Here is a 43,300-nt window from a genome sequence, read left to right on the forward strand (position 1 = left end):
CCGACGCCGCCTTCCAGGCCGGCCCGGAGCGGCCCGCCCCGACGATCCGGCACGCGCTGGCCGCCGGCCCCGACGCGGCGGGCGGCGCACTGGCCCGGACCGGTCTGGGCACCGGATCGGTGGGCCACTTCGTGGCCGCGCGGCGGGGTCCGATCTACGTCGTGGTGGGCCTGCTCGGCGGGGTCTGGCTGGCCTGGTGGAACCACCCGACGGTGTCCTCGGTGCTGCTGATCGTGGTGGTGGTCGTGGCCGTCGTGGCGATCCTGGAGGTGGTCGCGGCGGCTGGGACCGGCGAGCCGGCCGAGGTCGATCGGTGAGTTTCCGGGCGCCGTCACAGGGATCCGTGGCGCGGCTGCGCAGCCGGGTCGAGGACATGCCGGTGATGGCGTTCGTGGGCCGATTGACCACCCGGTTCCTGGTGGTCAACAGCGTCGAGGCCGCCACCACGCTGGCGGCGAAGGTGTTCCTCGCCGGCGTCCCGGCGCTGTTCGTGTTCGCCGCATTCGCACCCGAGGCACTGCGCGAGGAGTTGGTCGACTCGCTGCGGGCCGTCCTCGGCCTGCCGGCCGGCTCCCTGGACGAGGTCTCCCGGGTGCACGACGCGGGCTCGCATCTGCGTCAGCAAACCGGGGCGGCCAGTGCGGTGTTCACTCTCTTGATGGCGGCCCAGGTGGCCCGGTCGCTGCAACGGCTGTGCCGGCGCGCGTGGTTCGTGCGCGCGGTCGGCTTCAGTCCGCGGCTGATCGGGCGCTGGGTGTTGTGTTTGTCGGTGTGGCTGATCGTGCTGTTGCTCCAGTCGCAGTTGCACTCCGGGTTCGGCGCCGGGGCCTGGCTCGGCGTGGTCGTCCTGTTCGTGGCCTGGGTGCTGGTCTGGTGGTGGACTCAGCACCTGTTCCTGGAGGGCCGGATCGGCTGGTGGCCGCTGCTGCCCAGCGCGCTGCTGACCGCGCTGGGCACGGTCGGCGTGCAGTACGGCTCACATCTGGTGATGCCCAGGGCGGTGGCCCGCAGTGTGGCCGAGTTCGGCCCGTTCGGGCTGATGCTGACCCTGATGTCGTGGCTGGTCGCGGCCTCCGCGGTGGTGGTCTTCGCGATCACCATCGGTGCGTTCGTGGCCGAGGAGGAGCCGCTGCGCAGCCTGCTGGGTGCGCCCGAACCGCCGCGGCACATCGACCCGCGTCAGGTCTGACCGGAGGTCTGTCCGGCGCGCCGGAACTCCGACGGCGACTGCTGGACCCGGCGGGAGAACAGCCGGGCGAAGTAGGCCGGATCGTCGTAGCCGACGTTGCGGGCCACCTCGTGGATGGACTGGTCGGTGGCCAGGAGCAGGCGCTTGGCCCGGGACAACCGGGTGCGCACGATGTACTCCTTGGGCGTGGTCCCGGTCGCGCGTTGCATCTCGCCGCGCAGGCCCGCCTCGTCCAGGCCCAGCCGCCGGGCATGCTCGCCGACGGTGAGCGGCTCGGTGGCGTGCTCGTCGAAGTAGCGGACCACGCGTGAGCCGTCCTCGTCGACCCGGATCGTCTTCAGGTCGATGATCAACTGGTGCACGATCGCGGAGGTGACCACCTCGCGGTTGGGCGCGCCCGGCTCCACCGCGGTCAGCAGCCGATCGAAGCCCTGGCGCAGCGGCCGCACCCCGCCCAGCGACATCACCGGCTCGGCCCGGTCCAGGAAGCCCAGGTCCTCGTACGCCGCGGCGGTCGGTCCCTCGAACAGCACCCAGTGCTCACGCCACCCGGTGGGGTCGGGGCTGTATGCGTGGTACTCGCCGGGGAAGAGCAGGAAGGCCGCGGGCGCCTGGACCGGGATCCGCGGCGCGTGCCGGTTGCCCGAGCGGAACCAGCCCGACCCGCCGGTGATCAGGGTGAGTTGGTAGCAGCCCAGCACCCGGCCCTCGAATTGCATCGCGGTGACCTGCTGCCAGCCCACGCCCAGACACACCAGGCCGAGTCGCTGGTGTTCCCTGGCGGGTGTGAGGTAGCGCGCGAAGATCATGGTGCGCCGATCGTACGGCGGCGGGCGGCGGCGAAGGGGTTGATCACGCCTTCACCCCACCCGCCACCAGATCGGTGCGCCAGAACCGCTGGAGCGACCAGAACGCGGCGACCAGCGGAATCACCGACACCAGTGCGCCGACCACGACCAGGTTGGCGTGCGGTTGAGTGAGGTCGCTGTTCCACGCGTTCAGGCCCAGCGTGACCGGCCACAGGTGCTGGTTGTTGAGCGTGATCAGCGGCAGGAAGAAGTTGTTCCAGACCGCGACGAGTTGGAACAGGAAGATGGTCACCAGCGCGGGCGACATGATCCGCAGCCCGATGGTGTAGAAGATCCGGAGCTCGCTCGCGCCGTCGAGGCGGGCGGCTTCGATCAGTTCGTCCGGCACCGACGCCTCGGCGTAGGTCTTGGCCAAAAAGACGCCGAACGGGCTCACTGCCGCCGGCAGCAGCACCGCCCAGATCGTGTCGACCAGGTGCACCTTGGAGAGCATCAGGTAGATCGGCAGCGCGAGCATCGGGGTCGGGATCAGCACCGCGCCCAGGATCACCGAGAAGATCGCGCCCCGGCCGCGGAACTTGTACTTGGCCAGCGCGTAGCCGGCCATCGCGGCCAGGAAGGTGGCCACCACGCCGCCGCCGACCGCGTACAGCACCGAGTTGAACACCCAGCGCAGGAAGATGCCGCCGTCCTCGGCGAAGAGTTGGCGCAGGTTGGCGCCCAGGTTCCAGTCGGCGAACCAGAAGCCGTTGCCGCGGAACAGGTCGCTGGAGGACTTGGTCGAGGAGACCAGCAGCCACCACACCGGCATCAGGAAGTAGGTCGCCACCAGGAACAGGAACGAGGTGGTCAGCACCTGCGAACGCATCGGCGTGGTGCGGCCCTTGCCCACTTTCGCGGTGGGCAGCGGCGCCCGATCGCGGACCGGGCTCGCGGGCGGGGTGGTCAGCGTCGTCACAGCGAGGACCTGCCGTTCGTGAGCCGGGCGGAGAGCTTGAGGACCGCGAAGGACAACACGCACGTGCCCAGGGCGAGCAACACCGAGACCGCGGCGCCCTGGCCGTAGTCGTTGTTCTCGACCGCCTTGTGGTACGCGGACATGATCGGGGTGTAGTCCGCGTCCAGGGACGAGGTCAGCGGTCGCAACACACGCGGTTCGGTGTACAGCTGGAGCGTGCCGATCACCGAGAACACCGTGGTGAGCGCGATCGCCGGGGCCACCAGCGGCACCTTGATCCGCCACGCGGTGCGCCACGGACCGCATCCGTCCAACTCGGCCGCCTCGTACAGCTCTTGCGGGATCGCCTGGAGCGCGGAGTAGATGACCAGCATGTTGTAGCCGGTCCAGGTCCAGGTGACCACGTTCGCGATCGACCACAACACCGCGTCCTCGCCGAGGAAGTCGGACGGCAGGCCGACCGCGTCGAGCATGCTCACCACCGGGCTGGAGCGCGGCATGTACAGGAAGGCCCACAAGATGGTGGCGACCACGCCGGGGATCGCGTAGGGCAGGAAGTAGGCGGTTCGGAAAAAGCCCTTGAGCCGGGCCGATTTCGCGTCCAGGAGCAGGGCGAGCACCAGCGCGAGGCCGAGCATCACCGGCACCTGGACCACGCCGAACAGCAGCACTCGGCCCACGCCGTGCCACAGCGCGTCGTCGTGCAGCGCCTTGGTGTAGTTCTCGAATCCCGCGTACACCCGCTTCGGCGGGGTCAGCCCCAGGCCGGAGCGCTGCACCTTGTGCAGGCTCTCGACGATCGCGTAGCCGACGGGGACCGCGTACATCGCGGCGAACAGCACGCCGAATGGCGCGAGGAACATCAGGGGTGCGGACCGCCGGCGCTTGCGCCGCGGGATCGGTGCGCTCAAGGGCGGCCTCCCGGTGGATGGAACGGGTGGAGTGGAGCGAAGTGGAACGGGGCCGACGGCGGCGTGCCCGCCGTCGCGCGCGAGGTGACGCGCGGACGGCGGGACACGTACGGACTGGCTGTGGCGTCGGGGTGGTGACGGCGGGTCAGCCCGCGGCGGCCTTCAGGCCCTTGTCCTGGATGGCCTTGATCGTGGTGCCCTGAACGCCGGTCAGCGCGTCGGCGAGCTTGCCGTTGCCGGCACCGGCCTTGCCGATCCGGTCGGTCAGGTCGGCGGAGACCTGGGTCATCGTGGGACCCCACTGCCAGCCGGCCGGGGCCTGCGCGGCGGACTCCTTGAAGATGTCGTAGATCTTCGTGTTGCCGAAGTACGCGGACGGCTGCTGCATCGCGTCCAGACTCGCGCCGGACGTGGCGGCCGGGTAGATGCCCGCGTCCTTGACCAGCGTGGTCAGGCTCGCGGTGTCGCTGCTCATCCAGTCCGCGAAGGCGACCGCGGCCTTGGTGTTCTTGCAGCCCTTGAGCACGGCCGTGCCGGAGCCGCCGATGTTGCCGGTGGCCTTGCCGTTCGCGTCCCACTGCGGCATCGGCGCGACCGCCCACTTGCCCGCCGCGTCCTTGGCGTTCTCCTCCAGCAGCGCGGTGAACCACACCGGGCCGACGTAGCTGGCCACACTGCCGTCGCCGAACCGCTTGTACCAGTCGGGGGTGAAGGTCGGGTCGGCGGAGACGACCTTCTTGTCCAACAACTGCTGCCAGTACTGGGTGACCTTCTGCGTGCCGGGCTCGGTGAGCGAGACCTTCCAGGTGTCGCCCTCGGGCTTGAACCAGCTGCCGCCGTTCTGCCAGGCCATGCCCGCGTACCACCACGGGTCGTTGCCGCCGAAGGCCGAGTAGGCCACCGCCGGGTCGGCCGTGTGCACCTTGTCGGCCTGCTGCGCGAACTCGTCCCAGGTCTTGGGCGGGGTCAGGCCGTTCTTGGCGAACACGTCGGTGCGGTAGAACATCGCCACCGGGCCGGTGTCCACCGGGATCCCGTAGGCCTTGCCCGCGACACTCATCTGCGACCAGGCGCCGGCCGAGTACTTGGACTTGACCCCCGCGGCCTCCTTGTCCACGTCCTGGAGCGCGCCCTCGACCAGGAAGCTGGGCAGCGTCTCGTAGCCCATCTGCGCCAGGCACGGCGCGTTGTTCGCCTTCACCGCGGCGAGCATCTTGGCGTAGCCGCCCTTGGAGCCCGGCTCGACCTTGTTGTAGTTGACGTGGATGTCGGGGTGCGCGGCGTTGAACGCGGTCACGGCCTTCTCATAGGCCGGGTTCCAGCCCCAGAAGTCGAGCTGGGTGGTGCCGCCGCCCTGGCTTCCGGGCGCCTTGTCGCCCTGTGCCGCCTTGTCGGTCTTGTCGCCGGAGTCCGAGTCGGAGCCGCACGCGGTGAGCGCGGTCAGGGCCGCGATCGTGACCGCGACGGCGGCGTGGCGGGCCGTCTGGCGGCCTCGGCGCGACGAGCGCGAAGCGCGGTTGCTACCCCACATGAGGTGGCCGTCCCTTCGGGAAATGGGCAGGGCTCGATGGAGCCCGGCGCGTATTCGGAAGCAGTGGAGGCTGTCTGGCCGCCGATCATGTGCCCTGCCCGACAAGGCGTCAACGGGTTGCCGCCGGACTCGTGCTTTTGTCGAGGTGATCCGCAAGAAAAGTCCAAGCGCGCGGTCACCGGATGGCAAGGTGCGGGAACCAGAGAGTATCCATCCAGGTGAGAGCCTCGTGACGACGGGTCGATGGATATACAAAAGTCCACGACGCCACTCAGAAGAGTGCATGTTCGGGTCGCGCGCCTCGTGCACGATGATCCGGACCCACCGCACGGATCTGCCCGAGGAGCGTCTTGACCACCCCCAGCCTCGTCCCGAGTCGAGACGGCTTCACCCTCGACGGCAGGCCGTTTCGGATGCTCTCCGGTGCCCTGCACTACTTCCGTGTTCACCCCGAGCAGTGGGACGACCGGCTCGCCCGGCTGCGCGGCATGGGCCTGAACACGGTCGAGACCTACGTCGCCTGGAACGTGCACGAGCCCACCCCCGGGCACTTCGACTTCACCGGCGGCAAAGACCTGGTCGCGTTCCTGCGCGCGGCCGAGCGGCACGGCCTCGCGGCGATCGTCCGGCCCGGTCCCTACATTTGCGCCGAGTGGGAGTTCGGCGGCCTGCCCGCTTGGCTGCTCAAGGACCCGGGGATGCGGTTGCGCTGCGCCCATCCGCCCTACCTGGCCGCCGTGGACCGCTACCTCGACGCGGTGATGCCGCTGCTGGAGCCGCTGCTCGCGGAGAACGGCGGGCCGGTGATCGCGCTCCAGGTGGAGAACGAGTACGGCAGCTACGGCAACGACGTCGCCTATCTGCGGCACCTGGTCGAGGGGCTGCGCCGGCGCGGCGCGAGCGGGCTGCTGTTCACCTCCGACGGGCCCACCGAGCCGATGCTCCAGGGCGGGACCGTGGCCGGGGTGTTGCCGACGGTGAACTTCGGCTCGCGCGCGGACGAGGCGTTCGCGATGTTGCGCCGCTGGTCGCCGAACGGGCCGCCGGTGTGCATGGAGTTCTGGAACGGCTGGTTCGACCACTGGCGCGATCCGCACCACGTGCGGGACGCGGCGGACGCGGCGGGCGTCCTGGACGACATGCTCGCGGCCGGCGGATCGATCAACCTGTACATGGCGCACGGCGGCACCAACTTCGGGCTGATGAACGGCGCCAACGAGCACGAGGGCGTCTATCAGCCGACGGTGACCAGCTACGACTACGACGCGGCGATCGGCGAGGCGGGCGAACTCACCGAGAAGTATTGGGCCTTCCGCGAGGTGATCGGGCGCTATGCGCCGCTGCCGGCCGAACCGCCGCCGACGCTGCCGGCGCGGATCAAGCTCGGCGAGGTCGCACTGCCCTCGGCGGCGGCGCTGCTCGCACACGTCGAGGACCTGTCCGCGCCGGTGTACTCGCCCGGCACGCTCACCATGGAGGAGCTCGACCAGGCGTACGGCTTCGTGCTGTACCGCACCTGGGTCAGCGGCCCGCGCGAGGCGGCGCCGCTGCACGTGGACGGGCTGGCCGACCGGGCGCAGGTGTTCCTGGACGGGGTGCCGGTGGCGGTACTGGAGCGGAGCGAGGGCGGTTCGGCCTCGTGCGAGCTGGCCATTCCAGCGGGCGGTGCGCGGCTGGATCTGCTGGTGGAGAACTGCGGCCGAATCAACTACGGGCCCGGGTTGACCGACCGCAAGGGCATCACCAGGGGTGTCCGGCTGGAACGGCAGAGCCTGTTCGGCTGGCAGATGTACCCGCTGCCGCTGGACATGCCGGGCGGGCCGGTGTTGCCGGACGCCGCCGGTCCGATTCCGGCGGATGTACCGGTGCTGCGCTCGGGCACCTTCGAGGTGGGGACGGTCGGGGACACGTTCGTCCGGCTGGACGGGTGGACGAAGGGTCTGGTCTGGATCAACGGCTTCCTGCTCGGTCGCTACTGGTCGGTGGGGCCGCAGCGCACGCTGTACGTCCCGGCTCCGGTGCTGCGGGCGGGGGCGAACACGGTGACCGTGCTGGAGCTGCATGGGCCCGGCGGGGCGCAGGTCTCGTTCGTGGACACGCCCGATCTCGGCGAACCCGCGGCGGCGCCGATCTCGTAGGGGCCGGTCCCCAGGCATCGGACGGGCCGGGATGGTCGGCTCGGCGGGCGGCATTGTCGAGCCGACCGCCGCCGGACGGACCGAGATGCTCGGCTCGACATGCTCTGCGGCGGTGCATGCCGGACAGGTTGTTCGTTCAGTCCACGTCCGGTTCGCTGACGCCGCCTCGGCGGGCCAGGTGGATGAACAGACGGGCCGAGCGTTCCCGGGCGTCCTCTCGGCAGACCAGCATGATGCCGCGGCGCAGCGGCGGGTCGAGTGAGCGGACCGAGGCCGAGTTGCCGAAGACCTCCTCGGCGACGTCCCGGTACCACAGGAGCGAGCCCTCGCCGTTGAGTACGCCCGCGACCCAGTTGACCCGGTCGTTGTGCTCGTAGCGGGCGATCGGCCGCACGCCCATCTCGGCGAACATCGCCTCGAATTGGGAGCGCCGTTCGCTGCCGCGTGCCGGCAGCACCATCGGCAGGCCGTCCAACGTGCTCCACGGCACCGGGTCGGGCAGCCGGGTGTTCGGCGGCGAGACGAGCACCACCTCCGCCTCGGCGAGCCGGTAGGTGCGCAGGTCGCCGGGCCCCGGCCCATCGGCCACGCCGATCGCGGCGGCGCCCGCCCGTACCGCGCCCAGCACCCCCTCGCGCCCGTCGTACCGCGTCACCTCGATCGGCGCCTCGGGGTGCTCCGCGGTGAACGCCGACACCAGTCGGGCGACATGGCCGATCGCGAGGGTGGAAGTGGTGGCCACGGTCAGGGTCGGCTCGGACTCCGGGCCGGCCGCCCGGCCGATGTCCTCGATGGCGGTGACGGTGTCGAGCACGGTACGGGCGAGCCGGACCACTCGGGAGCCCTCGGCGGTCAGTCCCACCGTCCGACCCTCGCGCACGAACAGTTCGGCGCCCAGCTCGTGTTCGAGTGCCTTGAGCGCCCTGGACAGCGCGGACTGGGCGACGTAGAGGGCTTCCGCTGCCGCGGTCATGGTGCCGAAGTTCGCGACGGCGACGAGGTAGCGCAGCTGCTGGAGGGTCACGCGCCGCACCATAACGGTCACGCCACCCACACCGGCAGGGTATGAAAGCGGGCAATTCGCTTGCGAGGCACGGCCGTTGTGTCGGTTGGGCTGAAACACCAGGGCATCGGTGTATGCCGTACGGGCAAGGTTCGGGGCGGCCCGCCCCGGACCGGAGCCGGCCCGCAGGGCCGATCAGGCCGTGTGGCGACTGGGCGGACCGGGGCCCGAGGGGCATTCGCCGGAGCGTTCGCGAGCCGCGCGCGGCGGTCTTTGCGTCGTTGACACCTCGATATCCGAAACCGACGATACGGCCGAGTGATTCGACTGCGGCCGGTACTTCGATCGCGTACCGCTCTCGGCCGCAGGATACGTCCCGACATCGGCATCGATGCGGCGATTCACCGTCCCCGGAAACGAACTCGCGCGCCCATTCCCACCGCACCGTCCTTCCGCCGCACGGTTTCCCGGATGGAGGCACTCCCCCATGACGTCGAAGTCCCCGCGTCGCGATCAGGTCCTCGCAGTGAGCCCCTTGGGGCGTCCCAACGCCCGACTCGTGATCGCCGCGCATCGGGCCGGCGCGCTCGGGGTGCTCGACCTCGGCCGGGAGCGCGACCCGGCGCTCGACGCGCTGGCCGAGGCGTCCGCGGTCCCGTCCTTCGGTGTTCGAGTGCCGGTGGGTTGTCCGCTGGGCCCGCGCGAGTTGCCCGAAGGGGTGGACGTGGTGGTCCTGGCGCCGGACGCACCGTGGTCGCTCGCGGCCGCCGGCATCGGACGGCGGGTCCTGGTCGAGGTCACGTGTGCCGAAGGGGCCCACGCGGCGGTGGCCGCCGGGGCGGCAGGGGTGATCGCGCGCGGCGCCGAGAGCGGCGGGCGATGCGGCGAGTTGACCACGTTCGTACTGCTCCAGCAGTTACTCGCGGACGATCGGATCTCGGTTCCGGTGTGGGCGGCCGGGGGGATCGGTCCGCACACCGCCGCCGCGGCGGTGGCGGGCGGTGCCGCCGGAGTGCTGCTGGACACCCAGCTGGCCCTGGTGGCGGAGAGCACGCTGCCCGCCGACGTCGCGGCGGCTGTGCGCGCGATGGACGGCAGCGAGACGGTCGTGCTCCGCGGCCATCGCGTCTACCGGCGTCCGGACCTGCCGATCGCGCGGCTGGCCGAGCAGGCCGCCGACCTCGGCGCGGCACTGGGTGCGGGCGGGCTGCACCGCGAGTTGTTGCCGGTCGGCCAGGACGGCGCGTCGGCCGCCCGGCTCGCGGATCGGTACGGCACGGCCGGTCGGGTGCTGCGCGCGGTCCGCGAGGCGATCGTGGACCACGTGGCCGCGGCCGCCCGGCACGGAGTGGGTCCGCGGCCGGTACAGGGGCCGATGACGCGGGTGAGCGACCGGGCCGCGTTCGCGCATGCGGTGGCCCGAGCGGGCGGGCTGCCCTTTCTGGCGTTGTCCCTGCTGCGCGGGCCGCAAGCGGGCGCACTGCTCGCCGAGACGGCCGAGCTGCTCGGCGACCTGCCGTGGGGTGCGGGCCTGCTCGGCTTCGTGCCGCCGGAGCTGCGCGAGGAGCAGCTCGCCGCCGTTCTCGCCGCCCGCCCGCCGTACGCGCTGATCGCGGGCGGTCGGCCGGATGGGGCAGCGCCGTTGGAGGCCGCCGGGATCCGAACGTATCTGCATGTGCCCTCCCCCGGATTGTTGACGCAGTTCCTGCGCGAGGGCGCCCGGCGATTCGTCTTCGAGGGCACCGAATGCGGTGGGCATGTCGGGCCGCGCGCCAGCTTCCCGCTGTGGGAGGCGCAGTTGCACGAGTTGCTCTCGTTCGCCGAACGGCACGGCGGTGCGGCCGAGTTGGACCTGCTGTTCGCGGGCGGCATCCACGACGCGCGCTCGGCGGCGATGGTGGCCGCCGCGGCGGCGCCACTGGTCGAGCGCGGGGCCTCGGTCGGCGTACTGATGGGCACCGCGTACTTGTTCACCCGCGAGGCGGTGGACAGCGGCGCGATCGTGCCCGGTTTCCAGGCCGCGGCGGTCGAGTGCGCGGCGACCGCGCTGGTGCAGACCGCACCCGGGCATGCGACCCGCTGTGCGGGCACGCCGTTCGTGGCCGCGTTCGAGGCCGCCCGGCGCGATCTGGAGGCACGCGGTGTGCCGTCCCGGCAGGTCTGGGCCGAGTTGGAGCAGCTCAATCTGGGGCGGTTGCGGATCGCCGGCAAGGGGCTGCGGCGCGAGGCGGGCGCGTTGGTCGCGGTGGACGAGGACACGCAGCGCCGGGAGGGGATGTTCATGCTGGGCCAGGCCGCGGTGTTGCGGTCCGCGCCGACCGATGTCGCCACGCTGCACCGCGAGGTCACCACCGGGTCGGCCCAGTGGCTGGCCCGCCGGGTACGCGAGTTGGGCGGGCCGGTCCGACCCGCCGCACCTCGGCCGCAGGACGTCGCGATCGTGGGCATGGCTTGTGTGCTGCCGGGCGCACCGGACCTGGCGAGTTACTGGCGCAACATCCTGGCCGGCGTCGACGCGGTGACCGAGGTGCCGCGCGAGCGCTGGGACGTGGAACGCTACTTCGCGGCCGACGCCGAACCCGGCGCGACCGCACGCGGGTCGGTCCGCGGCGCCGCCCCCGGAGCGGTCCCGCCCGGGCGGACCCCGTCCAAGTGGGGCGGGTTCGTGCCCGCGATCGGGTTCGACGCGACCGGATACGGGATCCCGCCCGCCTCGCTGGCCGCCATCGAACCGGCCCAACTGCTCGCGCTGCACGTGGCGTCGGGGGCACTGGCGGACGCCGGCTACGGACCGGGACGGGCCTTCGCCCGCGAGCGCACCTCGGTGATCTTCGGCGCCGAGGCGGGTACCGACCTGGCCGGTGCGTACGGCTTCCGCGCGTTGTTCCCGGGTTACTACGGCGCGCTGCCCGCCGACCTGGACAGCCAACTTCCCTCTCCCACCGAGGACTCCTTTCCCGGTGTGTTGGCCAACGTGATCGCCGGCCGGATCGCCAACCGGCTCGACCTGGGTGGCGTCAACTACACCGTGGACGCCGCCTGCGCGGCCTCGTTGGCCGCGCTGGACCTGGCCTGCAAGGAGCTGAACACCGGATCCAGCGACCTGGTGTTGTGCGGTGGGGTGGACACCCACAACGGGATCAACGACTTCCTGATGTTCTCCTCGGTACGCGCCCTGTCGCCGACCGGACGCTGTGCGACGTTCGACGCGGACGCGGACGGAATCGCACTGGGCGAGGGCGCGGTGTGCGTGCTGCTCAAGCGGCTCGCGGACGCCGAGCGCGACGGGGATCGGGTGTACGCGGTGGTCAAGGGCGTCGGCGGGTCCAGCGACGGCCGCTCGCTCGGGTTGACCGCGCCGCGTCCCGAGGGCCAGCGACGGGCGCTGGAGCGCGCGTATCGCGCGGCGGGCGTCTCCCCGGCGCAAGTCGGCCTGGTCGAGGCGCACGGCACCGGCACCGTGGTCGGCGACCGGGCCGAACTCGACACCCTCACCGCAGTGTTCACCGAGCACGGCGCGACCCCCGGCGACTGCACGGTCGGCTCGGTGAAGTCCCAGATCGGGCATACCAAGTGTGCGGCGGGCCTGGCCGGTCTGGCCAAGGCCGCACTCGCGGTGCACTTCGGGGTCCGCCCGCCGACCCTGCACCTGCGCCGGCCGCCGGATTCGGGCCCGTTCGTGTTCGACGACCGGGCCCGCCCATGGCCCGCGCCGATCACCGAACGTATCGCGGGGGTGAGCGCATTCGGCTTCGGTGGGACCAACTTCCATGCGGTGCTGGCCGGTTCGGAGCTGTCCGGCGCGGTCGAGCCGGGTGGAGCGGACGCCGCGTGGCCGGCCGAGCTGTTCTGCTTCCGCGGCGCCGATCGCGATGCTGCGCGGGCGGCGCTGGACCGGCTCGCCGCGCGGCTGGACGCGGGCGAGGACCTGCCGCTGCGTGGGCTGGCCGCGCTCGCCGATGGCGATTCCGGTGCGGGTCGCGCTGCGGGTGCCGGTGTCGAAGTCCCGGTACGGATCGCCTTTGTCGCGGTTGATCACGCCGATCTGCGGGTCAAGCTGACGCTGGCCCGGGCGGGGGCGGTCGACCCCGCCGGCGAGATTTTCCACCGGGAGGAGGCAGGCGCCGGGTCCGGTGCCGAGTCGAGTGCCGGGGCAGGCGCCGGGTCGAGTGTCGAGGCGGGCGCCGACGCAGGCGCCGGGTTGGATGTCGGGGCAAGTGGGCAGGTGGCGTTCCTGTATCCCGGACAGGGCAGTCAGCGGCCCGGGATGCTCGCCGATCTGTTCGCCCGCTTCCCCGAACTGTGCGACGGACTGCGGGACATCGACCCGGAGTGCGTACGGGCCATGTTCCCGCCCGCCGCGTTCGGCGCCGAAACCCGGGCCCAGCAGTCGGCTCGGATCACCGACACCCGCCGTGCGCAGCCCGCGCTCGGGGTGGCGGCGGTCGCGCTGACCCGGCTGCTGGACCGATTCGGGGTGTGGCCGGACCAGGTCGCCGGGCACAGCTACGGCGAGTTGGCCGCGCTGTGGTCGGCGGGCGTGTTGTCCACCCGGGATCTGGGCCGACTGGGCGAGGTGCGCGCAGCGGCCGTGCTGGCCGCCGCGGGTGCGGAGCCCGGCGCGATGGCGGCCGTCCAGGCCGGCGCGGACCGGGTGGCCGAGGTGCTGGCCGGAATCGACGGCGTCGTGCTCGCCAATCGCAACACGCCGACCCAGACCGTCGTGTCCGGCCCGGAGGCGGCCCTGACGGCGGCGATCGCCGCGCTGGAAGGGGCCGGGCTGTCCGCGCGTCGACTGCCCGTGGCGTGCGCGTTCCACAGCCCCGTGGTCGCGGCGGCGGCCGACACCCTCACGGCCGCCGTCGCGGACCTGGACGTGCGAGCGCCCAGGATCCCGGTGTGGTCCAACGGCACCGCGGCGCGCTACCCGGACACACCCGCCGAAGTCCGCGCGTTGATCGCCCGTCAGGTGGCCGAGCCGGTGCGTTTCGCCGAGCAGATCGAGGCGATGTACGCGGCGGGCGTGCGGATCTTCGTCGAGGCCGGGCCGGGTCGAGCGCTGACCGGCATGGTCCGGGCGATCCTGGGCGAGCGACCGCACACCGCGGTGGCCTGCGACGTACCCGGCGAGGACGGCCTGCGTCGCCTGCTCACCGCGCTCGCCGAACTCGCGGTCGCCGGCGTGCCGGTGCGGGTCGCGGGAGGTCTGGCCGGCCGGGTACGGCCGATGGACGTCGCGCCCGGCGCCCGCCCGGCCTGGACCGTGGACGGCCACCTGGTGCGCACCGCCGACGGTCGGCCGGTGCCGGGTGGGCTGCGGCCGGCGACCCCGGTGGCTCAACTGCCCGCCGGACCGGCAGTCGGCCCGGGTGTGCCGGCCGGGTCCGCGCGGGACGCGGTGCTGCTCGAATACCTGGCCGGCGCACGGGCCGCGGTCGCCGCCCAGCGCGAGGTGTTGCTCGGCTACCTGGGCGTCCCGGGCGGAGTGCCCGAGGCGCCGCCCGCCGCTCCCGGGCAGGTGCCCTCCGCCGCGCCTGTTCCCGTGCCCGTCGCGGCGGCCGTCCCGGTCGAGCAGCCGGGTGGACCGCTCACCCGTGAGCACGTGCTGGCCGTGGTCCTCGACATCGTGGGCACCCGGACCGGCTACCCCCAGGACATGCTCGATCCGGCGCTGGACCTGGAAGCGGATCTGTCCGTCGATTCGATCAAACGCACCGAGATCATCGGCGAACTGGCCCTGCGGCTGCGGCTGCCCGGCGCGGTGGGTGCGGCGGGCACGGGCGGTGCGGCGGGTGCCGCCGACGAGGCGGTGATCGAGCGGCTGGCCAAGGTCAAGACGATCGACGCGATCGTGGCCGGCGTGCTGGCGGTCGGGAACGGGCCCGAGGCGGACGCGGAATCGCAATCGGGGTCGGGCGGACAGGCCGTGCCGGTGCCGCCGATCGAGCCCGCCGAACCGGCCCTGCCCGTCACCGACCGGCCCACCCGGCACCTGGTCGAGTGTGTGCCGATCGAGGAGCCACCGCCCGCGAGCGAGGCGGACCCGCCCGCCGGCGAGGCGCTGCGCGGTCGCCGGGTGGTCCTGGTCGAGGACGGCGGCGGGATCGCCTGGGCGCTGGCCGACCTGCTCGCGGCGCTCGGCGTCGTGGTCGAGGCGCACACTCGGGATCGGGCCGAGCCGGCGGACGGTCGGCCGGACCCGGCGTGGTCGGAGGTCGACACGCTGGTGCACCTGGGCGCGCTCGCCGACGGGCCGGACCCGATCCTCCCGGACGCCTTCGCGCTGCTGCGGGCCGCGCTGGTGGGCGGCGTACGGCAGGTGTTCCTCGGTACGGCCGGCGGCGGCCACTTCGGCCGGGAACAGGCCGCCGCCGGCCCCGATCCGGTGCCGGGCGCGGGACTGGCCGGGTTCGCCCGGTCCGCCGCGCTGGAGTATCCGGACCGGGTGCTGCGGGTGCTGGACCTGGATCCCAAGGAGGAACCGGCCCTGATCGCCCGTCGACTCCTGGCCGAACTGGGCCGCACTCCGGGCCGACCCGAGCCCGGTGCGCCGGTGCTGCTCGGTCTGTCGGGCGAGCGTCGGCTGACCCTGCGCACCCGGCCGGCGCCGCTTCCGGAACTGGCGCCCGCCGACCGGGACGCCCTGCTGCGCGAGCGGCTCGGGCCGGACGCGGTGGTGCTGCTGACCGGCGGGGCGCGCGGAATCACCGCTCGGGCGGCCGTCGGCCTGGCCCGGGCCACCGGGTGCCACATCGAGGTGCTCGGTCGCACCGGCGACGACGGCGCCCCGGAGCCCGCCGCGCTCGCCGACGCGGCGGACGCCCCCGCGCTGCGAGCCGCGTTGATCGCGACCGGGGTGCGCGAGCCGGCCCGGATCGAGGCCGAGCTGACCCGGATACTGAACCGCCGGCTGGTTCGCGCGAGCCTCGCCGAGGTGGCCGAACACGCGGCCTCGGTGCGCCTGCACGTCGCCGACGTCACCGACGCCGACGCCGTCCGCGCAATCCTGACCGGGATCGCCGAGCGGCACGGCCGGCTCGACGGGATCGTGCACGGCGCCGGCGTGCTGGCCGATCGGCTGCTCGTGGACAAGACCGCGCAGTCCTGCCGGCAGGTGTTCGCCACGAAGGTGGCCGGGGCCCGGGCCCTGGTCACGGCGCTGCGCACGCTGCGGCCCACGTTGGCGCCGCCGGCGTTCCTGGCGATGTTCGGCAGCGTCGCGGGGGTGTACGGCAACCGGGGTCAGACCGACTACGCGGCCGCCAACGACGCGTTGGCCACCCTCGCGCGGCACTGGTCGGCCGAATCGCAGGACACCCTCGCGCCGGTCGCGGAGCGCGTGCTGACCATCGACTGGGGACCGTGGGCGGCGACCGGCGGCGGCATGGTGACGCCCGAGTTGGCCCGCGAATACGCCCGTCGCGGTGTCCCGTTGATCGATCCCGAGCACGGTGTGCAGGCGCTGCTCGGCGAACTGGTCTCGGGCCGGGGCCCGCAGGCCGTGTACGTATGCCTTCCGGCGCACGGGTCGGTGTCCGGATGAGCTCCCGGATCGGCGCGCGCGGCCCGCGGCCCGACGACGCGGCGATCGTCGGGATCGGCGCGATCTTCCCGGGTGCGGCCGATCCGGCCGGCTTCTGGCGGCTGATCGAGTCCGGCGGCGACGCGATCACCGAGGTGCCGCCGAACCGCTGGGACCCGGCGCTCTACTACGCGCCGGGCACCGCCGGCGAGCCCGCCCACAGCGACCGGTTCTACTGCCGACGTGGCGGCTTCGTGGACGACCTGGCCACGTTCGACCCGGTGCGCTTCGGCATCATGCCCGCGGTGGTCGCCGGTGCCGAACCGGACCAACTGCTCGCGCTGCGGGCCGGCGCCGAGGCGATCGCGGACGCGGGCGGCGAGGCCCGACTGCCCGACCGTTCCCGGATCGGCGTGGTCTTCGGCCGCGGCGGCTACATGGGCGTGGCCACCGCCCGACTCGACCAGCGGGTCCGAACCGCACACCAACTGACGAGTCTGCTGGGCGAGTTGGCACCCGAGCTGGATCGCGCCCGATTGGCCGCGATCCGCGCGGCGTTCCACGACTCGCTCGGCCCCGAGCAGCCCGAGGCGTCGATCGGCCTGGTGCCCAGCTTCACCGCGTCCCGGATCGCCAACCGGCTCGACCTGGGCGGCCCCGCCTACACGCTGGACGCGGCCTGCGCGACCTCGCTGCTCGCGCTGGACCAGGCCGCCGCCGAGTTGCGTTCCGGACGCTGCGACGCGGTGCTCGCGGGCGCCGTGCACCACTGCCACATCGCGACGTTGTGGAGCGTGTTCACCCAGTTGCGCGCACTCAGTGCGAGCGAACGGATCCGGCCGTTCGACCGGGCTGCGGACGGCACGCTGATCTCCGAGGGCACCGGCGCGGTGCTGCTCAAGCGGTTCGCCGACGCCGAGCGCGACGGCGACCGGGTGTACGCGGTGGTCCGCGGCGTCGGGGTCTCCAGCGACGGCCGGGCGGCGAGCCTGATGAGTCCGCTGGTCGACGGGCAGGTCCGGGCGCTGGACCAGGCGTGGCGGGCGGCCGGGCTGGATCCGACCGAACCGGGTCTGCTCGGCCTGGTCGAGGCTCACGGGACCGGCACCCCGGTCGGCGACGAGGCGGAACTGACCACGCTGGGCAAGGTCTTCGGGCCGCGCGCCGGCAACCGCCCAGCCGATGTAGCCCTGGGCACGGTCAAGTCCAACATCGGCCACGCAATGCAGGCGTCCGGAATGGCGGGCCTGATCAAGGCCGCCCTCGCGCTGCATCACCGCACGCTCCCGCCGACCCTGCACGTCCGGGACCCGCATCCGGCCTTCGGTGGCACCCGGATGCACCCGCAGGGCCGCGCCGAGGCGTGGCCGGTCAACCCGGCGGGCAGCCGGCTCGCGGCGGTCGACGCGTTCGGCTTCGGCGGGGTCAACGCACACGCGGTGCTCGAACAACCGCCGGTGGGGCGGCCGGTCGCGCTGCCCACCGGGAACGGGCGGGCGGTCACGCGGGACACGCCGACCACCGGCTTCGGGCCGCTCGCGCCGGACACACCGCCCACCCGGGCCGGCCGGCCGCCGGCCCCCGACGTGCTGACCCTGGCCGCCGATTCGGTGCCCGAGCTGGCCCGGCTGCTCGCCGACGTCACCGCCGGGGGCCCGGTGTCGACCGGGCCCGCCGGGCCGTGCCGACTCGCGGTCGCGAATCCGACCCCCAAGCGGCTCGCGCTGGCCGCGCGCGTGGTCGATCGCGGCGTGGCGTGGCGGGGCCGGGCCGAGATCTGGTTCACCCCGCGTCCGCTGCTGGGCCTGTACGCGCCGAATCCGGGCCGGGTCGCGTTCCTGTTTCCCGGTCTGGAGCCGGAGGTGTCACCGCGCCTGGACGACCTGGCCGACACGTGCGGCCGGCCTCGGCCTGAGCTGACCGGCGCCGAGGATCTGGTCGGCCGGGCCGTGGACGCGCTGACCGCGGGCCGCTTCCTGGCGGCCGAGTTGGAACGGGCGGGCCTGATCCCGGATCTACTGGCCGGGCACAGCATGGGCGAGTGGACCGCGATGGTGGTGGCCGGGATGTACCCGCGCGCGGCGGTGGACGGCTTCCTCGCCTCGTTGCGGCCGGACTCGCTGGCCGTGCCGGACCTGGTCTATGCGGCGGTGGGCTGCGGAGCGGCGGTCGCCGAGCGGTTCGTGGGCACCACCGGTCCCGTGGTCGTCTCGCACGACAACTGCCCGAATCAGAGCGTGCTGTGCGGCCCGGGCGAGGCGATCGCCGAAGTGCTGGGCCGGTTGCGGCGTGAGGGCGTCGTGGGCGGCGAACTGCCTTTCCGCTCGGGCTTCCACACCCCGATGTGGGCGCCCTACCTCGGGCAGGTGGCCGCCGCGTTCGAGCAACTCCCGCTGCGGGCTCCGCGGGTGCCGGTGTGGTCGGCGACCGGCATCGCGCCGTATCCGGCGGACGCGGCCGCGGTCCGCGAACTGACCGTGCGTCATCTCCTGGAGCCGGTCCGGTTCCGGGAGTCGATCGAGGAGCTGTACGCGGGGGGCGTGCGGGTGTTCGTCCAGCCGGGCGCGGGCAGCCTGGTCGGCTTCGTACACGACACGCTGCGCGGACGCGATGCGCTGGCGGTCGCGGCGCACTCGACACTGCGGCCGGGCCTGGCGGGCTTTCGTCGCGCCACGGCGGCGCTGTGGGTGGAGGGCGCGGCGATCGAACCGGCCCAGCCGGCGGCCACGCCCACGCCCGTTCCCGACCTCGCGCCCACGCGCACGCATGTCCCCGGCCTCCAGGCCGTCCCGGCACCCCCACCCACGCCCGACCTCACGCCCACCCCCGCCCCCACCCCCACGCCTGCCGGTCCGATCGTCCGGCTCGATCTCGGGTCGCCGTTGGTCACCTTGGGGCCGGCCGCCGATCCACTGCGGCTCTCGGGCGCTCCGCGCTCGACCACCGCCGACCATCCGGTGCTCGCCGCCTTCCACGCGGCGCTGGCCGAAGCCGATCGCTCGGTGGCCGAGGTCGCCGAGGTCGCCGAGGTCGCCGAGCCGAGCCGCACCCCGTCGGCGGCCTCCCCGCCGCCGGCCGGTGCCGAGGAGCGCCGCGTGTACCGGTTCTCCCTGGCGGAGCACCCCTACGTACGCGACCACTGCGTCTACGAGCAGCCCGAGTGGTGGCCGGACCCGGCGGACCGGTTCCCGGTATTGCCGATGACCACGCTGATCCGGCTGGCCGGCGAGGAGGCAAGCGCTGCAGACGGGCCGGGGCGGGTGGTCACCGGGTATCGGGACGTACGCTCCCTGCGCTGGCTGCCGGCGGCCCCGCCGAGCGATATCGAGTTGGTCCGCACGCCGGTGGCTCCGGACCGGATCCGGATCGGATTCGGCCACCACATGTCCACCGAGGTGCTGCTCGCGGACGAGCACGCCACCCGACCCGCACCGCCGGCCGACCGTACGCCGCTGACCGGTGAGGGTCCCGCGCCGGTGTGCGCGCAGGACCTGTACCGGGATCGCTGGATGTTCCACGGGCCCGGGTTCGCCGGGATCGACCAGGTGCTGACGGTCGCCGACGACGGCATTCGCGGCATCGTGCGCGCACTGCCCGCACCCGGTGCACCGCTGGACGCGGCCGGACAACTCCTGGGCCACTGGATGCAGCTGCGCCTGCCCACGGATCGCCTGGTGTTCCCGATGTCGGTGGCGGCGATCGACGAGTATGGGCCGCCGCCCGAGCCGGGCGCGCGGCTGCTGACCACCGCGCGGATCCGGGAGGTCCTGCCGACCACCGTGCGCGGCGACGTCGAGCTGGTGGACCTGGACACCGGCGTGGTGCGGATCCGGGTGCACGACTGGGTCTACCGCCGGTTCGCCGCCGACGAGCGGGTGTGGCCGATGAAGTTCACCCCGCACACCACCGGGATCGCCGAGCCGCAGCCCGAGGGTTGGTGTCTGCTGCGGACCCGCTGGCCCGACCCCGCGGCGCAGGATCTGGTGACGCGCCGCTACCTGGACACCGCCGAGCGGGCCGAGTTCGACGCTGCGGCGCCCCGGGAGCGCCGGGGTCGGCTGCTCGCGCGGGTCGCGGTCAAGGACGCGGTTCGGCACCACCTGTGGGCGCGCGGGCACGGTCCGCTGTATCCCGCGCAGGTCCGGATCGGCTGCGACGACACCGGCCGCCCGCTCGCGCACGTGGTCGTCGAGCCGGGCACCCGCGCGCCGGCACCGCCGCACGTGTCCGTCGCGCACAGCCATCGGCTGGGCGTCGCCGCCGCGAGCACGGCACCGATCGGCATCGACATCGCACTCGTCGACCCCGCCACCGATGTCCCTGCCCTCGAACACGACTCGCTGACCGCCGAGGAACGCCGGCTGCTGGACCCGCTCGTGGGCCCTGACCCGCGATCGCGACACCTGTGGGTGCTGCGCTTTCGGTGTGCCAAGGAGGCGGCCGGCCGGGCGGACGACACCGACCCGACGGGCCGGCCGGCACATCGGGTGGTGACCTCGGCTCGGCCCACGGGCCCGCACGACGCCGAGTTGTCCGTGGGCGCGGGCCCGCCCGACGGCGCCGGCCACCTCGTCCGCACTCGGGACGTGGCGGATCCCCACGGCTCGCGCATCGACCGCTACGTGGTCGCGTGGACGAGCGCGCGGCCCGACGAGCACCGGAACGGTTTCCCCACTACCTCACATGGGAGCACCCGATGAGCGCGGACCCGCATGCCGACCGGATCCTGGCCGAAGTCGCCGGGATGCTCGCCGAGATCGTCGGCGAGGAACTGTTGATCGCCGCCGAGATCACCGCCGAGAGCGGCTTCGACGACGATCTGGCGCTGGAGAGCATCGAGTTCGTCGCCCTGGCCGGGCGGCTTCAGGAGCGCTACGGCGACCGGGTCGACTTCATCGCCTTCCTCGCCGACCTGGAGATCGAGGAGATCATGGCGATGACCGTCGGCCGGCTGGTGAACCACATCGCGGTCTGCACTCGCTCCGAGGCTGTCGGCGGTACCCGATGAGCGAGGTGCACGCGAACGGCCTGCGCTTTCACGTCCAGCGGTTGCGGGCACCCGCCGACCGCCCCGCACCGCGCACGCCGGTGGTCTTCCTGCACGGCCTGGTCCTGGACAACCTCTCCAGCTTCTACTACACGCTGGCCGCGCCGATCGCCCGCGCGGGCTCCGAGGTCCTGCTCTACGACCAGCGCGGACACGGCCGCACCGAGCGGCCCCGGACCGGGTACGACCCGGACACCGCGGTCGCCGACCTGGCCGCGCTGCTGAAGGCGTGCGACGTGGCGACCCCGGTACACCTGGTCGGCAACAGCTTCGGTGGCCTGATCGCGCTGCACGCCGCCCGAACCCGGCCCGACCTGGTCGCAAGCCTGGTGCTGATCGAGGGACAGTGCCTGGACCTTCGGGTCGACACCGAACCGTACGCGGGCGGCTGGGTCGAGGAAATGGCCAACACGCTCAACCTGGCCGCGCTGGGCCTGGAGGCGCATCCCGGCCCGGAGCGGCTCCCCACCGGGCCCGCGCGCAAGGCGGCCCGCCTGCGGGCCGGCGCCGACGCACTCCTGAACGGCACCACCCTGATCGAGGACGTCACCCTGCTGCGCGCACCGACCCCGGACGAACTGGCCGACCTGGCCTGCCCGGTCCTGGCGCTCTACGGAGAACTGTCCGAACTCCTGCCACCCGCACAACGGTTGGCCGAGCTGCTGGCGAACTGCACCCTCACCGTGCTGCCCGGCGTCGCGCACACCGTGCTGCGCGAGGCCACCGCGCCGGTGCTGGGCGCACTGCTCGACTGGCTGGCGCGGCACGAGTCGGCCGGCGTGCGGGCCGGGGCGGACCGATGAGATTCATGTTCGTGGTCCCGCCGTTCACCGGGCACGTCAACCCCACCGTCGCGGTCGCCGCCGCGCTCGTCGAGCGCGGGCACGAGGTGGTGTGGTGCGGGCCGCCCGAGATCCTGGAGTTGCTCCCGCTCGGTGCCCGGCTGTTCGCCACCGGGGACGCGCCGGATCCCACCGGCGGCTACGCCGCACTGCACGCCGACTGGCAACGGCTGCGCGGGGTGGCCGCGCTGCGTTTCCTGGTCGAGGAGACGCTGGTCCCGCTCGCGCACGCGATGTTGCCCGGCGTCACGGCGGCCGTGGCCGGCTACCGCCCGGACGTGCTCGTGGCCGACCAGCAGACCTTCGCAGGCGCGTTCGCCGCGGTTCGGGCCGGCGTGCCGTGGGCGACTTCGGCGACCACCTCGGCCGAGTTCACCCGGCCGCTGCTGGGTTTTCCGAAGGTCGCCGACTGGGTGCGGGCCCGGATCGCCGAGGCCGCAGTCGCGGCCGGCGTACCCGCCGACTGCGATCCGCGCTTCTCCGCACGACTCGTGCTGGTCTTCTCCACCCCGGAGTTGGTCGGTCTGACCGAGCCGGTCCCGGCCCACCACTGCTATGTGGGCCCCGCGTTCGGTCCCAGACCGGCGGTGGTGGACTTCCCGTGGGACCGGCTCGACCCGCGCCGACGCCGGGTCCTGGTCACGCTCGGCACCCTCAACCGCGAGGCCGGCGACCGGTTCTATCCGGCCATGGTGGCCGCCACCCGACCGCTCGCCGACCGGGTCCAGCTGATCCTGGCCGCGCCCGAACGGCTGGCCGGCGCACCCGCCGAGCACGTGCTGGTGCGCGAGTTCGTCCCGCAACTCGCGCTGCTCCCGTACCTGGACGCGGTGGTCACGCACGGCGGGCACAACACCGTGTGCGAGGCGCTCGCGTTCGGCCTGCCGCTGGTGCTCGCGCCGATCCGTGACGATCAGCCGATCGTGGCCCGCCAGGTGGTGGCCGCGGGTGCCGGGGTACGAGTGCGCTTCGGCCGTGCGCATGTGCCCGAACTGCGCGCGGCCGTCACCGACGCACTGGATCGTCCCGAACTGCGCGCGGGCGCCCACCGAGTGCGCGCCTCGTTCGCCGCGTCCGGCGGCGCCGGCGCCGCCGCCGACCGTCTGGAGAAGCTGTGCTGAACCCCATCGCCGGCCCGTTCCCGTGGCTCGCCCTGCTGATCGGCCTCGGCCTGGTGGGCGGCACCCGTACGCTGCGCCGCCGGCTGCGCGCACTGCCCTCGTTGGCCGGCCCATCCACCGACGAACCGCCGCTCGACGCCTGGACCTGTGTGACCGCGATCGGGGTCCGCCCGAACGAGTCCACCATCCGCGCCGCGGTCGCCCACGCCGAGCAGCACCGACTGTTACTGCTCGACCTGGTCCCCGGCGATTTGCCCGCCGATGAACTGCTCACCCTGCTCCACCGGTTGGACCCGGACCGGATCCGCCGCGACCCGCTCGCACGCGGCCGAGGCGCGGGTCACGCCCTGCTCGTGCACGAGGACGTCTTGCGCCGCGCCGCCGTCCCGGCCGCCGAACTGACCGACCTCGACTCGCCCGATCTGATCCGACTCATCGCCCGGCTAAGGCCGTTCGCCGCGCATGCCACCGGGCACGCGGTCGCGCCGGAGCTGCCCGCGACGCGGCCCGATCCCACGCTGCGCAAACGCCGACTGCGGGCGATGGGCGTGCCGGTGTGGCCCACCCTGATCGGCAACCTGGGTGAGGCCGCCGCCTACACCGGAGCGTGCGTGACCACCCCGTTCTGGGGCGCACTGGCCTTCCTGGCCATGTGGGTCCAGCCGTACGCGGTGGTCGTCGGCCGCTCGCCGGTGCGCCCGCGCGACCTGGGTCGGGCCACCGGGCTTCGGCCGATCCTGGCCGGATGGCGCTGGCTGCGCGCGGTGTCCGGTCCCCGCCCGGCCCGTGCCGCCGAGCCGGTCATGGATCCGGCGGCACTGCGCCCGGAGTACGCGCGCAGCGTCGCGAACGGCCTGGACACGTTCTTCGAGGACCGCCGGAAGACCTGCCCGTGGTGCGGCTCGTCCCGGCTCGTGGTGCGCAGCCGGATCGGCGACCACCTCCAGGGCAAACCGGGCCGGTTCACCCTGGAGCGCTGCCGGGACTGCGCACACGTGTTCCAGAACCCCCGCCTGTCGCTCGCCGGGCTGGAGTACTACTACCGCGACTTCTACGACGGCCTCGGAGGTCCGGGCGCCGAGGCGCTGTTCGGCACCATGTCGCGCACCTACCGGGGCCGCGCCGAACTGCTGCGCCGACACCTGCCGGCGGACGCCGCCCCGCGCGCCTGGCTGGACGTGGGCACCGGACACGCACACATGTGCGTGGTGGCCCGAACGGTGCTGCCGGACACCGTCTTCGACGGCCTCGACATGGGCGACGGAGTCGAGGAGGCCGAGCGGCGCGGCTGGATCCGGACCGCGTATCGCGGCCAGTTCCCGGATCTGGCCGACGACCTGGCCGGCGGCTACGACGTGGTCGGCATGCACCACTACCTGGAGCACACCCGCGATCCGTTCGCCGAACTGGACGCCGCCGCCAAGGTCCTGGTCCCGGGCGGCCGGCTGCTGATCGAACTGCCCGACCCGCAGTGCTGGTACGGCCGGCTGCTGCGCGGCCTGTGGCTCCCGCTGTTCCAGCCCCAGCACCAACATCTGATGCCCTGGCGCAACCTGGAGGTCGCGCTCAACGCCCGCGGGTTCACCGTCGTGGCGCGCGAGCACGGTCGGGCGCACCAGGGCAACGACTTCACCGGGGCGGTGTCCCAGGCCCTCACCGCCCTCGGGCCGAACCCGGCCATGCCGTGGGTCGCCGGCGGCCCGACCCCGCTGCGCCGGGTCCGCCGTGTCGCGCTGGTCACCCTGTCCGTTCCGTGCTTCGTGGTGACCGTACTGCTCGACGCGGTCGGCACCCTGCTCGCGCGCGTCGCCGGCGAGCGCGGCGGCAGCAACGCCTACCGTCTCCTCGCCCGAAAGGACCCGGGATGACCCGCCCGCGGAGCGGCCCACCGCCCACCCCGTCCGCCGCGGCGGCGTTGCCCACCGTGCGCGGCGCGGCGCCCGTACTGCGCCTGGTGCCGTTCGCATTCGCCCAGGCCTTCGGCCGACCACCGGCCGGGGTCTGGTCCGCGCCGTACGTGCTGCGCCTGTCCGGCTCGCGGGCCGGGCCGGGCGCCGCCGTGGCGCTGTCCTGGCGGGTGGTGGTCGCCGCCGCGCCGCGCGCCGACGGCGTGCTCCGGGTGGGCTCGATCGATCGGCCGGACGAGGGCGCCGAGTTCGACCCGGCGGGCGACATCGGTCCGGTCCCGGACTGGGTCCGTCCGGTGCTTGCGGGCACCACCGGCGCGGGCGGGCTGGATCTGCTGGTGCACACCGACCTGCCGGACAGCACCGGTCTGTCCGCGTCGGTCCCGCTGTCCTGCACGGCCGCGCTGATCGAGGCGGCGTTTTACGATGCGGCGGCGGATGATGGTCGCCGGGCCCGGATCCGGCTCACCGATCCGCTACTGGGCACGGTCGCGCTGTATGCCCGGCCCGGCCACGTCATGCTGATCGAGGACGCCGCCGGCGAGCCGACCCACGTGCCGTTCGACCCGGATCGACTCGGCCTGCGGGTCGTGTTGGCGGTGCCCCGATGGGCCGACGGCGACGCCGGATCCGCCGAACCGGTCGACCATCCGGCCGCCGGCCGACCCGAGCGGCCGTCCCCGCCGGCGCGCAACGCACTGGCCGCGGGCGCGATCGAGGCCCGGCCGCTGGGTGCGGGCGGGTCCACGATCGCGGTGGTGCCGGGTGCCGCTCTGGCAGGCGTGCGCCGGGCACTGGTGGACACCTACACGCGCGCCGGCGAACCGGCACCGCGCGTACTCAGTGCCTCGGTCGCATCCCCCTGCACCCGGGTGGCGTAGGACGGACCCGACGGATCCTCATCGGAGGTCGAACTCGCGCTTCCTCACACGTACTCCATCTCCTGAACGCCCTGCCGTCGGGAGTAGTCGAGCAGCGTACGCACCTCGCGGCTGATCGGACCGCGCCCGCGCACCAGGCCGACCGTCCTGATCAGTCGCGGGCTCATCGACCGCACGGCCACACTCGACGCGAACGGCTGGGCCAGGTCGGCGTACCACAACACCGATCCGTGCCCGGCCACCACGCACGGGATCCAGGCCCCGCGGTCGTCGGTCTCCATCGCGACCGTCGGCCGCACCCCGGCCGTGGCGAACAACATCTCGAAGTCGGCCCGCCGCGCGCTGCGGCGGGGCGGCAGGATCATCGGCAGCCCCTCCAGTTCCGTCCAGGAGACCGGATCCGACAGGCGGGTGTGTTTCGGCGAGACCAGCACCACCTCGTACGAGCGCAGCGGCAGCACTTCGAAGCCGCCGGGCGCGGGCAGGTCCACCAGCGCGATGTCCGTCTCGCCGGAGCGCAGCGACGCGAACAGCGCCTCGCGGCTGTCCTGTCGGTCCACCACGATGTGCAACTCCGGGTGCTGCTTGGCCAGACCGGGCAGCAGGCCGCTGGTGCACTCGATCGCGAGGCTGGCGGTAGCGCCGAGATGCACGGTACCGCTGTGCGTCGGGTCCTCCACCTGCACGAGGTCCTTGATCGCCTGCACACCTCGAAGCACCTTGCGCGCGAGGTTGACCACCTGCACGCCGGCCGCCGTCGGCACGAGGCCGCGGCCGACCCGGGTGAACAGGACCACGTTCAGCTCGCGTTCGAGGCTCTGTAACGATCGGGACAGGGCCGGCTGGACCACGAAGAGTTCCTGTGCGGCACCGGTCATGCTGCCGTGTTCGGCGACGGCGATGAGGTAGCGCAACTGTTGGAGGGTCACGGGGTATCGATGCCTCCACCCGAGGCCGGGACCGCGACGACCCGATCATGCGCTCGGGTCCGGGCTTGCGCTCGACGTACCGCACGGTGGCTGTCGACCATGGTGTTCCTCCAAGGTGTGCCGTGGTGCCGGGGGCGAGTGAAAAACGTGACGCGGGTCGGCCGCGCGGGCCGGCGCGGTGCTTGAGGCGATTGCTCCGAGCACCGCGCCGACCCGCCCGGTGGTGGTGCGTTTCGACCGGTTGGCTTCGGCTGGTCGGCGTCGGCTGGTCGGCTGCGACCGGTGGGGGCGACCGGTTCGCTCGGATCGGTTCCATTCGACTGTGGGTCAGAACCAGCTCACGGTCCAGCGAAACGCGGCGGTGGCTTTCGCGCCCGCAGAGTCGGTGGCGGTCACCTCCACGGCGAAAACCCCCACCCCCCACGCCCGACCCGAGACCACACACGTGAGCGAATTCAGGAACAACCCCGCCGTGCGAACGCGCCATCGGTGGAGGTGTCCGGCGCCGGTCCCACCCTGGTCGGTTCGGTGACTGTGGCCGGCCCTGTGACCAGGCCGGCGACGGTGGCGGTACGGACGGCGCGAGCGGCACCGGCGGCCCGGCGCCGACCGAGGCGTCCGCGGGCGCCGATCGGTGGACGAATCCTCGGCTGGGTCCGGGAATGTGATCTGTTCATGTTTCCAGGAGATGAGGCCGATCTCACCCACGTCCAATACCGGTCCGGCATGCACTCATGACGGACCGACATGTGTGTGCACGCACCGCACCGCTTGGGCATCGGTGCATGAGCGCTGGTTCTGGGTGCGAGCGGGCACACCCGGAGTGCCGGGTCGAACCACTCCCTCTTCCGGCCAGTTCAGGCCCGGACACCGCCCCGGACGCCGGGCCCGCGGACCGCGATGACCTCGGTTCCGGTACGAGCGGCGGGCGTTGATTCGGCGGGTCGCCGAACCCACGCTGCGATTCCGCTTTGTCCATGCCCAAGGAGGCGCCAGGTCATGTCCGACTCCGGATTCAGGTCCCGGTCGACGGCCAGGGGCAAGCCCCGATCGGCCAAACTCGTAGCGTTGTCCGTCGGGTTCGCGCTCGGCGCGATCGCCGGCGTCACCGCCCCCGCCTCGGCCGGCGCGCCCGACCGGGCGCCCGCGGCGACGGTCGCGGCCGCGATCCCGCGCTACGACCACGTGGTGGTGGTCGTGCACGAGAACACCAACTACGAGGAGATCATCGGTAATTCGCAGGCCCCCTACCTCAACCAGCTGGCTGCCGGCGGGGCCTCCCTGACCGACTTCCACGGCGAGACACACCCCAGTCAACCCAACTACATGGCGATGTTCTCCGGCTCCACACAGGGTGTCACCGGCGACGAGTGTCCGCCGCCCGGGGCGCCGTACGCAGCGGACAACCTCGGTCGGCAGCTGATCGACGCGGGCACCACGTGGGGCAGCTACAACGAGGACTGGTCTGCGGCGAACCCGGCCGCGTGCACGAGCGGTTCGTACGCGCGCAAGCACAACCCCTGGTTGTCGTTCTCGAACGTGCCCGCCGGTACCACGTATCCGGCCACCGCGTTCCCGACCGACTACGGCACGTTGCCCACGATCTCCTACGTGGTGCCCAACCAGTGCAACGACATGCACGACCGCCTGTTCAACCCGGCCTGCGGAATCTCGACCGGGGACACCTGGACCCGGAACAAGCTGAGCGGCTACGCGGAATGGGCCAAGACGCACAACAGCCTGCTCGTGGTCACCTGGGACGAGGACAACTTCCGCAGCGAGAACCGGATCGCCACCATCCTGTACGGCGCGCACGTCAAGCCCGGACAGTATCCGGGCCGCAAGGACCACTACAGCCTGCTGCGCACTTTCGAGGACATGTACGGCACTCGGCGCTCCGGCCAGGCCGCGACCGCGACACCGATCACCGAGATCTGGCAGGACGGTAATCCGTCGTCGGTGTCGGTGGTGAGTCCGGGGGCGCAGTCGGGGACGGTGGGTGTGCCGGTGTCGTTGACGGTGCAGGTGTCGGGTGGGGCACCTCCGTACACGTGCGCGTTCCAGGGTCTGCCTGCGGGGTTGACGGCTTCGGGTGGTGGATGTGTGGTGTCGGGTTCGCCGTCGGTGCCCGGGAGTTCGCAGGTCTCGGTGACGGCGACGGACAGTTCGGGCGCGGTGTCGGCTCCGGTGTCGTTCGGGTGGACGATCGTCTCCACGCCGTCGGGTGGGGTGTCGGTGGCGGATCCGGGGGCGCAGGCGTCGACGTTCAATCAGCAGGTGAATCTGGTTCTTCGGGTTTCGGGTGGGACCGGGCCGTATTCGTGTACGGGGCGCAGCCTGCCGGCGGGGTTGTTCCTGAATCCGCTCACGTGTGTGGTCTCGGGTCGGGCGTGGGGGGTGGGGGTTTTCGCCGTGGAGGTGACCGCCACCGACTCTGCGGGCGCGAAAGCCACCGCCGCGTTTCGCTGGACCGTGAGCTGGTTCTGACGCTCGACGCGCCGTCCACGCACCGGCGGCCGTGGGTGTCGAGGGCCCGAACCGGTCATCGACACCCGCGACTTCCGACCTTCCCGTGCCCAGCCGCAGCCGGAGGTCCCCGGATGTATCTGTCGTCCAGCCGTTCCGCCGACCTCGCGTCCGGTGCGCGCGACCCGCGTGCGCAGGCACCGCCGCCCACCGCGCGCGGCATCCGGCGGGTCGCGCCCGTCGTGCTCATCCTCGGCGTCGTCTCACTGGTGACCGACGTGTCGGCCGAGATGGTCACCGCGGTGCTCCCGGTCTACCTCGTGCTCGGGCTCGGGCTCTCGCCCATGGCGTTCGGCATGCTGGACGGTCTGTACAACGGCGCCACCGCTGTGTCCCGGCTGCTCGGCGGGCATGTCGCGGACCGATTCCGCCGGCACCGGACGGTCGCCGCGGTCGGCTACGGGATCTCCGCCGGGTGCAAGCTGCTGCTGCCCGCGGCCGGCGGGGTCTCGGCGATCGGCGGGGTGCTCGCGGCCGATCGTGCGGGCAAGGGGCTGCGCACCGCGCCGCGCGACGCGTTGATCTCGATGGCCGCGACGCCGGCCGAGCAGGGTCGGGCGTTCGGCGTGCATCGGGCGATGGACACGGCGGGCGCGTTGTTCGGACCGCCGGTCGCGCTAGCGGTGTTGTGGGTGACGGCCGACGCGTACGACGCGGTGTTCGTGACGAGCTTCTGCTTCGCCGCGTTCGGGCTGCTGGTGCTGCTGCTGTTCGTCCGTGACCCGACGCCCGAGGCGGTGGTCGCCGGCGCGGGCCCACAGGCGGTGTGCGCGCCGGTCCGACTGCTCGACGCGGCGGCGGTGTTGCGCGTGCCGGGCTTCATCCGGGTGTGCCTGGCCGCGCTGCTGCTCGGCGCGACGACCGTCGGCGACGCGATGCTCTACCTGCTGCTGCAACGGCACACCCACCTGTCGCCACATCTGTTCCCGCTGTTGCCGCTGGGCACCGCGCTGGTCTTCCTGCTGCTGGCGGTCCCGGCCGGCACCGCCGGGGATCGATACGGACGGGGCCGGGTCTTCCTGGCCGGCCATGCCGCCCTGCTCTGCGGCTATCTCGTGCTGCTCGCGCCGCTGCCCGACCGGGCGATGATCGTCGCGATCCCGAGTCTGCTCGGCCTGTTCTACGCGGGCACCGACGGCGTCCTGATGGCGCTCGCCGCTCCGGCCGCACCGGCGGGACAGCGCGGCGGGGCACTCGCCCTGGTACAGACGGGGCAGGCCTGCGGGCGGGCCCTGGGTGCGGCCGGGTTCGGCGCGGCCTGGACGCTGTACGGCCCGCACACGGCCGGCGTCCTGGCCGCCGTCGGACTGGCCCTCGCGCTGCTCGCCGCCGTCGCGCTGCTGGCCGGCGGCGCCCTCACGCCGGGCACCGCCCGCCCGGCCGGACCGAGAGGGGCATCTTGATGACCCGCACCACGCGCCTGACCGTGCTGACCGTGGTCACCGCGCTGCTCGTGGGCCTCGCCGTGGTGTACACGCTGCGCGCGGCGGGCGACGCGGACGCCGGCCGGGACGGCGATCACGCGACGCTGAGCCTGGATCACCCGGGCCAAATCCTGTTCCGCAGCACGGCCGCCGACGGCGGCCGGGACCACCTCGCGGCGGTCGACGCGGCCCGGCCCGGCGAGCGGGCGGTCGCCGCGCGCAGTTGCCTGGTCTTCCACGCCGCGCACGGCACCGGGGTGTGCCTGCAACCGGCAAGGCTCGCGCTCGGCACCTACGACGCGGTGCTCCTGGACGCGAACCTGCGCGAGAAGGGCCGGCATCCGCTGGCCGGGACACCCTCGCGCGCCCGGGTCTCGCCGAGCGGACGGCTGGTCGCGTGGACATCGTTCGTGAACGGAGAGTCGTACGCGGGTCTGAACTTCGCCACCCGGACCGCGATCCTGGACACCCGGACCGGCCGGCTCGACGACAACCTGGAGTCGTACGCGCTGCACCGGGGCGACGAGTCGATCCACTCTCCCGATGTCAACGTCTGGGGCGTGACGTTCGCGTCCGACGACAACACCTTCTACGCGACGGTGGCCACCGGTGGACACACCTGGCTGGCCCGGGGCGACGTGGCCGCCCGCACGCTGCGCACGGTGCGCGAGAACGCCGAGTGCCCGTCGTTGTCGCCCGACGGCACGCGCGTGGTGTACAAGAAACGAGTTCCCGGCGCGGACGCCGACCGGCCCTGGCACCTGTTCGTCCTGGTCCTGGCCACCGGCGCGGAGAGCGCGCTCGCCGAGACCCGGACCCTGGACGACCAGGCGGAATGGCTCGACACCGACCGCGTCGTGTACAGCCTCCCCGGCGACCTCCGCGGCGACGTATGGACCACGCGCGCCGACGGGACGGGCCACCCGACCCTACTCATCCCACACGCCCTGTCCCCGGCCGTACTACGCGGCCAACCCACCCCATCCGACGCTTGAGCACAACCCGGCACAAACCACCCCACCCGAACCGACCAAAACCCCCAGCCCATCCGACACTTGAGGACACCCAACCCAAGCCATCCCCACCCGAACCGACCAAGGCCCCAAGCCCATCCGACACTTGAGGAGACCCAACCCAAGCCATCCCCACCCGAACCGACCAAGGCCCCCAGCCCGTCCGGCGCTTGAGGACACCCGACCCCGGCCAACCCCAGCCCGTCCGGCGCTTGAGGACACCCCGGTCGGCCAAACCCGCCCCGTCAATCCCGACGGAACACCACGCGCGCCGACGTCTGGTCCCGCGCCAGCACCATCATCGAGTCGATGTTCACGTGCGGCGGCCGAGTCGCCACCCATCCCACACATTCCGCGATGTCCTGACCGACCAGCGGCGTCATTCCCGCGTACACCGCCGACGCGCTCTCGGCATCGCCGCCGAGCCGGTTCAGGGTGAACTCGGTCTCGACCATGCCCGGGTCGATCTGGCACACCCGCACCGGCTGCCCGCGCAGCTCCAACCGCAGCACCCGGGTCATCGCGGTCACCGCGTGCTTGGCCGCGTTGTACCCCGCCCCGCCCTCGTACGGCTCGCGCCCGGCGACCGACCCGATGGTGATCACCTGACCGTCGCCGGACGCGATCAGCAGCGGCAGGAACGCCTTGGTCACCCGCAGCGTGCCGAGCACATTGGTCTCGTACATCGCGGTCCACGCCGCCTCGTCCGCCTCGGCGACCGATTCGGTGCCACGCGCGAAGCCCGCGTTGTTGACCAGTACGTCACAGCGCTCCACCCCGGCGGCGAACGCGGCGACCGAGTCCGGATCGGCCACGTCCAGCGGCAGCGCCCGGCCACGACCGGCGCAACGCGCGACCACCTCGTCCAGCCGGTCCTTGCGGCGCGCGCCGAGCACGACGTCGTAACCCAGATTCGCCAGATGCACGGCGGTCGCCGCACCGATCCCGCTGCTGGCGCCGGTGACCACCGCACAGCCTCGGGACGCGGTCGTGGGGTTCGCGGTCTCGCCCTGGGTCATCGCGGGATTCCTCTCATGCGTGCCGGACACCGGCGAACCACCCGTGCGGGTGGTGTCGGTGACCACGTTGCCGGTCTTCCCGCACCGTATGACGGATCGACACGGACCCCGACCGCCGCCCCCGCTTCACCCGGTGGATCCGCCCTGCCCCGGCGCCCACGGCCACCCGAGTCGCCCCCGCCGCTGCGGCGGCGAAGAGGGCGAGGACGGCGCAGGTCGCGCAGCCGGCTGCGTCGGCAACGGCGGCAGCGCCGCGCGATACAGCCACGCGTCGAACAACTCGTCCAACGGCCGGGAGGCGTACCGCGCCACGTGTGCGGTGAAGTCGTCCGTGGTCACCACTCCGTGCCGGTGCGACGTGGCCCAGCCCCGCAACATCGCGAAGAACGCCGTGTCGCCCAGCGCGCACCGCACCGCGTGTACGGTCAACGCGCCGCGGGCGTAGATCCGCTCGTCGAAGATCAGCTTCGGGCGCGGCGCCCCGAGCAGCAGGTCCTGCGGCAGACTGCTCAGTTGGATGTGCTCCACGGCGGCCTGCGCGGCGGCGGGGCGCCCGCCGGAGCGCTCGGCCCACAACCACTCCGCGTAGCGCGCGAAGCCCTCGTTGAGCCAGATGTGCCGCCAGTCCGCGAGCCCGACGCTGTTGCCGAACCACTGGTGGGCCAACTCGTGCGCGACCAACCGTTCGGAGCCGCGCGCGCCGTCGACGTGGTTCGCCCCGAAGGTGGCCAGTCCCTGGGCCTCGATCGGGATGTCGAGTTCGTCGTCGGTGACCACCACGGTGTATTCGCCGAACGGATACGGCCCGAACAACTCCTCGAAGACCGTCATCATCTCCGGTTGCCGGGCGAAGTCGACCAGGAATCGCGGCACCAGCCGGGCCGGCACGTGCGCGAACTGCGGCACGCTCGCGTGCGGCTCCAGTGGCCCGATCGTGTCGTAGCGGCCGATCGATACGCTGACCAGGTAGCTCGCGGTGGGCGCAGGCTGCTCGTAGACCCACGTGGAGGTGCTGCCCCGAGTGCTGCGGGTGAGCAGCGCACCGCTGACCACCACGGTGTACGCCGACGGCGCGGTGACCGAGACCTGGTACGCCGCCTTGTCGTCGGGCCGGTCGTTGCACGGGTACCAGGACGGCGCGCCGATCGGCTGGCCGGCCACCAGCGATCCGTCGGTCAATTCCTCCCAGCCCACCCCGCCCCACGGGCTGCGCACCGGCTTGGGATTGCCGACGTAGTGCACCTCGACGGTGAACGCGGCCCGCGCACCGATCGCCGCGCCCGGCCGTACCCGCAGCTTGCCCGCGCGGTGCGTGTAACGCGCCTGGCGGCCGTTCACCAGCACCCGGCCGATCCGGAATTCGCCCAGGTCGAGCACGACTTCACCGAGCGGCCGATCGCCGGCCACCGCGCCGATCCGGGCGGTGCCGGCCAGCCGATTGGGGCCGGGGCGGTAGTCCAGGGCCAGCTCGTAGCGATGCACGCGATAGCGCGGATCGCCGTGTGTGGCGAAGTACGCCTCCCCCGCGGCCGAGCGCGGCCCCTGGTCGATCACCGATTCGTGCTCCGTCCCCGTCGCGCCCACCGTCGCGGGACGGGCCGTGTCCTGCGACGCCGCCTCGAAACGCATTACCGTCGCCATGCCTCGATCGGATTGCCCAGCCAACCGGTGTCCTCCGGGACCGTCTCGCCGCGCATCACCAGCGAGGCGGGACCCAGCGTGCTGCGCGCCCCGATCGTGCTGCCCGGCAGCACGATCCCGCGCGGGCCCAGGGTGGCGCCCTCGCGAAGGATCACAGTATCCATCCGCATGATCCGGTCGTGGAAGAGATGCGTCTGGAGCACACAGCCGTGCCCCACGCTCACCGCGTCCTCCAGGGTGACCAAATCCGCCTCCGGCAGCCAGTAGCTCTCGCACCACACGCCGCGGCCGATGGAGGCCCCGAGCCCGCGCAGCCACACGTTCATCACCGACGTACCGGGCACCCGGCCGATCAGCCACGGCACGGCCAGCACCTCGACGAAGGTGTCGGCGAGCTCGTTGCGCCACACGAAGCCGCTCCACAGCGGGTGCTCGACCGGCTTGAACCGGCCGACCAGGAGCCACTTGGCCGCGATCGACACGACGCACGCGAGCACACCGCAGCCGAGCAGGACCGGGCCGGACAGCAGCGCGGCCAGGATCAGCGAGTGGGTGCCCAGCCAGGCCAGCGCGGCCAGGGTGAGTACGGCCAGCGCGGCGGAGCACAACACCGGCACCGCGCGACACAGCTCGACCAGGCCGCGGGCCCAGCGCAACCGGGCGGGCGGGTCGTAGGTCAGACCCTGGTCCGCGACATCCGCCGAACGCGGCAGTCGCATCGGCGGCATGCCCAGGTACGAGCCGCCCTTCTTGGTCTTCTTCGGCGTCGCGGACAACACGCCGACCAGGCCGCGGGCGGGCACCGAGCGGCCCGGCGCGGTCATCCCCGAGTTGCCCAGGAAGGCCCGCTCGCCGATCCGCGCCTCACCGATCCGGATCCGGCCGCCGCCGAGTTCGTAGGAGGCGATCAGCGTGTCGTCGGCCAGGAACGCGCCGTCGCCGACCGTGGTCAGGCTGGGCAGCGCCAGCACGGTGGATGCCTCGACGCCCTTGCCCACCTTCATCCCCAACGCCCGCAGCCACACCGGCGTGAACAGGCTCGCGTACAGCGGGAACAGCTTGTCCCGGGCCAGGTCCATCAGCTGGGTGACGGTCCACGCCTGCCAGCCGATCCGGCCGTGCAGGGGGTGGTAGCCGGGCCGCAGACCCAGGCTGAGCAGGCGGACCAGGAGCACGATCGACAGCGCGTAGACGAGCGCGAACGCGGCCACCGCCGGCACCAGGGCGAGCAGGGCGCCGGTGAGCGCCGCGCCCAATCCCTCGCCCGGCCGCACGAACGCGCCGAGGATCGGCAGCACGGGCAGCACGGCCAGGACCGGCAGCAGGGTCGGCGCCAGCCCGCTCACGCCGTACAGAACCGCCCAGCGCGCCTTGCGCGGCGGACGCTCGCCGAATCGGCCCCGGTCGACCTTGCCGAGTCGAACCGCCGGCACCCCGCCCCAGCGGCGGCTCGGCGGCACGTTGCCGGTGACCGCGGAACCGGCCGCCACCTCGGCGGAGCGGCCGATTCGGGCACCGGGGAAGAGCGTGCTGCGGGTGCCCACGATCGCGCCCGCGCCGACCTTTATCGCGCCGATCTCCAGCCGGTCGCCGTCCAGCCAGTGGCCGGACAGGTCCACCTCGGCCTCCACCGCGCAGCCTCGGCCGAGCTTGAGCAGGCCGGTGACCGGCGGCAGGGTGTGCAGGTCGACGTCCTGGCCGACCTTGGCACCGAGCGCGCGGGCATAGCGCAACAACCAGGCCCCGGAGAGCGCGGTCGCGCCACTGGCGTCGGCCAATTGTTCGGCCGCCCACAGCCGGATGTGCACGCCGCCGCCGCGCGGATAGGTGCCCGGGCGCACCCCGCGCAGCAGCAACCGGGCGCCGCCTGCGGCGATCGCCACTCGGGCGGGCGGGCTGAACAGTGCCGCCCAGCCGGCCGCGACCCACCACCACGACGTGGTCGGTGCCCAGGGGTAGTCGCCGAACCAGGCGGCGACGTTGCCCAGCGCGAGCAGGCCGACCATCCAGCGCAGCCCGATCAGGGTGAACAGCGGAATCAGCAGGAGCAGCTGGGCGACGCGGGCCCGGGTAGGCGTCGGCGCCACCTTGCGCACCGCGCCCGCGTCCTGGGCCGAGCGCTCCAGGCGGCGGGCCAATTTGCGCAGCGTGGGCTGCTGGTAGATATCCGCGACGGCGGCAGCCGGGTAGCGCTCGCGCAGCAGCGTGGTCAGTCGGGCGGCGGCCAGGCTGTTGCCGCCGATCGCGAAGAAGTCGTCCCGCGCGGTCTCCGGGGCGATGCCGAGCACGTCGGTCCACTGCTCGGCGAGCCATGCCTCGGTGCCGTAGAGCTGCTCGGTGGGACCGGCCTCCTCCGCGTCCGCGAGCGGCCACGGCAGCGCGTCCCGGTCGACCTTGCCGGAGGTACGGGTGGGCAGGTCGGCCACCGGGGCGAGCCGGGGCACCAGCGCCGCGGGCAGCTCGGACCGCATCCGGCGGACCGCCTCCTCGCGGTCCCAGCCCTCGCCGGTCACCAGGTAGCCGACCAGGAGCTGGTTGCCGCCCTTGACGGTACGAACGGCGGCGGCCGCGCCCACCACGCCGGGCAGGGCCTGCAGGGCCGCGTCGATCTCGCCGAGTTCGATCCGCCGGCCGCCGAGCTTGATCTGCTCGTCGCCGCGGCCGACGAAGACCAGGCCCTCGGCGTCGGCGCGCACCACGTCGCCGCTGCGGTACGCGCGGTCCCAGCCCATCGACTCCAGCGGTGCGTACTTCTCCGCGTCCTTGGCCGGGTCCAGGTAGCGGGCCAGGCCGACGCCGCCGATCACCAGCTCGCCGGTCTCCCCCATCGCCACGGGCCGACCACCGGCGTCGATTACGGCCAGTTCCCAGCCGTCCAGGGGCAGCCCGATCCGGACCGGGCTCTCGCCGGTGAGCAGCGATCCACAGGCGACCACGGTCGCCTCGGTCGGGCCGTACGTGTTCCACACCTCGCGGCCATCGGCGACCACGCGCTCCACCAGCTCGGGCGGGCATGCCTCGCCGCCGAAGATCAGCAGCCGTACGTCCAGCAGCGCCTCGGTCGGCCACAGCGCGGCGAGCGTGGGCACCGTGGAGACCACGGTGATCTCCTGCTCGGCCAGCCACGGCCCCAGGTCGGCGCCGGAGCGCACCCGCGAGCGCGGCACGGTGACCAGGCACGCGCCGTACCGCCAGGCCAGCCACATCTCCTCGCAGGACGCGTCGAAGGCGACCGACAGGCCCGCCATCACCCGGTCGCCGGGGCCGATCGGCTCCTCTTGGAGGAACAGGCCGGCCTCGGCGTCCACGAAGGCCGCCGCGTTGCGGTGGGTGACCGCGACGCCCTTGGGCTTGCCGGTGGAGCCGGAGGTGAAGATGATCCAGGCGTCGTCACCGGGGCTGGGACGGGCGGGCGCCACGGACGCGCCGGCGTCCCGGATGACCCGCAGCTCGCGCTCGGCACCGAGCACGGCGCATACCCCGGCCTCGCCGAACACCAGGTCGGCCCGCTCGTCCGGGTCCTCGGCATCCACCGGGACGTAGGCGGCGCCGGCGGCCAGCACGGCGAGGATGGCGATGTACAGGTCGTTGCTGCCGGACGGCACCCGGATGCCGACCCGGTCCCCGACGCCGACCCCGGCGTCGGCGAGCCGGCGGCGCAGCGCCTCCACCTCGGCGGCCAGGGCGCGGTACGTCAGCGTCCGCCGGCCGTCGTCGAGGGCCGGCTCGTTCGGGTGGGCCCGGACGGTGGCGTCCAGGATGTCCACGAGGGTGCGCGGCGCGGGGGCGGGGCGCCCGGTGTAGCCGGCCGGGGTCGGCGTCGGTGCGGTGCCGGACGGATCGTCCGAGGCGCGTACTGGTAGCGCGATGGCCATGAGGTCCTCATCATCCCTGGTCCCCGCTACGGCCCACTGGAAGGCTCCCGGGGAGGTGTCGCGTCCCCGGTCCCTGGCCGGCCGGGTCGCTTCTCGAGCGTGGCAACCCGACCGACACTAGCTCTGTTCGCCGCATAACGACGACCCACGATGCGATCAACTGCCTTTAGGACAAAGGGATCTGACGCATCGTCAGATTTGATTTGACGACCCGTCAGATCCCACCACCCCCTGAAACCAAGTCTTTTGACGCTCCGTCAGCCCAGAACTCGACTTGGGCACCACCACTCACTCCTGTGACCCACACAACACCGTAGGCCCGCCCCGACCACCCCGCCCACCCGACTCCGCCGGACGGATGACGCCCCGACGGCCCTCCCGGGGTCGCGACCGATGCCGCCTCGGGTCGTGCCCGGGCCGGATTCCGCGCCGGGTCCGGTGCCGTTTTGCGGTCCGCCCGGAGCGGGGGGCGGGCGGGGTTTCGGCGGGGTGCGGGCGACCGGCGCCCGGGGGCGTGCCGCCGCCCGCCGGGAGGGGTACGGGTGTCGCGGGCGGCGGGCGTGGTGGTGCTACCTGCTGAGCTTGCATTCCCTGCCGGGCTCGGCCGTGAGACCGGTGGTGGGACCGGTGGCAAGACCGGTCACGGCCTCGGGGTCGGGGATGGGCCTGGTGCGGCGTGGCCACGGGGCCGGGAGCGGGCCCGGTGTCGGAGCGCGAGTATCACGGTGCCTCGCGTGACGCAAGACCGTGTAGTTCCACCATTGCGCGGTCCCGTCCGCGCAACCGGAACTTCGCATGGAAGCGTTGCCGGCCGATCTGATCCCGTTTGGCGACCAACTTCTCGTTCGCGACGGGCCGACTCGGTTGTCGATCACTGGAGCTGGGCGCTGATGTTGAACATCCAGGTGATGCCGAACCGGTCGACGACCGAACCCGCCTCGTCACCCCAGACCTGCCTTTCCAGCGGCAGGGTGACGGTGCCGCCTTCGGATAGCTTCCGGAAGTACTCGCGCAGTTCGCTGTCGTCGTCGCCGCCCAGGAAGAGCGCGACGTTGTTCCCCGACCGATATGGCGGGTGGCCTGGCCTGTCGGCAGGAAAGTCCCATGCCATCAGCGTGTAGCCGGCAGGAGTATCGAGGCGAGAGTGCATGACCTTGTCGGCGTTGGGCGCGTCCGGTGAGCCGAAGTCCGCGATGGTTCCCAGCTCCAGCTCGCCGCCGAAGACTTGCCGGTAAAATTCCATTGCCTGCCGCGCGTTGCCGTTGAACGTGATGCACGAATTGACCTGAGATCCCACCGGGAACCCTCTCTCGTCACGTGACCACTCGGGCTGCCCGGTGGTCGTCTGGTCAGGCTCTCAACGAATCACGACACCTCCTGTCGTGATTTTTGATGAGGTGAGAGCCGACGCGCACACCGGTGGCGAACGGTGGAGTCTCGGCCGAGTCGACCCGGGGGGATCCGTGTTCGGGGTCGGCGGGAGGTTCCTCGTCTGCCGGGCCCAGTCCTCTGCGCGTGGTCATGGCCGCGCCGACGTAGATGTGACACAGAGTCTCGTATGTCCTGTCACGCAGGTGTTCGGTCACATGAAGTTCTTCCGACTCGACTCCAGCATCCGGATCGAGGACTCGGTCAGTCGCACCCTCGCCGACCTCGCCGAGACGAATGGGCCCACGGGCGGAGCCTGGGTCGGCGGGGCCACCGCCGACCGCCGACTCCGCCCGGCGTCGCTCGGCCTGCTCGCCGCGGTGCTGTGCCCCAGCACGCCGAAGGCGGCGAGGGACGCGGCGGCCAGGACTGTGTCAGTGCCGGTACCGGCACCGGTGCGGCTGAGGGGATCCGGGCGGGATCGCCGTCGTCGGCGGGAGGCGCCTGTGGCGGGCAGGATCTCGGGCATGTGGATACGGGTCGCGAGCGGCCGAGGAATCGGGGCGGGACGAATGTGCGCGGGGTTGCTCGCGATGGCGTTGCTCGGGGGGTGTGGTGGCGCGTCGGACGACGACGGGAGGGACCGGGAGGCGCGGCCGACCCCGACCGGGTCGCCGGGGAGCGCCGGCTTCGAGGTGAGCTACGAGCCACCCGCCGACGCGGACCGCGCCGAGGCCGGCTTCCTGCGGGATCGGAAGGCGTTGGAATCGGTCGCAGACGCACTCGACCGGTTCGTCCGGCTCACCCACCGGGTTCCGGTCGTCGCCCGCTCGTGCGGCGGCGAAGGGTCCGGCTACGACCCGAACTCCCGTCGTGTGGAGATCTGTTACGACCAGGCCGCCGAGGAGCGCCGGCTCTTCGAACGCGCCGGACGTCACCCGGCGGATGCCGAGGTTGCCGCGGTCATGGTGGAAACCCTCTACCACGAGGCCGGCCACGTCCTGATCGACGAACTGGCCCTGCAACTCGCGGACCGCGCCGAGGAAGACGCCGCGGACCGCTTCGCCGCCCTGCTGATGCTCCGTCAGGGTCCGGAGGGCGAGCGTCAGTTACTCGCCGCAGTCGAGGAGTACGAACTGTCCGCGGCCGACGGGGACACCGATGGCGATAGGGGTACCGGAAGCGAGAGCGGCGACGGCGGCGGGAGCGGCGGCGCCAGGGACGAGCACGCCCCGGATCGGCTCCGCGCCGCGAACCACCTCTGTTACCTGTACGGTTCCGCTCCGGATCGCAACCCGGAAGCCGCGACCTCGCCACTGCTCACCCCGGCCCGCGCAGCCGGCTGCGCCACGGAGTGGACACACGTACGCGCCGCCTGGATGACGGACCTCGCCCCGCTGCTTCGGGAACGATAGAACCGCAACGCGCCGACGAGACACCACATATCCGGCGCGCCAGGCCGACGACCTACGGCCGCCGCGAGCGGCCGATGACAGGCGCAGCATCACCCCCAGAGGGGGAACGACGCTGGTCGCGGCGTATCTTGCACGGGCGGTCGCCCCTCGCGGCCTGCATCGTCCAGCGGGAGTCGGGTTGTCTGTCCAAGCGCGGTCGCTCGTTGTCGTCGACGTCCCCGAAGGCGCCCGCACACGGGTGTTTCGGGCTCCCGGGGTACGGGTGCTCACCCTGCGCGAGGACACGTGTCTCGATGCCCGAATCGTCGACGAGGCGGCCCCGGAACGCGGTCCGCGAGTACGGTTCCCGGCGCCCTGGCCCGCGCTGCTGAGCGGCGAAGATTGTGTGAGCCCCGATCTGAGCTACGCGGTCTTCGTCGGCCCGCACTCGGTGCGCGCTGTCGCCGCCGACGGGACACCGCGCTGGGAACTGTTCCACCAGTGCCGCACCCGGATACCCCGGACCTTCGTCCCCGACGAAGAGACCCCTTGTCCCTGCGACCGGGACACCGATGTCGCGGAAACCGGCTCGGCCCACATCACCCCGGACGGCAAACTGGTCTGGGCACACGTCGCGACCCCCTTGGCCCAGGACCCACCGGAGACCCCGATCGGTGAGGCATGGCTCCTCCTGGACGCCGTCGACGCGAGCGTGATCCACCGCCTCGACCTGCCCGACCTCTTCGCGACGCAGTCGCACCACGTTCCCCACCCCGACGGACAACGCGTCGCCGTGTGCCTGGGAAGCGACCCCTACGACGTCACCGTGCTGTGGGGCTCATGGAACGGCCACGAGGCAACCACACGCCGCGCCGAAACCGCACCCGGCCTCGTCCTGTGCGACATCTCGCCGGACGGCGACGAATACGTGACGCTCGACCTGTCCACGGACAACCTCACCCGCCGGCGCGTGGCCGACGACAGCGAGCTCACCGAGATCGACTACACCCAACTCCTGCCCCACCCCGACGCGGACGACGCCGAGGAGCCACCCGTCTGGGACCAGATGTGCGGCTACCTGAACGCGACAACCCTCCTCGCCTCCACCGCCGAACTCGACGACCAGTGGGGCCACCACCGGCACTGGACGATCTCCACCACCGACCCGACCCCACGCGAGATCACCTACCCGATCCCCGTTTTCGGCGCCCCCATCCCCCTGGGCGACAACACGTGGCTCACCCGCATGGAGGAAGCCCCGCAGCAACTCCGGCTATGGACGGATTCCTGAGCCCCACCACACGAAAGGTGCGGGCGCGCCGCAGCAGCCCCGGTTCGCGGCAACGGCCCGCGCGCCGCGTCGGTGCAAGCCCTGCTACCGCCCGGCCCTACCTCCGACACCATGCCGGACACCGTCAGGCGTATGGCGCAGGACGCCGCCGAGGAGTTCGGAGACGGCCTGGACGACCTCGTCACGCATCGGCTCTCACCGGGGTGATCGGCGCGCCGGAGGGTAGGCGCTCCCGGTAGGAGGGGACGGACGAAAGGGATTCCATGGCCGACATGCGAGCGGTGGGGTGGGCGCAGGCCTTTCCCATCGGCGGCGGAGTCGAGGCCGGAAGGCGTTGGGCTCGGAAACATCTCGCAACCTTGGAATGGACCAAGGAAGCGACCGAGACCGTGGACGACGTCGTCCTGACGGTTTCGGAGTTGATCACCAACGCCCACGTACATGCCCACAGCACGGCGCAGGTGGTGCTGGCATGGGACAACCGGTGTCTGAATGTCTACGTCAGCGACAACGGCCCGGGTGTCCCCATGCCGCAGGCCACGGATACGACGACCCCGTCCGGTCGCGGATTGAGCATCGTCGACGCGGTCGCCGACGAGTTGCACATGCACCCGAGCAGGCACGGTAAGGCCGTCAGCGCCTGCTTCCACCCACCCGGCCGACCCGATCCCCACGACACCCGCTGACGAGCAACGAGTACGGACACTCCCGGCGCACAAGGGAGTTCGCGGCCGCGCCGACCACGGCTCCGCTCAGTGCCCGCGGTTGCCGCCCGGAGATGCCTATTCCCTGCGGGATCAAGGCAGCCGCGGCAGTGATTCGATAACCGTCCACGAAAAAAATGCGAAACGGGCCGTGGGGGCCCCCGCCGGGGGGGGGGGGGGGGCCGGCCCCCGCCCGGGGGGGGGGCCCCACCGGGGCCGCGGCGACAAACACACCACCACACCCCACCCCCCCCCCC

At 72.7% G+C, this 43,300-nt stretch carries 26 protein-coding genes and 1 pseudogene; 16 read left to right on the top strand and 11 right to left on the bottom strand.

Annotated elements, in window-relative coordinates; genetic code table 11:
- Together ABZS54_RS22555 and ABZS54_RS22560 are read left to right on the top strand one after the other, a co-directional pair.
- A pseudogene (locus ABZS54_RS22555) lies at positions 1-317 on the top strand (hypothetical protein); the annotation flags it as partial.
- On the top strand, positions 314-1,189 hold the full coding sequence (locus tag ABZS54_RS22560; protein WP_355538809.1) for a ribonuclease BN: 876 nt from the start codon (positions 314-316) through the stop codon (positions 1,187-1,189). The pseudogene ABZS54_RS22555 and the gene ABZS54_RS22560, both read left to right, overlap by 4 nt.
- On the opposite strand, the gene ABZS54_RS22565 is transcribed toward ABZS54_RS22560, so the two are convergent.
- The 4 genes from ABZS54_RS22565 to ABZS54_RS22580 all read right to left on the bottom strand — a co-directional run bounded on the left by ABZS54_RS22565 (position 1,180) and on the right by ABZS54_RS22580 (position 5,398).
- A complete protein-coding gene (locus ABZS54_RS22565) occupies positions 1,180-1,998 on the bottom strand; it encodes an AraC family transcriptional regulator (protein ID WP_355538812.1) in 819 nt (272 codons plus the stop codon). The two genes, ABZS54_RS22560 and ABZS54_RS22565, sit on opposite strands and share 10 nt — an antisense overlap.
- Positions 1,999-2,041: 43 nt before the next feature.
- The gene (locus tag ABZS54_RS22570; protein WP_355538815.1) at positions 2,042-2,956 is read right to left on the bottom strand and encodes a carbohydrate ABC transporter permease; all 915 of its coding nucleotides are present in this window, start codon (positions 2,954-2,956) and stop codon (positions 2,042-2,044) included.
- Positions 2,953-3,867 (bottom strand): sugar ABC transporter permease, encoded by a 915-nt coding sequence (locus ABZS54_RS22575; RefSeq protein ID WP_355538818.1) that lies wholly within the window; start codon positions 3,865-3,867, stop codon positions 2,953-2,955. The genes ABZS54_RS22570 and ABZS54_RS22575 overlap by 4 nt, the downstream gene beginning before the upstream one ends.
- A gap of 145 nt (positions 3,868-4,012) precedes the next feature.
- Positions 4,013-5,398: a sugar ABC transporter substrate-binding protein gene (locus ABZS54_RS22580; protein WP_355538821.1), complete on the bottom strand. Its 1,386-nt coding sequence runs from the start codon at positions 5,396-5,398 to the stop codon at positions 4,013-4,015.
- A gap of 350 nt (positions 5,399-5,748) precedes the next feature.
- On the opposite strand from ABZS54_RS22580, the gene ABZS54_RS22585 reads away from it, so the two are divergent.
- Positions 5,749-7,536: a glycoside hydrolase family 35 protein gene (locus tag ABZS54_RS22585; protein ID WP_355538824.1), complete on the top strand. Its 1,788-nt coding sequence runs from the start codon at positions 5,749-5,751 to the stop codon at positions 7,534-7,536.
- Between the two features lie 136 nt (positions 7,537-7,672).
- Here the strand turns inward: ABZS54_RS22585 and ABZS54_RS22590 are convergent, their stop codons facing one another.
- Entirely contained in the window at positions 7,673-8,560 is an 888-nt protein-coding gene (locus ABZS54_RS22590) for a LysR family transcriptional regulator (RefSeq protein WP_355538827.1), read from the bottom strand.
- Between the two features lie 466 nt (positions 8,561-9,026).
- Here ABZS54_RS22590 and ABZS54_RS22595 point away from each other — a divergent pair, with 466 nt between their 5' ends.
- The 7 genes from ABZS54_RS22595 to ABZS54_RS22625 are packed head-to-tail and all read left to right on the top strand — an operon-like array spanning position 9,027 to position 25,859.
- A complete protein-coding gene (locus tag ABZS54_RS22595; RefSeq protein WP_355538830.1) occupies positions 9,027-16,082 on the top strand; it encodes an SDR family NAD(P)-dependent oxidoreductase in 7,056 nt (2,351 codons plus the stop codon).
- A complete protein-coding gene (locus tag ABZS54_RS22600; RefSeq protein WP_355538833.1) occupies positions 16,079-20,761 on the top strand; it encodes a beta-ketoacyl synthase N-terminal-like domain-containing protein in 4,683 nt (1,560 codons plus the stop codon). The genes ABZS54_RS22595 and ABZS54_RS22600 overlap by 4 nt, the downstream gene beginning before the upstream one ends.
- Positions 20,758-21,069, top strand: coding sequence for a phosphopantetheine-binding protein (locus ABZS54_RS22605; RefSeq protein ID WP_355538836.1), 312 nt, complete (start codon positions 20,758-20,760; stop codon positions 21,067-21,069). Before ABZS54_RS22600 ends, ABZS54_RS22605 begins: the two co-directional genes overlap by 4 nt.
- Complete coding sequence (locus ABZS54_RS22610; RefSeq protein WP_355538839.1) at positions 21,066-21,911, top strand: alpha/beta hydrolase; 846 nt, start codon at positions 21,066-21,068, stop codon at positions 21,909-21,911. The genes ABZS54_RS22605 and ABZS54_RS22610 overlap by 4 nt, the downstream gene beginning before the upstream one ends.
- Complete coding sequence (locus tag ABZS54_RS22615; RefSeq protein ID WP_355538842.1) at positions 21,908-23,071, top strand: nucleotide disphospho-sugar-binding domain-containing protein; 1,164 nt, start codon at positions 21,908-21,910, stop codon at positions 23,069-23,071. The genes ABZS54_RS22610 and ABZS54_RS22615 overlap by 4 nt, the downstream gene beginning before the upstream one ends.
- A complete protein-coding gene (locus tag ABZS54_RS22620) occupies positions 23,065-24,939 on the top strand; it encodes a class I SAM-dependent methyltransferase (RefSeq protein ID WP_355538845.1) in 1,875 nt (624 codons plus the stop codon). The genes ABZS54_RS22615 and ABZS54_RS22620 overlap by 7 nt, the downstream gene beginning before the upstream one ends.
- Complete coding sequence (locus tag ABZS54_RS22625; RefSeq protein ID WP_355538848.1) at positions 24,936-25,859, top strand: hypothetical protein; 924 nt, start codon at positions 24,936-24,938, stop codon at positions 25,857-25,859. The genes ABZS54_RS22620 and ABZS54_RS22625 overlap by 4 nt, the downstream gene beginning before the upstream one ends.
- A 44-nt stretch (positions 25,860-25,903) precedes the next feature.
- On the opposite strand, the gene ABZS54_RS22630 is transcribed toward ABZS54_RS22625, so the two are convergent.
- Positions 25,904-26,788 carry a LysR family transcriptional regulator gene (locus ABZS54_RS22630; RefSeq protein WP_355538851.1) on the bottom strand — a complete coding sequence of 295 codons (885 nt, stop codon included), beginning with the start codon at positions 26,786-26,788 and terminating at the stop codon, positions 25,904-25,906.
- Positions 26,789-27,115: 327 nt separating this feature from the next.
- The gene (locus ABZS54_RS22635; protein WP_355538854.1) at positions 27,116-27,520 is read right to left on the bottom strand and encodes an Ig domain-containing protein; all 405 of its coding nucleotides are present in this window, start codon (positions 27,518-27,520) and stop codon (positions 27,116-27,118) included.
- A gap of 336 nt (positions 27,521-27,856) precedes the next feature.
- On the opposite strand from ABZS54_RS22635, the gene ABZS54_RS22640 reads away from it, so the two are divergent.
- The 3 genes from ABZS54_RS22640 (at position 27,857) to ABZS54_RS22650 (ending at position 31,733) form a co-directional block, all read left to right on the top strand.
- Complete coding sequence (locus tag ABZS54_RS22640; protein WP_355538857.1) at positions 27,857-29,275, top strand: alkaline phosphatase family protein; 1,419 nt, start codon at positions 27,857-27,859, stop codon at positions 29,273-29,275.
- A gap of 113 nt (positions 29,276-29,388) precedes the next feature.
- Positions 29,389-30,717 (top strand): MFS transporter, encoded by a 1,329-nt coding sequence (locus ABZS54_RS22645; RefSeq protein ID WP_355538860.1) that lies wholly within the window; start codon positions 29,389-29,391, stop codon positions 30,715-30,717.
- Positions 30,717-31,733 carry a TolB-like translocation protein gene (locus ABZS54_RS22650; RefSeq protein ID WP_355538863.1) on the top strand — a complete coding sequence of 339 codons (1,017 nt, stop codon included), beginning with the start codon at positions 30,717-30,719 and terminating at the stop codon, positions 31,731-31,733. Before ABZS54_RS22645 ends, ABZS54_RS22650 begins: the two co-directional genes overlap by 1 nt.
- Positions 31,734-31,996: 263 nt before the next feature.
- Here the strand turns inward: ABZS54_RS22650 and ABZS54_RS22655 are convergent, their stop codons facing one another.
- The 4 genes from ABZS54_RS22655 to ABZS54_RS22670 all read right to left on the bottom strand — a co-directional run bounded on the left by ABZS54_RS22655 (position 31,997) and on the right by ABZS54_RS22670 (position 39,583).
- Positions 31,997-32,770 (bottom strand): SDR family NAD(P)-dependent oxidoreductase, encoded by a 774-nt coding sequence (locus ABZS54_RS22655; protein ID WP_355538866.1) that lies wholly within the window; start codon positions 32,768-32,770, stop codon positions 31,997-31,999.
- A gap of 126 nt (positions 32,771-32,896) precedes the next feature.
- On the bottom strand, positions 32,897-34,411 hold the full coding sequence (locus ABZS54_RS22660) for a M1 family metallopeptidase (protein ID WP_355538869.1): 1,515 nt from the start codon (positions 34,409-34,411) through the stop codon (positions 32,897-32,899).
- Positions 34,399-38,286, bottom strand: a complete 3,888-nt coding sequence (locus ABZS54_RS22665) for a Pls/PosA family non-ribosomal peptide synthetase (protein WP_355538872.1) — start codon at positions 38,284-38,286, stop codon at positions 34,399-34,401. Before ABZS54_RS22665 ends, ABZS54_RS22660 begins: the two co-directional genes overlap by 13 nt.
- A gap of 871 nt (positions 38,287-39,157) precedes the next feature.
- Positions 39,158-39,583: a VOC family protein gene (locus ABZS54_RS22670; protein ID WP_355538875.1), complete on the bottom strand. Its 426-nt coding sequence runs from the start codon at positions 39,581-39,583 to the stop codon at positions 39,158-39,160.
- Positions 39,584-39,872: 289 nt separating this feature from the next.
- Here ABZS54_RS22670 and ABZS54_RS22675 point away from each other — a divergent pair, with 289 nt between their 5' ends.
- From ABZS54_RS22675 to ABZS54_RS22685, 3 genes are all read left to right on the top strand, one after another.
- Positions 39,873-41,069: a DUF4344 domain-containing metallopeptidase gene (locus ABZS54_RS22675; protein WP_355538878.1), complete on the top strand. Its 1,197-nt coding sequence runs from the start codon at positions 39,873-39,875 to the stop codon at positions 41,067-41,069.
- A gap of 178 nt (positions 41,070-41,247) precedes the next feature.
- Positions 41,248-42,339, top strand: coding sequence for a hypothetical protein (locus tag ABZS54_RS22680; protein WP_355538881.1), 1,092 nt, complete (start codon positions 41,248-41,250; stop codon positions 42,337-42,339).
- Between the two features lie 272 nt (positions 42,340-42,611).
- Positions 42,612-43,025: an ATP-binding protein gene (locus ABZS54_RS22685; RefSeq protein ID WP_355538884.1), complete on the top strand. Its 414-nt coding sequence runs from the start codon at positions 42,612-42,614 to the stop codon at positions 43,023-43,025.
- Positions 43,026-43,300: the final 275 nt, after the last annotated feature.

Origin of the sequence: Embleya sp. NPDC005575, from assembly GCF_040605455.1 — a bacterium.
In the GTDB taxonomy this organism is placed as follows: domain Bacteria; phylum Actinomycetota; class Actinomycetes; order Streptomycetales; family Streptomycetaceae; genus Embleya.

What these genes read in the sequence shown, in the direction of transcription:
- ABZS54_RS22615 (WP_355538842.1), top strand. Translation starts at nt 21,908, where the DNA reads ATGAGATTCATGTTCGTGGTCCCGCCGTTCACCGGGCACGTCAACCCC.
- ABZS54_RS22685 (WP_355538884.1), top strand. Translation starts at nt 42,612, where the DNA reads ATGCGAGCGGTGGGGTGGGCGCAGGCCTTTCCCATCGGCGGCGGAGTC.
- ABZS54_RS22660 (WP_355538869.1), bottom strand. Translation starts at nt 34,411, where the DNA reads ATGGCGACGGTAATGCGTTTCGAGGCGGCGTCGCAGGACACGGCCCGT.
- ABZS54_RS22650 (WP_355538863.1), top strand. Translation starts at nt 30,717, where the DNA reads ATGACCCGCACCACGCGCCTGACCGTGCTGACCGTGGTCACCGCGCTG.
- ABZS54_RS22565 (WP_355538812.1), bottom strand. Translation starts at nt 1,998, where the DNA reads ATGATCTTCGCGCGCTACCTCACACCCGCCAGGGAACACCAGCGACTC.
- ABZS54_RS22655 (WP_355538866.1), bottom strand. Translation starts at nt 32,770, where the DNA reads ATGACCCAGGGCGAGACCGCGAACCCCACGACCGCGTCCCGAGGCTGT.
- ABZS54_RS22605 (WP_355538836.1), top strand. Translation starts at nt 20,758, where the DNA reads ATGAGCGCGGACCCGCATGCCGACCGGATCCTGGCCGAAGTCGCCGGG.
- ABZS54_RS22595 (WP_355538830.1), top strand. Translation starts at nt 9,027, where the DNA reads ATGACGTCGAAGTCCCCGCGTCGCGATCAGGTCCTCGCAGTGAGCCCC.
- ABZS54_RS22665 (WP_355538872.1), bottom strand. Translation starts at nt 38,286, where the DNA reads ATGGCCATCGCGCTACCAGTACGCGCCTCGGACGATCCGTCCGGCACC.
- ABZS54_RS22645 (WP_355538860.1), top strand. Translation starts at nt 29,389, where the DNA reads ATGTATCTGTCGTCCAGCCGTTCCGCCGACCTCGCGTCCGGTGCGCGC.
- ABZS54_RS22600 (WP_355538833.1), top strand. Translation starts at nt 16,079, where the DNA reads ATGAGCTCCCGGATCGGCGCGCGCGGCCCGCGGCCCGACGACGCGGCG.
- ABZS54_RS22580 (WP_355538821.1), bottom strand. Translation starts at nt 5,398, where the DNA reads ATGTGGGGTAGCAACCGCGCTTCGCGCTCGTCGCGCCGAGGCCGCCAG.
- ABZS54_RS22625 (WP_355538848.1), top strand. Translation starts at nt 24,936, where the DNA reads ATGACCCGCCCGCGGAGCGGCCCACCGCCCACCCCGTCCGCCGCGGCG.
- ABZS54_RS22675 (WP_355538878.1), top strand. Translation starts at nt 39,873, where the DNA reads ATGAAGTTCTTCCGACTCGACTCCAGCATCCGGATCGAGGACTCGGTC.
- ABZS54_RS22610 (WP_355538839.1), top strand. Translation starts at nt 21,066, where the DNA reads ATGAGCGAGGTGCACGCGAACGGCCTGCGCTTTCACGTCCAGCGGTTG.